Genomic DNA, 57,671 nt, shown 5'->3' with positions numbered 1-57,671 from the left:
CCGGATCCGGCTGCTCACCGGCTTCTCGGTGCACGCCCTCACCCCGACCGACGGCCGGGTCAGTGTGGTGGTGCGCCATGCCGACGGCAGCGAGGAGTCCATCACCGTAGACCGGATCGTCGCCGCCACCGGCTTCCGCCCCGACCACTCGATCGCCGCCGAGCTGCGCCTGGACCTCGACCCGATCATGGGCGCCACCCGCGCCCTCGCGCCGCTGATCGACCCGAACGAGCACTCCTGCGGCACTGTGCCGCCGCACGGAGTGAACGAACTCGCTCACCCGGAAACCGGCTACTACGCCGTCGGCATGAAGGCCTACGGCCGGGCCCCGACGTTCCTCATGGCCACCGGCTACGAGCAGGTCCGCTCCGTCGTCGCCGCCCTCGCCGGCGACTGGGCCGCCGCCCGCGACGTCCAACTCGACCTACCCGAAACCGGCGTCTGCAACAGCAACCCCGCCGACACCGCCACCGGCGATAGCTGCTGCGGGCCGGCGCCCACCGCCGAACCCGCAGCGCGCGGACTCGCCACTGGCATCTCCGGCGGGCTGCTGTCCACACCGTTGAACCTGGTCACCCTCGACGCTGCGCCCTCCGGCGCTCAGGCCGGCGGCTGCTGCAGCTGATGCCCACCACCGCGACGGTGCCCGCCGACACCACAGTCGGCGGGCACCACGCCCACGGCTGGCGAATCGTCGCCGCCCTGGCCATCACCTCCACCGTCGGCTACGGCATCCTCTACTACACCTACCCGGTCCTGCTACGCCCGATGGCCGTGACCCTCGACGCCTCCACCACCGCCGTCACCGGCGCGCTCACCGTCTCCGTGCTCGCCGGCGCCGTCATGGCCATCCCGGTCGGCAGGTGGCTCGACCACCACGGCGGGCGCGCGCTGATGACCATCGGGTCCATCGCCGCCACCGCCCTGCTCGTGGCCTGGTCCCAGGTGCAGACCATCGGCCAGCTCTACGCCGTCATGATCGGCATCGGCATCACCGGCGCGATGGTGCTCTACGAGCCAGCCTTCGCCGTCATCATCGCCTGGTTCACCCCCGACCGGCGCGCCACAGCCCTACTGGCCGTCACCATCGTGGCCGGCTTCGCCAGCACCATCTTCATGCCCCTGACCGGCCTGCTGGCCGCGCACCTCGGCTGGCGCGGCGCGCTGCTCGTCCTCGCCGTCATCCACGGGCTGCTCACCGTGCCGCTGCACGCACTCACCATCCGCCGACCCCGCACATGGGCGGCGCCGACACCTGCTGACCCCAACCCGCCGGGCCACGCCCAGCGGCGAGCGATCGTCAAGGCCGCGATGCGCGACGCCCGATTCTGGATCCTGACCGCAACGTTCATCGCGCAGGGCGCGGCCACCAGCACCATGACCGTCCACCTCGTCGGCTACCTGATCAGCCGCGGCCACCCCGCCACCTTCGCCGCCACCGCCACCGGCCTGCTCGGCGTCCTGTCCGTCACCGGCAGGCTCGTCCTCACCGCCGCCCGCCGACACCTACGCGTCACCACGATCGTGGCCGCCGTCTTCGCCACCCAAGCCGCCGCCATCCTCACCATGCCCCTGCTCGCCGACACCCGCACCGGCGCTGTCATCACCGTCGTGGGCTTCGGGCTCGGCTTCGGCATCACCAGCCTCGCCACCCCAGCCCTGCTCGCCGACCGCTACGGCACCACCGCCTACGCCAGCGTCGCCGGACGCCTCGCCGCCCCCGTCACCATCGCCAAAGCCACCGCACCCCTGGCAGCAGCCGTCCTCCTGCACACCACTGGTGGATACATGCCGCTGCTCGTCGTCGCCGCCACCTGCTGCGCGCTTGCCGCCATCGGCATGACCACCCGAGCGAAAGCTCCTGCGCCACAACCCTCCACCGTCCAGGGCTGAAGCGATCAACCAGTGCGCCGGACCGAGCCTGGGCTGAGCCTTGCACCGGCGGCGCCGCAGATCGTCGTGAGTTCGATGACTAGCCTGCTCACCCAGCGGCGAATGCCGTCCGGACAGCCCTGACGACGGCGTTCTTGTGGGCCGGCGCGCTCTTCCGAGTCTGTGCCCCGTCCGAAAAGGGGTGGTGCGGATAATCTCCGGCATGTCTGCTGGTGCGAGTCGTGTCGACGATGCTGCCGACGCGGGGCAGCTGACAGCCGCCGCCGGTCGAACCCCGGTGGCGGCGGGCACTACTCAGGCGTGGCGGGTGGTCGTTGGGTTCGGTGTGGTGAGCCTGGCCGCGGACATGGTGTACGAGGGTGCCCGCTCCATCTACGGGCCGCTGCTGGCCTCGTTGGGTGCGTCGGCTGTCGTCGTCGGCCTGGTCACGGGCGCTGGGGAGGCGGCGGCGTTGCTGCTGCGTCTGGTGTTTGGGCCATTGGCGGACCGGACCCGCCGGTACTGGACCTTGACGATCGTGGGGTACGCGCTGACCGCGGTCTGCGTACCGCTGCTTGCGGTGACCCCGATTCTGGGCGGTGCCGGCCTGGCGGTGGCGGCGGTGCTGATCCTCGCCGAACGGCTCGGTAAGGCCATCCGCAGTCCGGCCAAGTCGGCGCTGCTCGCTGATGCCGCGGGCCGGGTCGGGATGGGCCGCGGGCTGGGCGTGCACAAGGCCCTCGACCAGATCGGCGCGTTCGCCGGTCCGCTGCTGGTCGCCGCGGTCGTCGCGGTGACCGCCGGTGCGCTGTGGCCGGGGCTGGCGGTGCTGACCGTGCCGGCCGTGGTGGCGATGCTCCTGCTGACCAGGCTTCGGGTGCGGGCTCGTGCCTCTCCCGAAGAGCGCGACACCGGCATTGGGCCAGGGGTCGCGGCGAAGACCGGTCGGGCATCGCTGCCGGGTAGGTTCCACTGGTTTTCCGCGGCGATGGCGGTGTGCACCGCGGGTCTGGTGACTTTCGGGCTGATCGGTTTCCATCTGGTGCGCGCGGGCGTGGTCGCGACCGCGGCGGTACCGCTGATGTACGCGATGGCGATGGCCACCGGTGGGCTCGCCGCGCTGCTGACCGGGGTGCTCTACGACAGGGTCGGCCCGTGGGTTCTGGTGGTGCTACCCGCCATGATTGCCGTCGTGCCGCCGCTGGCGTTTGGTGGCGGCCTGCCGGCGGCGGTGGTCGGGGTCGTGGTCTGGGGTGCTGCTGTCGGGTTGCAGGATTCCACCGTCAAGGCCATGGTCGCCGATCTCGTGCCACGGGAGCGGCGGGCCACCGCGTACGGCATCTTCGCCGCTGTGCAAGGTGTCGGAGCTTTGGCCGGCGGTGCCGCGGCGGGGTTGCTCTACGACCGCTCGGTGCCAAGCCTGACCGTCGCCGTGGCGGTTGCCCAGGCCGTTGCCCTGCTCATGCTTCTCGGCGTGCTGGCCCGAACCCGCCAGCACCGACGCGACCCAGCCTGAGTCCCGGCCAGGGACTGCTCGTGCGCCAGTCTCAGGAAACTGGCAGCAAGTCGGTACAGCCGTCTCTGTATCGTCCGGATCGGACTGCGCCGCCTGTGCGGGCGGGCTGATCACGATGTCCACGCGGCGAACGAGGGACGGCAAAATGACGAGGAACACGCGCCTGACCTTGGCGTTGATCGCAGTGGTGGTGCTCGTGGTCGGCGGTCTGCTGGCCGTCAACCGTCCCGACCAGTCACCTGCTGCGACCACCGACGCGGGCGCGATCGAGTCGACAGTGCTGGTGCGCGAGGACAGCCATCGACTGTCCACCGCAGCGGACGGCAAGGTGACTCTGGTGGAGTTCCTCGACTTCGAGTGCGAGTCTTGCGCCGCGGCGTACCCGGCGGTCAAGCAGATCCTGGCCACCTATCAGGACCGCATCACCGTCGTGGTCCGGTACTTCCCGATCCCGAGCCACCCGAACGCGGATCTGGCCGCCCGGGCCGCTCAGGCCGCCGCCAACCAGGGCCGTTTCTCCGACATGTACGTCCAGTTGTTCGAGAACCAGACCAGTTGGGGTCACAAGGAGCAGGCACAGACGGAGGTGTTCCTCGGCTACGCCCGTACCCTCGGCCTGGACATGCCGCGCTTCCAGCGTGATCTCGACGACCCCGCCACTGCCGCGCGGGTCAGCAAGGACAAGACCGACGGCGAATCCGCCGGCGTGCAGGGCACTCCGACGTTCTTCCTCAACGGCCGGCGACTGACCGACCTGCGCGGCCAGGACGACCTGGTCGCCGCCATCGACGCCGCGCTGGCCGGATGAGCGCCACCACCGTCGAATCGACCGCCGACCCGACCTCACCCGAGCAGGGGTTTCTGTCCCGGGCCACCGCCTGGATCTGCGCCGTCGGTGGCCTTGTCGGGATGCTCGCCGCCGTGATCCTCACCGTCGAGAAAATCAACCTGCTCGCTGATCCCGACTACGTGCCGAGCTGCAGCATCAACCCCATCTTGTCCTGCGGCTCGGTCATGACCACACCCCAGGCCGAGGCGTTCGGGATCCCCAACCCGCTGATCGGCATCGCGGGGTTCGCCGCGGTCACCACGATCGGCGTCGTCCTGCTGGCCGGGGTGCGACTGCCCGGCTGGCTCTGGCTGGGACTACAGGCCGGCGCCACGTTCGGGGTGGTCTTCGTGCACTGGCTGATTTACCAAAGCCTCTACGTCATCGGCGCTCTGTGCCCGTACTGCATGCTGGTCTGGGCCGTCACCATCCCGATCTTCCTCTACGTCACCCTGCGCGATCACGGGGCCTCGCTTTCCGGGCCCGTGCAGCGGGTCGCCGCCGCTGCCGCCAGCTACCACAGCCTCATCCTCACCGCCTGGTACGCGGTCATCCTGATCGCGATCCTGAACCGCTTCTGGGACTACTGGATCACGCTGGTCTAGCCCGGCGACTGCACCTGGGCTCGCCGTACGGCAGCGGCGTTGGCCCAAGGAAGCTCTCGCGTCCGCAGGTCCGCTCAGTGGTCGTCGGTGGTGCAGCACCCGTCGGCGCATCCGTCGGCGTCGGAGTCGGGGGAGCGCACGGCGGCGCCGGGGGCGCAGCAGGTGTCGCCCCGCCAGGCTTCGCGGCCTTCCTTGACCGCGACCGCGGCGATGACCAACGCCGCAGCGGGGTCGGCCCACCACCAGCCGAACAGCGAGTTGACCGCCAACCCGACCAGCAGCACCGCCGAGAGGTACGTGCACAGCAGGGTCTGCTTGGAGTCCGCGACGGCCGACGCCGACCCGAGTTCGCGTCCCGCACGGCGTTGCGCGGCTGACAGGACCGGCATTACCGCCAGGGACACCGCAGCCAGGACCAGACCGATCGTGGAGTGCTCCGCACGGTCCGCGCCGACGAGCGCGCGCACCGACTCCACGGACACGTACGCGGCGAGCGCGAAGAACGACAGCGCGATGACCCGCAGCGCGGCGCGTTCCCGGCGTTCGTGGTCAGGGCCGGAGAACTGCCAGGCCACGGCGGCGGCGGAGGCCACCTCGATGACGGAGTCGAGCCCGAACCCGATCAGCGCGGTCGAGGAGGCCATCCTCCCGGCGCTGATGGCGATGACCGCCTCGATCACGTTGTAGGTGATTGTCGCGGCGACGAACAGGCGCACCCGCCGGATCAGGATCGACCGGCGGGCCGGTGACGGGCTGAGCGACATCAGCGGAAGTGGCGCGTTCATCAGCAGCACCCTTCGGGCTCAGCGGCCGGGCAGGCGGCCGGATCGACCGCCAGGACCAGACCGAGGAGGTCTCCGAGGGCGTGCGCGAGGCGCGCGTCGGCCAGTTCGTAGCGGCTACGGCGGCCCTCTGGCACCGCGACGACGAGGCCGCAGCCCCGCAGGCACGCCAGGTGGTTGGACAGGTTCTGCCGGCTCGTGCCCAACCGGTCGGCGAGGTCCGCCGGGTAGCCGGGCCCCTCGCGCAGCGCGAGCAGGAGTCGGGCGCGAACCGGGTCGGACAGGGCGTGACCGAAGCGGGCCAGGACCTGGCCGTGCGTGAGCGTCTCCACCTGCCGACGGTACATCGGCCGGTGAATAAACGCGAGACTGAACCAATCTGCAGGGAAGCCTTGACGGGGTCAGGGCCCCCGACCGAGGTGATGGACACGTGTTCTGCCTGTTACACCTGAACGTGAAGAGCAATGTGCCGACGCGGGATACCAACTCAAACCACAACGTGGGGTACTTGAGTATGAAGCGCCGCATCGTTCGACCACTGGCCGCTGGTGCCGTCGCCGTCATGGTGGCGGGCGGTGGCTGGCTGGCCCTTGACTCGCTGCGGGCGGGCGAGACGCACTCGGTGGACTCCTCCTATGCCTTCGACGTTAGCGACAAGGCGAAAGTTGCCGGGTTCGCCGACTACGTCATCGTCGGGACCATCAAGGGTGTGGCGGACGTGCAGGACAGAGACGGCCCGCCCTACACAGTCTTCGACGTCACCGTGGACCAGACCCTGAAGGGCGCCAGCCGGTCAAGGCGCTGCGCGTCGTGCAGTTAGGTGGGACGCTCGGCAAGGACAGCTGGCAGGTGCGCGGCGAGCCGCTGCTGCGCCTCGGAGTTACCTACGTGCTGGCGGCGAAGACTGAGCAGGCGGGTGGGACGCATCAACTGGTGGGCGGCGCTGACTCGCCGGTCGTCGACCGCGCTGCGGCGCCTCGGATCCGGTGATCCAGTGGCAGGGCGGTGTCGCCCGCCAGCGGTGGCCCGAGGAGCTTACGAAGAGCCCCTGAACCGCCTGCTTCGCATGAAGATCAGCACGTCCTGGCCCTGGTCGCGGGTGTCCGGATCGATCGTGTCCGCGTCTGTGGCCTGCTGTCCTCAACGACGGCAGGCCGCAGCCGAGTCGCGGCGCACGGCCTGGTTCCGATCAGTGTGGTGAAGAGGCCGGAAGTGAGAGCCCTTGGAACAGCTGCGTCCTCCTCGACGGGGCGACTCCCTCACGTGGCGTCGGGCCGTGGTTGTTCGCCGCCAGTCGTCCCGCGTCACACCGCAGTTGATCAGCGCAGGTATGTTGGTGATCGGCAGCTGCGCAGACCTCGGGCAGCGGTGGGCGTCGCTTCCTGTGGCTCACGGTCCGCTCCGCACTCAGCGCCGGGCCTGCATGGCGTCGATGGTGAGTTCGACGAGGTGCTCGGCAGCGGCGTCTGCTGAGAGGGCGTTCAGGGCGAAGGCGGCGAGCTCGTCGGGTGCGATGTCGGCGCGGATTGTTCTGGCCTGGGCGGCGTCGGCTATCAGGGTGCTGAGGAAGGCGCGCAGCTGCTGGTGTGCGGCGGCCACCTGTTCGCTGCGGTGCAGTTCCGCCCCCAGCTCGCCGCCTCGGGAGTGGCCCGACATTCGCGCGTAGGCATGCAGCACGGCGCGCAATCGTGCGCTCGGCTCGGCAGCGTCGTCGCGGATCTCCATTAGGTGCGCGAGGTGCTGGCGGACGTGGCGTTCGTGCCAGGCGCGTAGGACCGCATCGATGTCAGGGAAGTACTTGTACAGGGTGGCGCGTCCGATACCAGTGGTCTCGGCGATGCGGGACATGGTGAGCGCGGTCAGCCCGTGCTCGGCGATCAGTGCCGCGGCGGCGTCCAGGGCGGCGTCGCGCACCGCGGCGCGGTGCGCCTCGATCGTGTCGGTCCACAGCTTGGGCACCCTCTTACTATACGCATTGGCGCTACCGTGACATGCTGTCTGCTGAGCGAGACACAATGTCTTGAAAAAGATGGCCGACATGGTTCGGCTCCGAAAGACGGGAGAGGCCAATGGCGGACAGGGCGAAGGGCGGCGGTAGTGCGCCCGGCGCGCCGCGATGGGTCATGGTGCTCGCAGTGGTGGGGCTGGTTCTGTTGGCCCTGTTCGTGATCGCGCAGCTCACGGGCGTGGGTGGGCACCATGGTCCGGGCCGACACCTGCCTGGCGGCATGCCGGCGCCCTCCGGGCGGACGGCGGGCAGGTGGTGACGGTGCGCTCGGGTGCGCGTAAGGCGGCGCTGACGGTGCATGTGACGACGTCGGTGGGCTGGCTCGGCGCGGTCGTGGGGTTCCTCGTTGTCGCGGCCGTCGCGGTTCGCAGCCGTGACGCCGTGCTGGTGCGGGCCTGCTATCTCACGTTGGATCTGGTGGCGCGGTTCGCGGTGGTGCCGTTCGCGGTGGCGTCCGTGCTCAGTGGGGTGGTGTCGTCGTGGGTTAGTCCGTGGGGTCCGCTGCGGCACTGGTGGGTGCTGGTGAAGCTTGTCCTCACGCTCGCCGCGACGGGAGTGTTGCTCCTGCAGGTGGCGCCGATCAGCGCGCTGGCTGCCGCCGCCGGGAACTCCAGCTTCCCGGTCGGATCGCTGCAGGCGGGCGGCGTAGCCTTGGTGGTGCACGCCGCCGGTGGGCTGCTGGTGTTGCTGGCAGTGACGGTGCTGGCCGTTTACAAGCCGCGCGGGATAACCCGCTACGGCGTGCGCCAGCGTGGCGCGGTGCCGGCATCCCGCTGACCTGCCGGTGCCGACACGCGCAGATCTGGTCGCCGCTCCCGGGCGACGTTCCACCCCGTGCGCATCGCATGACTCGTGATCGCGCTGACGCGTGTGCGCCCCGTCCCCCGATTGCTCTGGCGGCGCCCCGGCTGCGAGGCGACGCCACCCGTCGCACACGGCCGGCGGCGACGCATAGGCCGTGTCGCACCAACGCTGTTGGTCGGCGATCACGTCTGGCGCGATGTCGGCCGCTGCTCCTTTAGTGGCGAAGTGACCAACTGCCGTCTCCTGTCCTGCGTCGCTGACAAATGCTGGGTCACGTGGGTGACGTGCGGAACATCGACACACCTGGACGGCTATACCCCCCGGGGGTATCTTGAGGGTGAGGAGGCGATGAGGATGTCGCACGACGAGCACCACCAGATGCAAACCCCCGGTGAGACCGTGGACCGACACGGCGGCCACGATGATCACCGAAGAAGCCGAGAGGGTCTGGGCGGGCAGCCTGTTCACTCCAGCACCCACGACGGCCATGCCGGGCACGCCGGTACTGCCGGGCGCGGCGGGCATGACAAGCACGCCGGGCACGACCCGGAGCTGTTCCGCCGTAAGTTCTGGCTGAGCCTGGTTCTGACGGTGCCGATCGTGGTGACCAGTCACATGGTGATGGACTGGTTCGGCTATCGGCTGGACTTCCCGGGCGTCGATTGGGTAGGCCCGGTGCTGGGCACGGTGGTGTTCGTCTACGGCGGGTGGCCGTTCCTGCAGGGCGCGGTGCGGGAGGTCCGTGACCGGGTGCCGGGGATGATGCTGCTGATCGCGATGGCCATCACCGTCGCGTACGTGGCCTCGGCGGCGACCGCGTTGGGCGTGTTCGACCTGGACTTCTGGTGGGAGCTGGCGGCTCTGGTCACGATCATGCTGCTCGGGCACTGGCAGGAGATGAAGGCCATCGGTCAGGCCCAGGGCGCCCTGTCGGCCCTGGCCGCGCTGTTGCCCGACGACGCTGAACGCCTCGGCGGTGACGGGCAGCCCGAACGGGTGCGGGTCAGCGACCTGGGCGTCGGCGACGTGGTCCTGGTGCGCCCCGGTGGGCGGGTGCCGGCCGACGGGCGCATCACCGACGGCCGCGCGGAGTTGGACGAGTCGATGATCACTGGTGAGTCCCGGCCGGTCGGCCGCGAGCGCGGCGACCGGGTGGTGGCGGGCACGGTGGCCACCGACGCGGCCATCCGGGTGCGCGTCGAAGCTGTCGGTGAGGACACCGCTCTGGCCGGCATCCAACGCCTGGTCGCGCAGGCCCAGCAGTCCAGCGGCAGGGCGCAGGTCCTCGCTGACCGGTTCGCGGCCTGGCTGTTCTACATCGCCACCGTCACCGCCGCCGCGACGCTGCTGATCTGGACACTGATCGGCAACCTCGACGAGGCCGTCGTCCGCACCGTCACGGTGTTGGTGATCGCCTGCCCGCACGCGCTGGGCCTGGCCATCCCGCTGGTGATCGCCCTGTCGACCGCCGTGGCCGCGAAGGGCGGCATCCTGGTCAAGGACCGCCTCGCCCTGGAGCGGATGCGCACCATCGACACGGTGCTGTTCGACAAAACCGGAACCCTGACCCGCGGCGCGCACGTCGTCGCCGGTGTCGCCGCCACCGGCGGCGTCAGCGAGACGGACGTGCTGGCCGTCGCGGCGGCGGTGGAGGCCGACAGCGAACACCCCCTCGCACGGGCCATCGTCACCGCCGCCGCCCAACAGGGCGCCCGGCGCACCGCGACCGGGTTCCGGTCGCTGACCGGTCGCGGGGTCCGCGCCGATGTCGACGGTGTCAGTTACGCCGTCGGCGGGCCCGCCCTGCTGCGCGAATTCGACGCCACCGTGCCAACCGACCTCGACGAGCACCGGGCCGAGTGGTCCCGGCGGGGAGCGGCGGTGCTGCACCTGCTGCGCCTCGACGGCGAACAGGCAACCGTCATCGGCGCCCTCGCCCTGGAAGACCAGATCCGCCCCGAGGCGCGCCAAGCCATCGCCGACCTCCGCCAACAGGGCATCCGCAAGATCGTGATGATTACCGGGGACGCGCGGCCGGTGGCCGAGGCGGTCGCCGCCGACCTGGGCTTCCGGCCCGGTGAGGACGAGGTGTTCGCCGAGGTGTTGCCCGCCGACAAGGACGAGGCGGTCGGCGAGCTGCAACGCCGGGGCCTTCGGGTGGCGATGGTCGGTGACGGCGTGAACGACGCTCCCGCGCTGGCCCGCGCCGACGTCGGCATCGCCATCGGCGCCGGCACCGACGTCGCGATCGAATCGGCGGGCGTCGTGCTCGCCTCCTCCGACCCGCGTGGGGTCACCGGAGTCATCCGGCTCTCGCGTGCCTCCTACCGCAAGATGATCCAGAATCTGGCCTGGGCCGCCGGCTACAACGTCGTCGCCCTGCCCGTGGCGGCCGGTGCTCTGGCCTGGGCCGGAGTGAGCCTGAGCCCCGCGGTCGCCGCGGTGCTGATGTCCGTCTCCACCATCGTGGTCGCGCTCAACGCCCAACTGCTGCGCCGCGTGCAGCTACGCCAACCGGACGATTCAGGCCTGGATCGCGGGTTCGCCCCGAAGGACCCGGCGCCGGCCCGCTAGCGTGAAGCGCATGACACCGCCAGCGGCACGAACCGGGCTCCTCGTCCGGTTCGTGCTGCTGGCCTGCACCCTTGTCGGGCTGGCCGCCATGCACAGCCTCGGCCACGACCCCGTCATGTCGATGCGATCCGCCGCCGGGCACGCCGATCACGCCGCCGGGCAGCCGGCTCCGTCCGCGGCCCACGGTTGCGGCAGCGACAACTGCGATCACCTATCGGCTTCCCCGCTTGGCCACGGCACTGGGCACCTGCCCGGTTGGCAGGTGTGCCTGGCCCTCGTGGCGGCCGTCGGCCTCGCGGTGGCCCTCGGCGCACTCCTGCTCGCCCGCACGAGTCACGCCCGCCTACGGCAGCGCCCCCGCCGGCGTGCCGCGAGTTCCCGGGCGCCACCGGCGCCCCGCATCGGATTGCACCTGAGCTCGGTGTCGGTGCTGCGCGTATAGGCGTTGCGACCTGCGGCGGGACACGTCCCGCCGGCTCGCACGCACCTGTTCCCGCAGTTTCCTCGACATCGAAAGGCATCCTGCGATGACTCGCACCCGCCTGCGCCGCGCCTTCCTGAGCGCGGCCAGTCTCACCACCGCCGTCGTGCTCGCCGGCTGCGGCACCGACCAGCATGGCTCCGCCGCCGGGGGCCACAACAGCGACAGCATGGCCAGCCCGACGCTCAGCGCTGCCCCGAGCAGCCCTGGCGCTGCCAACGCCGCCGACGTCTCGTTCGCCCAGGCGATGATCCCGCATCATCAGCAGGCCGTGCAGATGGCCGACCTCGCTGTCACCCGCGCCACCGACTCGGACGTCAAGCAACTTGCCACCCAGATCAAGGCCGCCCAAGGGCCAGAGATCACCACCATGACCCGGTGGCTGGCCGCCTGGGGCACACCGGCGCCAACGGCCACCGCCTCCGGCGCGCATCACGGTGAGAGCGCCAACGCCTCACCCGGCACGGACCATGGCATGGCGGGCATGATGACCGACGCCGACATGACCGCCCTCGGCGCCGCGACCGGCGCGGACTTCGACCGGCAGTTCCTCACGATGATGATCGCCCACCACCGGGGTGCCATCAGCATGGCCAGAAACGAGATCAGCAACGGCGCCAACACCGACGCCAAAGCCCTCGCCCAGCAGATCGCCGACGACCAGCAGGCCGAGATCGACACCATGAAGAGGATCCTCGCCCGCCTCTGAGCGCCGCAGTGTGTGCCCGGGCGTTCTCGACGCCCGGGCACACCGTGTCATCTGGCCAATCCCCGCGAGCCAGGCCCAAGGCCGGCAACGGCGCTCGACTCGACCGCGGCACTCGCTCAACCGTCCCCGGAGCACTGCTTGATGCTCTACCGCCCGCCGGGACGATTCGCGGGCGCCAGACTCTGGTGTTCGCGGGGAGCGGCCTGTGCCCGGCCGCCGCGATACTGCGTCGACTCGGCCCGCTGGTCAGTTGCGGGGCCAGACCCGCACGGGCACGCGGGGAAATGCCGCCGTCAGGAACTGTTCGGTGACGCGGTCGCGCAGGAGGCAGTCCGGCCAGGCGTCCAGCACGTCGGGCAGAGTGCGGTGCCCGAGGGCCAGGTGAAGCAGACCGCCGGGTGGGATGGCGGCGTGGGTCTTGGGGTCGGTGGCGGGACTGATGGTGCCGCGCAGGGCCGTCACCGCGCTCAGCTCGCCGTCGGTGAACTCCAGCCGGGCGGCTCGGCCGTAGGTGTCGATGGTCAAGGCCGGCTCGTGCCACCGCAGGTCGGCGGTGCGCCAGCGCTGCCGCAGCAGCGGCAGCAGCCGGGCGAGCAGGTCGACCGGGTCGCCGGTGCGCACGTACCAGCCCCTGGGTCGCCTCGGCACACCGGGTGGGCCGAGTCGGGCCAGGGGGTGCTCAGGGTCGAGGATGGGGCGGACCGCGGTGAACGGCTGACCGGCCGATGCCTCGTACTGCCGGCCGACGTGGCCCAGGTGTGCGTGCATCACGGCGGCGGCCCGCATCCAGTCGGCCGGTCGCGTACACGCGGCCGCGACCACTATCAGCTCGCCAGCGGCGGAGAGCCGGACACCATGGACCAGGTATCCCCGCACGTCGGCGCCGTGCACCAGGACGGCCACAACGCGCCGGGCGATATCCGCCGCACGGCGCCCGGCGATCTCGTACCGCCACACCACCGCATCCCTCGGGCAGACCAGGGCATCGCCATCGGCGAGGCGTCGGTCGATGTCGGCGAGGGCGTCCGCGTCGGCGACGGTGGCCGGGCGCACCGTCATACCGCCGGTACAGCCGTCCGACCGGTCCTGCGCGGCACCCGGCAGCACGGCGGAGGGCACCGAGCCGGCCCCGTCGTTGGCCAGGGCGTAGTCGTAGCCGAGCCGCCGGTAGAAGTACGGGATTCCCTCGATCACCTGAATCGGCACACCGTCGAGGGCGTATCGCTGGTGCAGCGAGGCGAACAGGTGCTCGGTGAGCCGGTTGCCGCGGTGCTCCGGCGCCGTACCGACCAACTCGACCTGGGCTACCGGCAGCTGGACCCCGGCCAGGCTCCAGTTCTGCCGCAGCCCGACCAGGCTGGCGACCGGGCGGCCGGTGGCGGTGTCCTCGGCGACCAGGAAGTCGTCGGGCACGACCGAGGGATGACCGTCCAACAGGTCTTCGACCCAGGCGGCGATGCCGGGGTGTGGCTGCCCGCCGGTCGCCGCCTGAAGCTGGACCGATGCGTGCAGGCGAGCGAGCATGGGGGCGTCGGAGGATCGGCCCGGCCGGACCCGGTAACGGCCGTTTTCCCGTGTCATACCTTGCCTCCTAGCGGCTGCTCCTGACCATCGGGCCAGGGTCCTCTGCGTCTGGGCTCGGCGTCAGCGCGCCCGCCGCCGCGGGTGAGCAGAGCGGCAAGCCAGCTGGCTGGTGTCGACCGGCTCCAGCAGCCCGTCGCCGGCGGGCCCCCGTCGGCTGTTTACCGGGAGCGGGAACTCGGTGTGATGGCCAACGCGGCGACGGCAGTCACGATGGCGACGATCGCGGCGGTGGTGAAGCCGCGCGAGAAGCCGCCGGTGCCGGTGCCGGCGATGCTGACGGCGGCCACGCTCGAGACGACGGCTGCGCCGACGGAGGCCCCGAATTCGTGGAACGTGCTGACGATTCCCGAGGCCAGACCTGCCTCGTGGGCCGCGACCTGCCCCAGCGCGGTGGCGGCCGACACCACAAAAAGCGCTCCGGTACCGGCCGCCGCGACCGCCATACCGGCCACCATCGGGACGGCGCCGGTCCAGATCGCCGGGACAGCCAGGCCGGCGGCGGCAACGGTCAGCCCGGCCACCGCCAGGGTGCGGGCTCCGGTGCGGCCGATGACGCGTCCGGCCACCTGTGCGCCGAGCATGGTGGACAGCGCGCTGGGCAGGAAGAGCAGGCCGGTGGTCAGCGCGCCATAGCCGTAATGCTGCTGCAGCGCGAACGTGCCGAGGAAGAACATCATGATCATGATTGCGGTGGCGACGAGGATCAGCAGGCTGCCGGTCGCCACGGGCCTGCGGGCCAGGAGCCGTACGTCCATCAGTGGGCTGGCGGCGAGGCGCTGGCGGGCCACGAAAGCGGTGTAGACAAGCGCCGACACCAGGAGCAGGAGCGCGGTGGTCCAGGTGGCCCAGCCGTGCTCTCCCGCCCTGATCAGCGCGTAGATCAAGGTCGCGGTCGCGGTTGTGGCCAGGGCGGCGCCGGCAACGTCGAGCGTGGAGTGCGGTGCGGATGCGCGCTGCGCTGGTAGGTGCGAGCGCAGCGTGAACAGCAGCACCACCGCGACGGGGACGTTGATGAAGAAGATCCACGCCCAGCCCGGTCCGGCGGTGAGGAGCCCGCCGAGCAGGACGCCGAGTGCGGCGCCGCTGCCGCCCAGCGCGGACCAGATGCCGAGCGCCCGGTTGCGCTCGTCGCCGTCGAAAATGGTGACGATGAGCGAGAGGGCCGCCGGGGACAGCATGGCGGCGGCCAGTCCCTGGGCTACTCGGCCGGTGAGGAGCATGGGTCCGGAGGTAGCCAGTCCGGCGGTCAGGGAGGCGAGGGCGAACAGCAGCAGACCGGTCAGGATGAGCCGGCGGGGGCCGAACAGGTCGGCGGCGCGGCCGCCGAGCAGCAGCAGTCCACCGAACGCGAGGGTGTAGCCGCTGACCACCCAGGTGAGGGTTTCGCGCCGCAGGTCAAGGTCTGCGCCCATGTGTGGCAGGGCGATCGCGACGACGGTGACGTCGAGGATGAGCATGAGCTGCGCGATACCGACCATCCCGAGGATGCGCCAGCGTCGGGGATCCGGGCTGCGGGTCGGTTGGGTTGTCAGGGTGGCTGCGGGCGTGGATTCGGACACGGTGGCGCCTCCGGAGTTAAGTTGTACAAGCTGTGTTCAACTTGCGTCCGGTACTGTAACTCATACACACACTGTTTGACTTAAGGACGTCGCATGCCCCGCTCCGACACCACGCCGGCCCGTCGGGCGGACGCACGGCAGAACGCCGAGAAGATCGTGCAAGCGGCCGTCGCCTGCCTGGGGCGTAACCCGCAGGCGAGCATGAACGACATCGCTCAGGAGGCGGGCGTCGGCAGGGTCACCCTGTATGGACACTTCCCGTCCCGGGAGGCGCTCATCGAGGCGGCATTGGTTCGACTGTTGGCCCGAGGCGACGAGGTGTTGGAAACCGTCTATCTCGGTGGTGATCCCCGCGACGGGCTGAGGGCGCTCATGGAGTCCGGATGGCTGCTGATCGCCCAGGCGTCGTCGGTCCTGCAAGCCGCGGAGCAGGCCCTGTCCCCAGGGCGGGTGCAGGAGCTGCACGCGAAACCGGAGCAACGCGTTCATGGCCTGATCCGTCGAGGTCAGGCCGAAGGCGTGTTCCGGGCCGACATCGCCGCCGACCTGCTGGCCAGCGTCCTGCATCACATCGTGCACGGGGCGGCAGGAGACGTCGCAGCAGGACGGCTCGATCCGGCCGATGCTCCGCGTGTCGTTGCCGAGATGGCTCTGGCCGTCTGCGTGCTCCCGCCGGCCCGGGGTGGGTCGCCGGTCGACCGATGAGTCGGCCGCCGCTGCTGTTGGGCTTCGCGGCCGGCGTGCTCGTCCGCACCGACGCCGCGCCGATCAGAGCGCCTGGGGCGGTGTCCTGCCTCCGGTGTAGCGGGGTCCGCATGGACTGCCGCGCTACCGCCCGTGTCGCGTCCTCGCCGGGACGCTGTCGCAACTACTGCTGGCTGGCGCTCTTCCCAGCCGTCACTGCCACCTTCTCGCCGCACACCAAGCGCTGAAGTGGTTGTGCCATCGAACTAACTGGTTGTATTGTCGAACCATGCAGGGTGAGGAGGTGGACGCGGCGCAGGAAGCCCTGATGCGTTTCATCCGCAACTTCGGACTCCATCAGCCCGACCGCACGCCATGCGGACAGCCACTGCCGGTCTCCGAGGCCCACGCCATGGTGGAAATCGCCCGCCAGACAGGCATCCGTCAGACGGAACTGGCCCGCCGGCTGCGGCTGGAGAAAAGCACCGTCAGCCGCCTGGTCACCAACCTGGTCAACCGGGGTTGGGTACACCGCGAGACGGCCGACAATGACGGCCGCGGCGTCGTGCTGCTTCTCACGGAGGCCGGAACCACCGCCGCTGCTCAGCAGGCCGACGCCCGCCGGCACCGGCTCACGACCCTGCTTGCTCGCGTACCCGATGACCAACACGCCACCGTGGTGCGCGCGTTGCAAACCCTCGCGGAGGCCGCCAATGAACCGCCCTGACCGCCATTCCCGAACCCGGACCCTGCTCATGGTCGCCGCCACCGCCACCATCACGCTGAGCAGCGGATGCGCCGACGACTCGACACCGACACCGGTAACGTCCAGCCGGCAGGCCGAGGTGGCCGAGCGGGGCGCAAAAGTCATGCCGTTCGACCTGGAACGCACCACGCACCAGTTCACCAAGAGCGGTAGCGGCGGCGTCCAAACCGTGACCGCCGACGACCCGCAGAACGCCAACCAGGTCGCCCTCATCCAGCAGCACCTGCACGAGGAGACCTCCCGCTTCCGTCGCGGCGACTTCACCGACCCGGCCACGATCCACGGCAACCAGATGCCCGGCCTGCAAGCGCTACGCGCACACGGCGGACGCATCACCATTGACTACGAAACCACCCCCGACGGGGGACACGTCACCTACACCACCAGTGACACCGACCTCCGCAACGCTCTGCACCACTGGTTCGACGCGCAAGTCAGCGACCATGGCGAGCACGCCACCCGCTGAACACCATAGAATGGCCCGGCCCTGAACCGGCCAGCCAGGCCGATCACGAACGCCCTACTCACCCTGAGTACCAATGCCGGACCGTGTCCGACGGCGCACGTCGTCGCTAGCGAGGTTCACCGCTCGGTTCCCGGCACCGCCTCTGCCATTACTAGGGCGACCTAGGCCGTTCACCTGGTGTCACGGGTATGTCCCGTCGGGCATTCTGTACCACATGCTCCTGGTTCTGGCCCAGCTGCCTGCGTCCTCGGATCCCGGCTGGACGCAGGGGGTACCCGTGGCGTCGGCGGCCGTGGCGCTGCTCGCGTTGCTGGTCGCACTGTCCAACCGCAACACCTCGCGGCGCGCCCTGGCGTTATCGATGCAGCAAGAGGAGCGCCGGGCGGCCCGACTGGATGTCACTCTTGCCAACTCGGCATCGTGGCGCCGTTCAGGTGCCTCACGCTGGGTCGGTTTCAATATCCTGGCAGTCAATCCGACCGATCGCGATGCGACTATCGTCGGCGCTGACCTACACATCGCCTATACGCTGCCCAGCGGGCAGACGATGACGGTCAAGGTCGGTCACCGGATTACCGGAGAGGGTTTCCGGGCAACGTGACCGCGCTGGACCTGCCTGTGCGTCTGGAGTCCAACGGCGCAGTTGCTGGGTGGCTGACCTTCGAGCTACCCGCCGGCCTGTTCCCAGACGGCTCCGGTATTCAGCGCTACGACACTGTCCTGCAGGACAGCCGGGGTATCGCCGTGACAGTCAGCGCATCAGTCCTGCCGGAGGTGGAGGATGATCAAACGTCGGATGGCCAAGAGGCCGACGAGACGAGCGGCAGATCCCGCTGACGTCGTGCCCGTCGTCGCGGACGGGTCGATTGCGGGTCCGGCCGCTGACGGCCGGCTGGTGCCGTTGATCATTATCGACACCACCAGCAGGCCTGACCTCGACGAGCTAGTCCGCCTGCACAGCCATCTTTCACCCGGCGACGTCACGTATCGGTGGGGACAGCCTGAGCGCAATGAGGACCTAGTCTCCCTGTCGCTGTGGTTCGTTCGCCCGATCGAGGCCCGCGCGGTACTGCTGTTCAGCATCGAACGCGAGGGCAACATCGTCGACAACGCCCTCAACAGCCGCGCCATTTACTTGCAGCCGGGCACGCAGGGTGACCGCCTGAAGCACGACCCACACCGGCCCAAGATCCTCATCGAGATTCCCGACGACGACTTCCGGGAACAGTGGGAGGATGTCGCGGTGCGGCGCCTAGCCAAGGTGATCCGCCGCAGGTCACCAATACCCCGGGGAGAGGCGCGCCGGCTGGCCGGACAGTGGCTGGCTCAGTCGCGTGAGATCAGCGGCTTCCGGCTGCCAAGGTGAGTCCCGGATGGGGCTTGGTTCAACTGCCCCAGCGGCCTCACCTGTTCGAGGCCGTTCCAGGCCTCTCTGCTCCGTTACAAGGACGGGCACCCTTTGCGACGAGAAGGGGTTTGAGCCCGACCGCCGTGCCGATCTCGCTCACGCTCGGCGGGCAGCCAAGGACTGACTGCTCCTAAGCTGAGGAACTCGTCGAGAATTTCCAGACCAACTCGGCTGACCGGCGCGGATTCGCGGTTCCGGGGGTTGCGTCTTACCGTCGGTACGAGTCGATGACTTCCTTCGCACGGAGCGCCGGGCGGCGAGGTCGCGCAGGGTCGGCGAGGCGAGGTAGAACCTGCCGCGGGTCTCGCCGTGCTGTTCGAGCACGTCCGCCCGGACGAGGGTTCGTAGGTCTCGGGTTGCTTGATCGTCGGTGAGGTTCTCGTCGCGCTGATAGACGGCGCGGCGTACTCGACCGCCGGTAGCCGCGAGGTGCAGGGCGCTGACGACCCGCTCGGGCAGTCGGTTGCGGCGGACCCAGGTGTTGAGCAGCCCCAGAGATGCGCGGCCTGATCGAGGCGTTGCCGGACCAGTTGGACCTGTTGGTGGTGCGCGCACAGGCAGAACCAGCGGCCCGGCCACTTGCTGAGATCATGGCGGAGCATCATGAAGTGCAGCGCGTTGAGCAACATGTGCTGCCAGGCGAACTCGCGTGAGCGGGCGAGTTGATGCACGTAGGTCACGGCGTCCCGGTAGCCGGTGATGACCTCCCAGGTTTGAGGGTTCGTCTCTACCGGTTCGTCTCCTGCGACGGCGGCGTCGTCCAGGGACACCTGGTAGCCCTCTATCGAATTCGAGCCCTGAATGACATGGGCGATCAGGGTGCGTCGGAGTTGTCCGGTCCAGCGGTGCGGCTCGGCGATCTGATACCGAAGGTTGTCCCGCATCGTGTCCAGTTCGCCGAGCACGCGCATGTCGTCGAAGGCGAGCGCGGGTGTCCGATACAACATGCGCTAATCCTGCAATGCTTCCTGCTAAATCCTGAAATGTTATCGGCATTAGCGCGCAGGTATCCACCAGGCGGACAGGCATTCGGCGCCCTTGGGTGACGATATGCCCCGTCCGCCAGCCCACGTCAGGCGTCGTCCTGGAAGAGGTGATGCAGGTAGCGCTGCGGGTTGGCCAGGAACGAGCGGGTCAGTAGTACCGGCTGCGCGTCGTCGTAGTCGACCTGACGGATAACGCCGTCAGGTTCGATTTGCAGGATCCGGGCGTGTGGGGCGGCGAGCAGGATGGGGGAGTGGGTGGCGATGACGAACTGCGCGCCGGCCTCGGTGAGGTCGTGGATGCGGGTGAGCAGCGCCAAACAGCCGTGTACGGACAGGGCTGCTTCCGGTTCGTCGAGCAGGTACAGGCCTTGGGGCTTGAACCGGTAGATGGTCAGGTCGAGGAACGACTCGCCGTGGGATCGTTCGTGCAGGCTGGTGCCGCCGTAGCCGTCGGCGACACCGAGGCGATCGATCTCGGTGGCCACGTTGTAGAACGACTCGGCCCGCAGGAAGAAGCCGGTGCTTGGCTTCCTGGTGCCGCGTACCAGTCGTAGGTGTTCACCAAGAGACGATTCGGTGGCGCGGGTGCTGAATCGGAAGTTGGTGGATCCGCCCTCGGGGTTGAACCCGGCCGCTACCGCGATCGCCTCGATGAGGGTCGACTTGCCAGTGCCGTTGTCTCCGGCCAGGAACGTCACGGCGGGGTCCAGCGTCAACCGACCGGCTGCCCGTAGGCCGGCGACGACGGGCAGCGTGAACGGATAGGTGGACCGATCAATGTAATCATCGGTGAGCTCCACCCAGCGCAGGAACCCGCCGCTGTCTCGACGCGAGTCCGACGCCTCGTCTGCACTGGCCATCAGGTGACCCTTTCGCGCCGCCGCCCTGTTTACCATCTCGACCGTGTTTGCCCAGGCCGGAAGATGTCCGACGGTACGCCTGCTGACTCGGGGTGCTGCTGTCCCCGTCCGCAGGTGAGACAGGTTCTCGTAGCTAGACGCCTCACGGTCTCGCCATCGAGGCTTGCGGTACTGTCCAACCTCCGTGGATACGATGGATCCGTTGGAGTCATCAATCTCGGGTCTACTCGCCTGGTCGATGGCAGCGATGACCACCAGCAACCGGCTTCTTGCTGGCGAGCAGACGCGAATCGACCGCTCGGCAGATGCGCTCCTACTCATGCTCAGCCTGCGCAACCTTGTACGCGCCGCCGACTGGGGTGCTAACACTGCGCGGGGCTCCGCGCAGGAAGCCGCGAGGCGGCAAGCCGTCGCTGAGTTTCAGCAGCAGTTGCCCAACGTTGTTGACGCGCGGGACGTGCTGGAACACTTCGACGACTATGCGACAGGCCGTGGTCGGCTTCAGCAGCGTGCCGTTCGTGAAGGGCAGGATGCGCCAACGTACTCGTTCGCGGTGGCGGTCGATGACCATGACGTCGTCATCGCCGTTGGCCCGTATCGGTTCGACGTTCGTTCGATTCGGGATGCTTGCCGAGAACTGACGATCACGATCCTGTCACTCGAAGAGCAGCTCGATACTGGCGAAACGCCAGCGGCGTTGGCCTAAATCAGGAAGAGCAGGGACGAGGCTGCAACTTCCGTCACCGGTCGCGGCAGCTGCTACTGGCCGTCCCGCACTGCCCCAGCCGTAGGCTGCCCGGATGAGCACGCAGCCGAACCCTGGCATGGCCGAATTCATCGCCTCGTTCGCCGCCGCGCGGCAACTGCTCAATCGGGCCCACCAGAGTGGCAGCCTGATCGAAGGCATGGTCCTCTACGTCTCGCTGATCGACGGGCTCCTGCGAACCGCGATCATCCTCGACAAGCAGCTCGCCGGTGACCCGGACGATCTCGACAAGTACGTGCAGCAGGTGCCCGGTGGGGCACGGTTCACCGAAAAGGCGATCTACGACGAAGCCCTGCGGCGTGGCCTCATCGACGCGACGCTGAAGGCAGAGGTCGTCGAGCTGTACGAGCACCGTAACGCCGTGGTGCACCGGTTCTTCCTGACCGGAGTGCGATACACCGACCTTGAACCGCACCTTGGTCGATGCGAGCTGGTCTTCCAGCAGACCTACGGCATCGTTGCGAAGCTGGAGGACCGGCAAGTACGCGAGGGCAAGGGTATGACCGTCGAGGGCAACGACCCCGAGGCCGTCGCCGTCTCCCTCGCCCACATCGCCGGCAAGCTCGGCTTCCCGGACGGGGGAGTGTAGGCAAGGACCATCGTGTGCAAAGTCGCCAAGGGATCGGGTAGTCACGCGGTTGTCCCGTCATGACACGCCTCACCCGAGTAACCGAGCGACTCGTCCGTCCGCTGGTCCCTGAGGCCCTGACCGCGCGCCCAAGCCCATTCCCAATCTCGATGCCCGCCCTACCCGCCTGGGCTTTCCTCGTCGGTACCCGCCGGCGCTTCCGGGATGCTGCTGTGGATTGCTCTTCCCGCACGCTGCGGCGGGGCGCGATGTGGGTCGCCGTGCATGGCGTGCCCACATTGGCTACGCCACACCACGCTCACGTGGGTGGAACGTCAATTCGGCTACGGCATCGCCCGTGCCTACGCCGGCCACACCGACAGCCCAGGATCCTCCACCACCACCTACATCAAAGCCGGCCCTCACGACCTGGCCAACGAGCTGTCGGCCATGACCGGCCAGCCCCATCCGCTGGCCCGTCTGGCGGATCACGCCGACCGGTGGTCGCAGGCGAACTGCGCCGTCTCACCTACGACCAAGTAAGGAACCGATGGCCGTGTGCGGTGCTCCGGGTGAGGCGGCTCCGGAGTGCACCGCATGCGGGGAGGCCCCGCGAGCGACGCCCTACCCTGGTCGCGGCATCTGCCTGTGAGCCGTGTCCACGCTCGGAGCTATTCGGCGATTTCCCAGGCCAGCGCGTGGGGTCGTTGCCCGCCGCTGGTGAGGAACTGTCGTGCCGCTTGCCGGGCGGTCGCGTTGGTGACGCGGGTGCGTTCGGGCCACGCGTCGGTGGGCGTGCCGGCGTAGTCGAAGGTGAACGCGGGCCCGGGTTCGAGGTCTGGCTGGTATCCCCAAGCGCTGCTGCCGTCGGCGGCGACGTGATAGACGAACGACCGTTCGGGGTGCCCGATGCAGATGTCGAGCATGACAGGGAATTCGCCTCCGCCGGGAGCGATGAGGGTGACGCAGTAGGGTAGCTGCTCGGTGTGGGCGGGGCTGATCGTGTCCAGTGCGGCGTCGAGTTCGGCGACGGTACTAACCGACGCGGCGCCGTCGCCGCGTCCCCAGGTGATGTCGATGCTCATCGCCGGATCCCTTCTCCTGTTCCGACGTACAGCTTATGGAGCCACGTGCGGTCGCCGTCGGTGAGGAACACCGTCAGGCGTGTTCCTTGCGGCAGGATCGTGGCGAGGATCTTTTCGCAGACCAGAGGTCTGACCGGATCGTCACAGGGGGCGTGATTGAGCACGAGCGAGGCCTCTGATGGGCTGCCGGGACGGCGCAGCACGGCCGCCGCCTGCGCCTCGGCGTGGTCCATCACGATGGCCTGAGCCAGCGGCGGTTTGAGTCCCACTCCGGCGGCGGGAAGCCTGCCCACTCGGATCTGTCGGCTGCGCAGCCGACCGTCTGGCTCCGCCGAGAAGTCAGGATCGCGCATGATCGCCCCGTCGGCGAGGAGGAACGCTTCGGTCTTGTCCTGCGGTTCGCGGCGACGTGCCAGACTCGCGGCCGCCCGAAGGACCGCCTGCGGCGGGTCAGCAGGTGCGGGTGGTCGACGGTTCCCGCCGCCACCCGCAGTCAGTTTCCCAGGCCGCCCAGCCCACGCACCCGCGTGAGGATCTCCTCGACCTTGCCCGCTGACTGACCGACCGTTATGCCCACTCCATCGAGCTGCTGTGAGCTGCGGTCCACCATCGCGGCAGTGCTGTGATCGGCGGCGCCCTGCAGCGCCGCTTGGATCAACGCCCGCGCTTGGTGAAGCTCTGAGCCGGCAGCTCGGATCAGTTCCCGAGCCCGGTCAAGATGCGCCTTGGCTTGAAGAAGCCGACTGATCAACTCTGCCGCGCTCACCCGAATCACTGTGCCAGAACATAGACATGCGTAGGTAGCGGCTGATCGCCAGGAGCGGTGCTGGGTGAAGCGGCTCCAGTACGGACCGCGCGGCGAGGCCCGCTGCCCGAAGGACCCCTGTGGCTCGCAAGGTTGCAACAAGCATCCGTCTGCTGATGCGAACGGCCCGATCTAGGTCTTTACGCCATGCCCAGCTTCCGGTACGAAGAACACAGCGCTGCGAAGTCGAAAGACTACGCTGCGCTGCGTCGTCTTGGAGGTGGCTATGTTGAGCGAGCGACAGGAGGCCCTGCCCCTTGTCCTGGAGCTGCCGGACGCCCCAGAAGACGACGGCGCAGAAGCACAAGCCAACTTCCGCTTCCAGTGCGAAGTCATCGCCCGCTGGAGCTACGGCCTGTTCGAGCCCGACGGCCCGATCGCAGTGGTCTGCGAGCACCATGAAGACTTCATGGTGCTCTTCGCCAACGGCCAGGTTGACCTCGCATCAGTCAAGCATCGAAGCCGCAACCGCGGGACGTGGTCTGTCGCTGACCTCTGCGACGACGGCGGTCTCACGCACCTGTTCGACCGATGGGTCGCGGTGGCTGCGTCTGGGCGCCCCATCCGTGCCCTACACCTGACCAACGCCGGCCTGACTAACGGACCAGGTCAATCCGCAGAACTGGCAGGCATATGCGAAGCCACGCAGCCAGACGCTGCCCTACTCCTAACCTGGTCGAAGAAACTCGCCCGACAATTTCTCATGGTGTCGCAGCGCAAACGAACGTCCGCCATGCCAACAGGCCAACCACCAGCGCGTCCCGAACACCTGCTCGACACCGACCCGCTCGTACAGCTGGTAGCGCAATTCATACCAATGCTGACCTTCGTGCCGGTGTCCCACCGCGACGACATAGCCGCAAGCACCATCATCGAGGTGGCTCTGCCGCTGTGTCGCGCGAAAGGCTGGGACACACACGACGGCCAGCATGTCCACGACGCGGTCATGACGATCGTCGAGAAGACCGTCCGGACATTCGGCAAACGCCGCCTGGACCTCGCCCGCCAAGTGGTCGGCATGGCGGTGTGGCCCAACGGCATGGAAAGAGATGGACGGCTCGCAGCACGATTGCTCGATGCCAAGGCACTGGACACAGCCATCATCTACGGCGGCGACGTGCCCTTGTTCCCACCCCAGGACACCCCGCTCCCGGCGCCCGGCGGATCCCAACTACGCCGCAAAATGACAGACGGGCAGCTCAGCGCCAGCGCCGTCCATCTCGCCGAACGACTCCGCTCCGCCTGGTACAGCACTCATCGATCGCGCCTACCCGACCTGCCCGGAGATGCGGGAGTCCTCGCGCAGATCGAAGCCGAAGTGCTGGAACTGGTTCTCGACGCCCAAGACGCCGCTCTCGCGGCAGGCACCACCCCATACGGGCACACGTTCTTCCGCCAATTACGCGACACCGTCCGTGTGTCGTCCTTCCGCCAGCGGCCACCGCTGCGCATCAACGATCAGCACGCCTTGGGCGTCTCGTTCGAACTGAGCGACCAGTGCATCTTCGACTTCCTCCCGCCAACCAGCAACGACACTCAGCAGGAGCAGGTGCATGACTGACCGCGGGGCACGCGCTCGTCTGCTAGCCGCACGGCAGCAGGCAGCAGCCCGGGCCATCGCCGCCGAGGCAGCCTTCCACCAAGCCCGGGTGCTCCTCCTCATCGCCGCCTTCTCCGGCCGCAGCCGCGGCCTGCGAAGCCTCGCCCGCATATCCCGACTCGACTATCTGCTGCGCTTCCCGCCCGTCCTGCAATACATCAACCTGACCGACGCAGCGCAGTGGCCAAGCTCAGCGAAACCGCTGCCAGCCGAGCGCAGGGCAACGGACATCAACTTCGCCGCGACACGCTACGGGTTATGGACCGACCGCTACACCCTCATCATCGGCTCCCTCATCGGCAAGCAACTTGTCAGCGTCGTGCCCGGACGCATCCTCGAGGTCATCACCACCCCCGCCGGCCGAGAGGCGGCCAAGCAGCTGTCCAACACAGCACAGTGGAACCCCACCCACCTTCGCGCCGAGTTCCTCCACCGACAGCTCAACATGTCCGCCCCACAGCTCGACGCACTCCTGCGACCTGCGATCCGCCGCCTGGAAGCCGACACCGCCCAGGCAACCGCATGACCAGGCGCCTGCGCATCCGAGCCGTCGAGGTGGTCACCACCCAAACAAGCCGCAGGTTCGACCTCGATCGTCCGCTGACAGCCCTCATCGGCTCGGTGGGCACGGGCAAGTCCAGCCTACTCATGTTGATCAAACACGCGACCGGCGGTCGCGCCGCACTCACCCCAGCAGTGCGCGCCAACGTGACCAGGATCGTCCTCGATCTCCAGGTCGAAGACACCCGCCTGATGCTCGCGCGAAGAGTGCCCGATCCATCAGGCATCGTTGAGATTCTTGACCCATACACCCGCGACATCGAGGCGCAACTGCCCGTCCGAAGCCGCGAAGGCCAGGAGACCATCTCAGACCGGCTACTGGAACGACTCGGAATCCCGCGCGAACGAATCCCGACCCGACGGCGCGGCGCCACCGCTGACACCGTAGCGGTCACCTTTCAAAACCTCATGGCCTATCTGTATGTCGAAGCAGTCGACATCGACCGGTCCATCGCCGGGCACACGGAGACCTACACCGACCGACCGCGTCGAGCGCTGTTCGAGTTCATGTTCGGACTCAACGACGCTGACCTCGCCGCCCTGCAGCGCCGCGAAGGCACGCTGAACAGCGCCATCGCCGCACACAAAGCCGAGGTGACCGCGGTACGCAACTTCCTCGGACAGACCGAGACGCCACCCGAGGACAAAATCGACGAAGACCGACGCGCCATCCTAGTCCGACTCAATGAGATCAATGCAGGACTGGAAGCCCTCGCCTCGCAATCGTCAAGCCCTGGGCCCGCCACCGACGTACTGTTCGCCGAACTCGACCAGACCGCCAGCCAGGAACGCCAGCTACAGGCGGACGCCGCCCGGCGAGCCGAAGCCGTCGCGGCCCGCCGCGCCGCGCTGGCGCAACTGGAACTGGACTACCTTCGCGCTCAACAAGCTCACGTTGCCGGTCATATCCTCGGGGCGCTTGAGTTCGAGGTCTGTCCCCGCTGCCTGCAGCATCTTGATCACCAGACTCTCGCCGATGACCAGTGCCGGCTTTGCCGCCAACCGGAACCCGTCTCCGTGGCAGCCTCCGCCGTCGATGACGAGACCCGGCTCCGCTTCGAGAACCAGATCGCTGAAACCCGACAACTGCTCGACGCAGACGAAAGCGCCGCGACCCGAGCCGCTGAATTGGCGATCACCGCAAGACTGCACCTGCACGCGGTGCGACAACGTCTCGATGAACTCACCCGAAGCCGTACCGCACCGCTGCTCACCCAGACCGCGGCTCTCAGCGGTCAGCACGCCACCATGCTGGCGCGCCTGGCCCGACTAGACGACATGACCAACACCTGGGAGCGGTTCAAGGACATCGAACAACGGCTACGCACCGACGAGGACCAACGCAAAACAGTTCGTGCGGACATCAAGCGACGCAAGCAGGCCATGACTGAAGCCAGAGCGCGAGTCACCCGCTTCGACGCGGCCTTCCAGCGAGAAATCCAACTCATCGGAGTCCCCGGAGTGCAAGAAGCCCACATCGATACCGAAGATTATCTACCTCGGATCGACGGGGCCGCCTTCCACGAGATCCAAGCTTCCGGCGGAGGTGTCGCCACGGCCGTCCACGTCGCCTACAACATCGCCCTGATAACCACTGCGCTCGACGACCCTAACGTCACCGTACCGTCGCTGCTCATCATCGACTCGCCCCAAAACGCCATAGGTCGAAGCCCTACCGACGTCGAACTTAGCCAGCGCATCTACGGTCGAATCGCGAACGTCACCAACGCCGCAAGCCAACGAATCCAAATGATCATCGCGGACAATTCCCTACCACCACTGCCTCCTCGAGCGGACTGGAGTCACATCCACGTCATCGAATTCGGCTACGAAGACCGCGCGATGATTCCGGGCGTCTGGCACAGCGGTCCTGCAGCAGCGAAAACCCGCGTGGAAGACACGGCTGTCGAATAAGCCGCCGCAGTATTCGAACACCAGCGGTGATCAAAAAACTGCGAAGCCCCCGGCTGAAACATGCACTCGCGCCGCCGCCCGACCGTTGGGTCATCGCCGGAGGCACCCGCGATAGCCTGCAACCACAGATGCCGTTGGGTCGAAGGTGAGGCTCGCCCGGTGGGTACCAAATACGAGCCGATGAGTCTGTCCAGGTTGGCCTCCTATCTGGCGTCCGTGGACACCGACCAGATCCGCTGGAAGCTGGTGTGGGAGTTCTTGGAGGAGTACCGCTGGGAGGCGGCCGAGACCAGGGTCGGTCTATTGAGGGATGAGCCTGGGCCAATTGGGGACGTGCGTTGGGACGTGCTGCTTGCGGCGCTCGCGGAGCACCTGCTCGCCCAAGCGGATCTTGCCCCGCCTGCATGGGTCGATGCACGTGTCCTGCGCCGGGCGTGGTTCCCAGCCGAACTGGCCATCCACCGGGCCGACGCGCTGGCATGGGCGCCGGCCGCGTTTCGGAAACATGGTGTGTACCTGTCCGTTCACGACTTGTCCGTGGCGTGAGCGGATCAGTCGGCGTCCCGATGGGGCGGGCGGAACCTGCACTCGCGTTCACCCACCCGGGCGAGGGCTTGTCCGTCGCGGAGCCGTCGCTGGCATCTCCGTTGTTGGTGGTGCGCAAATGGCGCTGCCCTACGATGCTAAACGGGTGACATGGAACGTTGAGGACGCCCGCTTCGCGCCACAATGATGGCTTAGTTAGCTGGCGAAGTGGTCGGCGCGCGCCGCAGCTGTGTAGAGGCGAGAGGTTGAACGGCTCTGCCCGCCGGACCCTGGTATTTGGTCTGGGTCGTATCCGCAGCGGCACACCGCTAAACTACTTGCGGAGCGTCACGACACCGACCTTTACCGTGCCTTTGCAGCCAAGGCGAGTTGTACCGTAACCTACGAGCATGTGCACCCCAAAATGGTGCACATATGGTTCGTGCACGTGTCCGATCCCCCCTCGGACACCAAAGTTCGTGGATATCCACGCGAGATCAACTCCCTCTCGCGTGGGGACGCGAGCCGCGACGACTCATATGTGCGCACCGACCCCAGGGAGCCGGCGCCCCCTGCGCTGACACCCTCGCCCTCGTGCTGGCGGGGGCCTAGGTGAGCCCCGGCAGGCCGCGCCCTCGCCGGCCCGACGAGCAGCTCGTCGAGGCGCTCATACCCACCCCACTGCCGGTCGCATCGCCGGAGCCGGCGCCGCTGCCGACACTGCCCGCACCCGCCGCCCGCACGGGTGATGGCGTGCTGTTCGACGTGGGCCGCCCCGACGCCGCCGGCCGCGTCACCGCTCGTGCACTCTTGCGGGCCTTGGGCTGGACACCGGGCCTCACCCTGCACGTCGACGTCCTGACCGACGCAATCCTGATCACCCCGGCCGCCGAAGGCGCGCACGCCGTGGGAACCCGCGAGGAGTTGCCCCTACCGGCCTCCGCCCGACACCTGTGCGGCATCGCCACCGGCGAACCCGTGCTCCTGGCTGCCCTGCCATGCCAGAACCGCATTGTCGTGCACCCCTCAAACACCATCACGGCGGTCCTGGCCGGCCTGCACGCCCGCATCCTTGGAGAGCCCTCATGACCATGGATTCCGATCGTGTTGCCACCGCCCGAGCGATGCTCGAGCACCTCGGCCTTACCGCCGCCGACCTCACCGGCAGTAACCGGCCTGCCGTGCCGACAGTCGCCGAGTACCTTCCTGTTGTGGTCGCGGCGGCGAGCCCGGGCACCCGATGTACCTACGGCAGCTCCTGGCGACGAATGGTCGCCGCCTACGGCGATCGGCGCATCGACGCGGTGCGGGCCAGCGACATCGAAGCCCTCATGCGACAGGCCGCCGCAGGCGCCCGCCCTCGCCGCAACTCCCGACAAGGCCGGCACGCCGGCGAGCATCTCATCGCCGCCGCCCGCGCCTTCTACAACCGCGCTATCGCCGACGGCTACCTGACCATCGCGGACAGCCCGGCCCACCGGGTCCGTAAACCCCGCCGGCTGCCCAACACCCGCCGTGCCCTCACCCCTGGCGAGCTGTCCGACATCAACGCCGCCGCCCGCAGCGGCGGCAACGACATCATCCTCGACGCCCTGATCCTGCGACTGCACACCGAAACGGCCTGCCGACGCAGCGGCGCCCTCGCGCTACGCCCGATCGACCTGGACACCGACCACGCGCTGATCCGCCTGTCCGAGAAGGGCGGCACGCAACGCTGGCAGCCCATCACACCGATGCTCGCCAGCCGGTTGGATGACCATGCCCGAGCCCGCGGCGCTGTCGCACCGACCGATGCGCTGCTGCGCTATCGCAATGGCCAACCCGCCTCCTACCGGCGCTACGACCTGATGTGGAAACGCATCGGCCGACAGTTGCCGTGGGTCGCCGTCCAAGGCATCTCCACCCGTTGGCTGCGCCACACCACCCTGACGTGGGTCGAGCGGCACTTCGGCTACGCCGTCGCCCGCGCCTACGCCGGGCACACCGACCGCCGCGGACCCGCCACCACCACCTACATCAAAGCCGACCTGCACGCCGTCGCCACCGCGCTGGCCGCACTCACCGGTCAGCCACACCCACTGGCCGTCGAACAGCGAGGGGGCACGGCCTTAGCCTCAGTCCGTGGAGCCGCCGACCCGGCTGCCGTGATCAGTTCAGGCCCTCACCGCAGCATCCGTCATCGCACCCCTCGGCCGTGCCCACCGGGTCTCTGGAGAGCGGGTGGGGAATGCAGCAGGTGTCGCCGCGCAAGGCTTCGCGGCCTTCCTTGACCGCAACCGCGCCGATCGTCAGGGCGGCGACCGGATCCGCCCACCCCCAGCCGAAGATGCTGTTGAGCAGCAACCCCACCAGCAGGACAGCGGACAGGTACGTGCAGAGCAGGGTCTGCTTGGAGTCTGCGACCGCGGTGCGCGAACCGAGCTCGCGGCCGGCGCGTCGCTGGGCGTAGGACAGCCCAGGCATGACCGCGAGGGACACCGCGGCCAAGCCGTGCGTGTCTTCGTGTGACGTGGTGGTCGTCGGCGGCGGGCAGGCGGCCCTGGCGGCGGGCTACTACCTGCGCCGCGACGGTCTGGATGACGTCATCCTCGACGCCCAGTCACAGCCTGGTGGGGCGTGGCGGCACGGTTGGGAGTCGTTGCGGTTGTTCTCACCGGCGGACTACAGTCCGCTGCCCGGGTGGGGGATGCCGCGGCAGGAGGGCGAGGAGTTCCCCACCGCCGGGCACGTCGTGGACTACCTACAGGCCTACGAGCAACGCTATGAGCTGCGGGTGCGCCGTCCGGTCCGCGTCCGTGAGGTGCGGCGCGCCGGGGACCGCTTGGCGGTGGAGACCGGCGACGGGAGCTGGTGGGCCCGGTATGTCATTTCCGCCAGTGGCACGTGGGAGAGAGCACGACCTGCGGGAACGCGGAGCGGGTTCCTTCCTGTCCCGTCCCTTCTGGACGTCCCCCGCCGCTCGTCCGCTGGGTGATGTCGGCGGTCGGCAGCAACCCCCGCTCCGGTATCCGGATCTGGCCGATGAGAGTGCGCAAGACTCGCGGGGCACGATCCCGCAACCGGCCGACCATCGCGCCCGCGGCCGGATGACTACACGCCAACCGCGGCGCCGCCTGCGTACCTGCCTTGTGGCGAGAAGTTCTCGGATGGGTAAAGGTCGCAGAATCATCACAGGCAGCAGCCCGGCGAGCACCCGCTCCCACAGGTACGCGCCAGAATTCGACGTCGGGAACTACTCGACCTTGTGCGCCGTAGTAGTTGAGGAGGCCACCTGTGCCGACCCCTGAGTTCGACGGTGCCCAGCCGGCACCGTTCGGGTCTGTGCCCTTTCAGCCGAATGAACGCGAGATTCACCGGCTTCTGGGGGTGATGGGCGATGCTCCAGCCGACCAGTACGCCGATGCCATTCGCATCCTTCGCGGGAACCCGCCGCTACAGACCGGCTCGCTCATCCTGGCGCACATGGCTCGCGAGATCGACTCGGCGCTTCGCGAACTGCTCTACTCCTTCGTCCCCGTGGAGGTGCAGGACCGTCTCGAGGCTGAGAAGCCGAAGGATCGACGAGACCCGGACCGCGCGCTGGTGATCGACGAGATTTGCTCGGCGCTCGGGTTCGACAGCACCGACGAGATCCGTTCCCTCTGGAAGAGCTCGGGGGCGTGGCATGACGCGGCCCACCGCGGCGCCCTGCTCGCCAACCGCCCGGCTGACGCGGCGTTCATCGAACGCTGGGACAGGCTTGGCGCCGTCCTCAAGGTGGTGCTGCGCGCGTACGAAGGGTCGTTCACCCGCGCCCTGCCCACGATCGACGAACTCGCGACCGCCGAACCGATCACCAAGGAGAAGGTCTCACATCTCCTGAACAAGGTTCCTAACAGTGCGCCGGCCCTGAACCGCTTCTTCGAGCACGCATCGGCTGCATGGTTCCCGCACCTGTTGAAAAAGAACTACTTCCGGTCGCCGCCGCCATTGCAGCCCAACGAGGACGGCCTGCTGACCTACAAGCCGTGGCCGCCAGGGCGCTACCTCATCAGAATGATGCAGGAGCCGAAGCTCGTGCCCGATGTCATCGACGTCGTTCTCCAGTTGGAGACCGACAACCCCCAAGCCGCCGAGACCGTCGCTGACGTTGCCCTCGCGGCACCTATCGCACTCGCGCGCCCGTTGGCCGGGAAGATCGCTCAGCTGCTCCGGTCGCCCGCCCAGTGGGCCCTGCCGTCCCAGGCAACCGAGCTGCTCCCCAGGCTCGCCGCCGACGGTCAGCTTGAAGAAGCCGCCGCCATCCTGGCTGAGCTGCTACCTTCGCCGACCCGGCGGGGGGCGGGAGGTGGATACATTCCGCCCGAACTCGTCATCCGGCTCTTCCCGCAGCTAGGTGTGCCGGGGCTGGCTGTCATTGCGACTCGTCTCGCGCAAAGAGAAGAAGGCGGGCGTGATGAGCTCAGCCACTCCCGCATCTGGTGGCCTGACATCACGTCCGACAAGCTCTTCGGAGCGCGCGACGAACTGGTCACCATGCTGCGCGACGCTGCCACCGCCGTCGCCACCGAAATCGGCCCAGAGCAGGTTGTGTCCGAGCTCGACGCGCACCAAGGCGGCATCTTCCGCCGCCTCGCACTGTACGTCCTACTCCTGAGCCCAGAACCGGAGCTGGTCAGCGCGTCGCTGACAGACCAGACCCTGTTCCACGAGCGGGACTGCTTCGTCGAGTACGGACATCTTTTGGACACCCACTTCGGCAGTCTCGAACCCGACGACCGCAAACGCGTCCTGGCACTGATCGACCAAGGGCCTAAACACACCGACGACCCGGCGGCGATCAAACAGTGGAGGCATCGACAGCTCGCGCGGCTCGGCGACGCGCTCCCGGAGGCATACCGTGCCGAGAGGGAGGCGCTGGTCCGGGAGCTCGGCGACCCGGAGATCGCGAACCACGTGATCGAGTTTAAAGCCCGTAGCAGTGCAGATCGGGCAGACCTGCCGCTGCCGGCGCTGGAGGAGATGACCGATGACGACCTCATCTCTTTCCTGACGGCATGGACGCCGACCGGGCGCTGGGACGATACCGGCAGGGACGACATGCGTGAACGACTCCAAGCCGCTGCTGCAGACGGCCCGCGCCGCTTCGCCGCGCTCGCTCCCCGCTTCCTAGACCTGGACCCCACCTACGCCCGCGGTCTGCTGAAGGGACTCCGTCAGGCGATCGAATGCGCAGATGACCAGCAGGGTTCGGCCGCCGCATCGGTTGCCGACTGGCAACCCGTGCTCGACTTCGCCGCCGCGTCCCTGGCCCAGCCGGCCCAGCTGCCCGGACGTCCTACTCAGGGAAACGGCGAGCAGGACCCAGGCTGGAACTGGGCTTGGCAAGAAGTGGCCGAACTGCTGACCGCCGGCCTGCGCAGCGACATCCCGCAGGCCAACCTCGAACAGGCCCTCGCGGTGATCAGCCAGCTGCTCGACGCCGACGACTCGACCGGCGATGACGGTCCGCCCTTCGAGACAGCGATCAACAGCATCGGCGGCAACGGCTGGATGGCGCTGCTCCAATACGCCATCCGCCTACATAACCCTGCAGCACCCACACTCGACGCCACCGTCCGCCAACTGCTCGAAAAGCACCTCGACCCGGCACGCCGGTCAAACTCACCGATCCGCAGCCTCTACGGCTACAAGATCCACCTCCTGACGGTGCTGGACGAACAGTGGACACGTCAGCACCTCGAGGAGATCTTCCCCCACGTCACTAAGCCGGGCATCGCGTCGGCTGCTTGGAACGCCTACCTGCTGTACGGACGGCTGACCGTAGAGACGGCAACGCTCCTCCAGCCGTTGTATGAGCGGCACGCCATGTCCCTCAGCCACGCGCCGCAGATGGCCCCTCCCATTGAAGGCGCACAGCACGAGCAGCCCGAGGATCGTCTGTTGTCGCACCTCGGGCTGCTTTACCGGGACGGCACGATCCCGCCACACGCAGGCTGGCTCGCGGACTTCTTCAACCACGCGCCGCTGCGCCTACGCGCACGCCTCATCGAACACATCGGCCGGCAACTGCACAGCATGGACCAGCTCGACCAAGACCAGACCAACCGGTTAAAGGCTCTATGGGAGAATCGCCGAATTGCGGCCACCCAAGCCGGCGGTGACGCAGCCGAGCTCGCCGGCTTCGGACACTGGTTCAGCTCCGGGAAGCTGCCCGACGCCTGGGCGCTCGATCAGCTCAACCAAACCCTCGCCGCCGGAACAACGCTCGCCTCATGCCGTGACATCGCCGAACGTCTCGCAACGCTTGGCGCCGACGAACTGACGGAGTCGGTAACCGCCATCGCAGGACTGGTGGATTCACCCGACCGACCCTGGTTCATCAGCAGCGCTCGAACCTCCATCTCCGCCGTGCTGCGCAACGGCTTGCAAGCTGCCGACCCCGCAACCCGTCGGATCGCCAAACAGACCGTGAGTCGCCTCGTCGCCCGAGGCCACAGCAGTTTCGGATCCCTGACCGAGGCCACCGCGGGTGGTGGTGATCAGCCGCCAGCGACCGCCGAGCCGATCGAGGATGCGGCCGACGGCGGGTGACGAGTTCGTTCCTCCCGAGCACGGCATCGGCTTAGCGGTTCAGAGGTCAGGCTGACGGGCCGGGACGGCCGGCTCCTCGATGACGAGGCCGGCCACGTCGACGCGGCCGTCGCGCAATTTCCGCTCGACGCCACGCCTGGACAGTTTCGCGCCCGCCATGATCTACGTCCTGATCACCGGGGGAAATTGGCCACCGCCACCGAGTGCGGCGTCGCGCTGGCGATGAGGGATATCCTGCTTGGGGCCTGAGATAGCGATCTTGTTCGAGAATCATGCACGCAGAGTGGAGGTGGGCGCCGATGCCCGCGGATGGCCCGCTGCCCGGGAAGAATCCGCGGTTGCCCCCGACACCCAGCCTCTCCGAGTACGAGTTCGAGGACTTTACCGAGCGTCTGCTCAGTGCGAACCGGTTCTGTCCGGGCTCGGCTCGTCGGGTGACCCGGGTAGAGCGTTGGGGCCGGCGAGGCGACTCTCAGGACGGCATCGACTTCGAAGGTGAATACAGCGACGGAAAGACCGCCGCTTGGCAGTGCAAGCGATACGACAAGCTGACCCCGGCAGCCATCCGGGAAGTCGTGCGCGTCTGCACCTTTCAGGCAGACGAGTACTACCTGGTCTTCTCTGGCGAGGCATCGCGCAACGCTAGAAAGGAGATCAAGAAGCACCCCAAGTGGCAGCTACTTGATCAGCGTGCCCTCGGACGCATGTTGGACGATCACCCCTTGCATAAGCGACGGGACGTCCTCGATGCGACGTGGGACCGGCCGACCCGACAGTTCCTTCTTGGTGTTCCCGGCACCGACGCATTTCTCAGTCTCTACACCTTTGTCCAAGATCGCATGAAGGAAGACGCGCCCCTCAACGACCGTGGACCCCGCGTTGGACGCGACGCCGAGCTCGCCGCGTTACGGACTGCACTCGACCGATCAGCGGACTACCCGACGGTCGTCGTTGTTGCCGGACCCGGAGGCCGCGGCAAGACGCGTTTGCTCACTGAAGCATTGGCAGAGTTCGAGCAGGCCAACCCCCAGGTTCCGGTCGTCTGCCTTTCACCCGGACGCAGCCTTGACCAAACAGCAATCGACGAACTTCCGCACACACCGGCCGTCGTGCTGGTGGACGACGCACACCGCGACCCGGCCGCCCTCGCAGCGCTGCTCACCTACGCGCGCCTGACGGAGGGCACCCAGGTTGTCCTCGGCTCCCGGACGTCCGGAGTCGCCGCCGTGCAGGCCGAGATCATCAACGCCCGGTTTGCGCCGGCTCAGGTCGAGACAATCCCGGTCGAGGAGCTGAGCCGGCGGGACGCACGCAAGCTGGTCACCAGCATCGCCCACGGCCTCGACCTGACATTGACGGCGCAGGAGTACTTCGCCGGCCAAGCCATTGACTCGCCGCACGTGGCGGTCATCGGCGTCAACCTGATCCGTAGCGGCAGGTTGACAGCGCCCCTGAAGGCCGACGACGCCCTTCGCCAGCAGGTTCTCGCCCGGTATCAGGAGGTTGCCGCCGGCGAGCTGGAAGGCGTACCGAAGCGCACGGTTCGACGAGCACTCGCCGTCTTCGCGGCTCTCGGCCCGATTGACGACACCGACGACGCACTGTGCACAGACATCGCCCGATTTGTCGACTTGGACATGGGCGACCTGCTGCGCCTCTGCCAAAGCTTGCAAGATCGCGGCGTTTTAGTGACGCGCAGCGGACTGACCCGCGTAGTCCCCGACGTGCTTGCGGACGAGATCTTGGAGACCGAGGCCGCGGTCGGGCGCCACGCGACCGGCTTCGCTCAGCAACTGTGGGAGGCCTTCGGTAGCCCTTCCGACGACCGGCTCGTGACCACGCTCGCGGAACTCGACTGGCGGCTCGTTCGACGGCACGGGCCATCGGTCATCGGGCCGATTTGGGAGTCGGTGGCGGACCGCCTCCGCGTTGCCGAACCCGTCGAGTTGCATCGGGCGCTTCGTGGGCTTCGCAACTTGGCGACCACCCTGCCAGTTCCGTTCCTGACAGTGCTCGAGGAACTCCGGGTCCGACTGCAGGAAATTGACCGAACAGTCGACGCTGCTTCAGCCCCTCACCCGTTCTTCGACCGCGCCGAGAGCTCAAGGGACGTTCTCTGGCTCATGCCCGAGCTGTACGGGCAGTGCGCAGCCAGCGCCCCAGAGACGCTCGAGACGGTCCTCGACGCGCTGTGGTCGCTGTACCGCGATGACTCAAGGCCACCGAACCAGTACCCGGGCCATGCTGTGCGGGTCATCGATGGCCGGCTCGCGAGCATCGGCGACATGCTGGACCCGTCGTTCCCTCCCGGGATCGTGGCGTGGGTCGACAAGCAGCTCGCCCAGGCGACCGACCCGCGGCAAGCGACGCCGATGTTCGCGCTACGCCCCCTGCTCGCGAAGGATGGCACCCGGACCGTCGCGGAAACCCGCCGACGCATTTCACTCCGCCCGTACGCCGTGGCGGCGACCTGGGCACGCCCGATCCGAGACGCGATCCGATCAACGCTTCTCCGGCAAGCGAGCGGGACCGACCTGCGCCGAGCCGGGGAGGCTGTTCGCCTCCTCGGCATAGCGGTCCGTCAACCGGCAGGTCCGGCCAACCGGGAAGTGACGATGGAAGAGGTTCTCGGTTGGGAAGAGGACGATCTCGCCACGCTGACTACTTTGGAGACGGCGGCTGTTTCCACCGGCAGCGCGGTGATCCGCCGACTGATCCGCCACGAGATCGGTTGGACAGCCGAGCACGCTCGATCGGTATGTGTTCGCCGTGCTGCTCTGAGTCTCGTGACGTCGCTCGACCACCGGGACGACGACCTGGCAGAGGTCCTCCTGAGCAGGTTCCGAGGCTTCCCGACGCGGCGCGGAGTGACGGTTGCAACGATCGATGAGCTACGGGCAGCGGAAGCAGCGAGAGCCGCCCGTGAAGCCGGCATGCCGGAGGACGAGATCGATGCAGAACACAGCGAGCAGCGCCGAGTCAGGATCGAGGAGCGGACGGCGATGCAGGAGCGCGCAGTCGCGCAGGTCGTCAGGCGGCTTACGTCCGACAGCATCCCTGAGTTGGTGCGAACGCTCCGCACCTGCGCGGTAGAGGTCGAGCTGGCGGCACCTAGGTCACCTACGCTGTGGGGCGTCTGGCGGGAGTTCGCCAAGCAGAGATCCGATCTCATCCCTCACGTGGTTCGGGAGATCGCCGACGGGCCTGCGTCTGTCCTCGACCAGAGTCTGCATCAGCTGCTGGATGCCTGGGCCGACTACGACGCGAACGGTTTACTCGCTTGGCTGGCTGACGCTTCGAGCTACCGCATGGACGTGCGTCTAGCCATCGGCAACGCCTTCGCCACGTATGCCTGGACGGACCGGGGGGCGCCCTTCGAGCAGATCCACCGCGAGGGCATAGCGGAAGCCGAGCCCGAGCTACGCGACCGTTTCATCATGGGCAGCCACAAGTTGCTCGCCACCGCGCCCGCCGCGACGGCCCGGCTTCTGCTCAACGAACAAGCTTCACCGCACGCTCTGACGAATGCACTGGAGAGCGCATGCGGCTACGACGGGCTCAGCTGGGGCCAGGCCCAGAGCGACGAAGACGCCTCGGCGATCCTCGACTTGATCGACTACGCAGGCTGGGACGACTACACCCTCCAGCAGATCGCCGCCGGCATAGCACTCACTTACCCACGCCTGGTCCTTGGCCATCTCCAGAACCTGCACGGCGACGGCGGCCGCTTGCCGACAGACGTCGATGGCTTCGCGGACGCCTTCGACCGAAACGCCGAGGCGCTCGCGCACTGGGTGGTCGACCGCGCTCAACACGGCGAAGCCGCGAACACATCGATCGTCGTCTCGATCGCCATGGGGAGTGGCATGACGACCACTCAGGCCCAACATCTCGCCGCAGCCGTCGATGAGCTCGACGGTGCCGCGCTCGAGGACACGGTGGCGGCGCTCCGAGACGTCGGCACGTGGCCTCTGTGTCACCCCGACCTGGCCAGGAACATACTCGTCAGGGCACGCCTGTTGAACGGCAACCTGGCGACGCGCGTGCTCGCCGACATCTCGGGCGCCATGACGCTCCGCTCGTGGGGCTTCTTGAACGGCGTGTCCGACGAGCTCAACAAGGCTCGCGCGGCCGCCGCACAGGCAGCGGCCACTGAGACAGATCCGGACCTCAAAGCAGCTTGCACCGCTGCCGAGTTGTGGGCGGCTACCCATGCCGAGCAGCTTCTTGCCGAAGGTGACGAGAACGATGACTGATCAGCGTGAGCCGTCAGGCTGGCTGGACGTCGACTAGCCGAACTGGCACAAAGCCAACCAGCCTCTATGGATCCTGCACCAGGTCTTCAACGCGACGGCATAGCGGCGAGCTCATTGCCGCTGGTCGCGCGTTACAGGCCGTGGCCGATCAGTCATTTGTTTGAGCTTGCGGTACTGCGGTTCAGTAATCAGCGTGCTGCCGAGGCGGTCGAGGTACGGGGCCGACGTCGCATGGCCGCGACCGAATATCCAATCGCGGCGATGTCCTTGTGCAGCCTGGCAACGGTCATCTCTGGGTTCAAAGCCTGCACAACGACGTCAGTGAGCGGGTGGTGCGCGACAACGTGCTCGACCACCGCCGCGTCCACCTCGGTCTCGTAGTAGTCCTCGACGTACCGGTCGACGATGTCGTCGAGCAGGATCTCGAACAGCCCAGAGTCGTCCGGGGCGTTGTCGTCGTACGGCCCGCGGAGCGGGGGGTAATGGGGGAACGTGATGCCTTCGCCGGCGTGCCAGCGGTCGTCACCGGAGAGCCGCCACAGGACAGCGGTGGCGAGGAACTGTCCCTCCTCGTCGCCGAACGCTGGTTCCTCGATCTGCGGGCGGAACACCGCCGGGATGCCGTCGAGCAGTCCGGGCCACAGCTCGCGGTCCGGATGGCGGTAGGGCGTCATCGGCGACTCGTGGTCGAACGCGCGGATGAACGCGCCCTCGGCGGTGAACACGACCGCCCACTCGTCGCCACTGCCGTTGTTCATCAACGCCGCCTCGTCGTCGCCCCAGGTACGGGTCTAGCCGTCGTAGGGCTCACCGCCGTCGAGGACGCACAACAGCCGTCAAGGCACGCCTCATCTCCCGCTCCGGCAGGATCAGCAGGCCTTCGCGGGAGGGGCGCTTCTCCGGTTCCCCCCAGCCTAGGAGTTGTAGCGCGGCGGTGAACTCCTCGAAGGCAAGCAGCCGCTGCACACGACGCTCCTGGGACAGGGTCTTCTTCGCATCGTCGACGGACGCCGCGAGCATGATGAAGCGAATGTCCCGAACCGCCCACAGGGCGAGAACAAGTTGCAGCGATTCCAGGTCTGTCGCGTAATCCTCGCCGGACACAAGATCAACGACGCCGTCGCCCGTCCAGAGCCGATGCCTGAACGTGAGGTAATCGATCAACAGATTCGTGTCCCAGGCGACATGCAGGGGACCTCGCCCTCGTCGTCCCGCAAAGAGCCGCACATTTTCCTCGTACACGAAGTGCGGGCCTTCAGGAGGAGCAGACAGCGCGGCTCGCTCCAGCATCCGCGTCACCTCGTCGGGGCCGAAGGAGGCCCGGAGCCGTCGGGCCATCTCGTTAGCCAGGTGGAAGCCCCACCTTTCGTCGTCGCGGTACGCGGCGGTGGCATCGACGTAGCGCAACACCAACTCATCGTCTCAGGCGCCCATCGCCGATCCAAGCCACTAACGTGCGGGCCGTAGGTGTGTCGGCAGTCGCGACGTTGTGTCGTCATGACACGACCTACCCGAGTCCTTGAGCAACTCGTTCGTCCGCTCATCCCTGCTACCTCGCCCGCGCGGCCGAGCCCAGGCTCGATGCCGATGCCAGCGCTACCCGCCCGCGTTTACCCGCCGGCAATCACCGACGCCTCGGGGCTGCTGCTGTGGATGGCTCTCCCCGCTCGCTGCGGCCGGGTGAGCGCCCAGCACCTCCTGCACGCGATCGGCTGGGCACCGGGACATCGCCTCGACATCCAACTGTGCCACGACATGCTCGTCATCACCTCCGCGCGGGACGACCGGTACCAGGTGGGCAGCCGAGGTGAACTGCCCCTGCCGGCGAGCGCCCGGCAGATGTGCCGGATCGAGCCCGGCCAGCCTGTCCTCCTGGCAGCCTTCATCACGTATGACCTGCTCGTCGTGCATCCCGTCGGCACCGTCGCCCGCCTCCTCACCGACCTGCACCACCAGCTGGCAGGAGGCGACAGTGACCGCTGACCCGTCTGCTGTCGCCGCCGCACACCAGGTCCTGACCCACCTGGGCGTCACCGTGGCCGACCTCCAAGCCCACCCCAGCGCCCAGGCCGCCCTACCCACGGTCGCGGAGTACCTACCGCGCGTTCTCGCCGCAGCCGGGCCTGGAGCACGCCGCACGTATGGCACCTACTGGGAACGAATGGCCGCTACCTGGCCCGACCGACCGTTGGACGGCGTCGCCGCCAGCGACATCGAGGCATTGAAACAACTGATGATGGCCAGCGCGGTGTCGCGGCGCAACAGCCGCAACGGCCGGCACGCCGGCGAGCACGTCGTCGCCGCCGCCCGCGCCTTCTACACCCGGGCGATCGCCGATGGCCTGATCGACGCCTCCGCCAGCCCCGCCCACCGGGTCGCGAAACCCCGCCGCCTGCCCAGCACCCGCCGCGCCCTCACCACACACGAGCTGGAAGAAATCAATATCGAGGCTCGTACCAGCGGCAAAGACGTCATCCTCGACGCACTGGTCCTGCGCCTGCACACCGAAACCGCCTGCCGCCGCGGCGGCGCACTGGCCCTGCGCCTGGTCGACCTGGACACCATCAACGGACTCGTCCGCCTGACCGAGAAGGGCGCCACCATCCGGTGGCAACCGATCACCCTCGACCTCGCCGAACACCTGTACGAACACGCCCGCGCCCGCGGCGCGGTCCTGCTCACCGACGCGCTCCTGCGCAACCGTGCCGGCCAACCGATCACGAGCCGCCGCTACGACCACCTGTGGAAACGCCTCGGCGAGCGCCTGCCGTGGGTCGCCGTGCACGGCGTATCCACACACTGGCTACGCCACACCACGCTCACCTGGGTGGAACGGCACTTCGGCTACGGCATCGCCCGCGCCTACGCCGGTCACACCGACAGCCCCGGATCCTCCACCACCACCTACATCAAGGCTGATCTGCACGACGTGGCCAACGCACTGTCGGCCATGACCGGCCAACCCCATCCGCTGGCCCGTCTGATAGATCGCGCCGACCGGTGTTCGCAGGCGAGCGGCGCCGTCTCACCCACGACCAAGTAAGGGATGGGGGCCGCGTGCGGCGCTCCGGGCCAGACGGCTCCGGGGTCACCGCACGCGGCGAGGCCCCGCAAGGCACGCTCAACTGAACACAGCGTCGAATCCCGCGGCTCCCCGCAGCGACGACGCACTTGGCCGCCGGCTGCTGTAGAAGCCATGGCGCGCAGTAGGAGTTTCCGTAACCCGTTTCGGTCTTGCACCTGCACAGGTGCCTGCCGCAGCCCGCGACGTCGCTCGCCGTCAGGACCCCTGTGCCGATGGCACGGCTCGTCAAGGACCATGACGAAGGCGTGGGGACCTACTGGATGGTTCCCTGTTGCGAGATCATCCTTGCCGGCTAGGTCGGCAAGTGCGAGGGTCATAGGTGGGCTTCCCGGCGTCTACTACGCGCAAGGTGTAGCCCTGCAGGTGCAGGTTAGGTGACCGTCCTCAAAGGTTCAGAACGGGCGAGAGGGCTGCGGACGATGCATGTTGCGAGTCCTTATTCGACCGGCGGCGGGGGTGTGACATTCGAACATGATTACGGCGGCAGGCTGCTCGCGGATCTTCTCCTGGGTCGTCCTACTGCCGGGCTCGGTGACGGTTTTGTCGTCCAAGAGGTTTGGTTCCAGCAGGCAGCGACGAGTCCAGTCGATGACATCGTGGTTGTTGGTGCCTCATCAGCGGGACAGCGCATTCTGTCAATCGGAGTGCGCAGAAACCCGGTTTTCAAGCAGAGCGACCCGAAGCTGCTCCGGCTTGTTTCGCAGTACCTGCGAATGGTCGCAGAGTTCCGCCAGGAACTGGACAGCGGCGAACGCCGTCTAGGGCTCGCCGTCTCGGCGACGCAAAGTCATGTCGCCGATTTAGTCGACCTCGTAGGGGTGGCAAGAAGCCAGAATAGCCCTGCCCGTTTCCAAGAAGCGGTTTTGGCGCGCAGCAGGACGATGCGCGCTGAATTGCAAAGAGTTACGCACGTTGTCAACGCAGCAAGGCGACTCGATGCCGAGTCGGCCAAAATCTCTTCTGACGAACTTTCCTGGAGATTCCTTGCAGCGCTGCACGTTATTCGCGTCGATTTGGATGGTGAGGATTCAGGCGGTAAGGCGGATCTTGTGACTAGCCTTACCCAGCTGACCAACGACGCTGTTGTCGCTGACCATTTACGGCTGCATCTTAGTCGACTGGCTGCGACATTTGCGCAACGTGCCGGACGTGTCGACACTGCAGTTCTGAGCCGTGAACTCTACGGCCGGTTCGATCTAGGTCTACCGGTTTCCAGACGACGGCCGACGCCATACCGTGCGCTCTTCGAAGACTACGCAGCCCGCTGCCCCGAGCTGAAGGAGCGCGATAGTGAGTTCGCGCAGTTGGGAGAATTTGCCAACGAGAGCCGGGGATACCTCCATCTTCGAGCGGGTGCATGGGCAGGCAAGACGGCCTTGGTCAGCCATCTCGCCGTTGACCCGCCGCCGCTGGTAGACATTGTCGGATTCTTTATTTCACGTCGTGGTGGAACCGTAAGAGCAGGTCAATTCCTCCACGCCACCTGCTTGCAATTAGCAGCGCTGGTAGACGAGATTGCACCGGCGGAACCGAGTCGCGCCGATTTCCTCGACTTGTGGGCCCGTGCGGCGGCGGCAGCGCGGCGTCAGCAGCGGTCAGTACTGCTCATTGTCGATGGGCTAGACGAAGATGATGCACGTCAGCTGAACGAGCCGAGTATCGCCTCGCAGCTGCCGCATCGCATCGAGATGGGCGCGAGCGTCTTGGTTACCAGCCGCAGCAACACCGACCTTCCCTCGGATGTTGATGCTCATCATCCGCTCCGTACCTGCGAAGTCTGGAACCTCTATCCATCACCCGCCGCTGCGGCGATTCAAATCCAAGCTCAACACGAGCTCGATCACATCCTTGACGAAGATGAGTTGCGCAAGATCACAGCGGTCATCGCGGTCGCCCGCGGTGGACTGACGATCCGTGACCTGGGTGAAATCCTAGGGACGAGTACCGGCCGAGTGCGAGGTTTGGCCAAGGGCCGCCTCGCTCGCGTCCTCGATCGACGAGAAGATCGGCCGCGCTCAACGACGCACTACACTATCGCCCACGACACACTTGTCGAACTGCTACGCAACGAACTGACCAGTAACGAACTCGCGTCGGCTCGATCAATGATCGACCGATGGGCGCAGGGCTGGCAAGAAGACGGCTGGCCTGCGAATACCCCGGAATATCTTGTTGAGTCTTATCCGTCGATGCTCGCCGCCGAACGAGACGGCCGCACCCTGGCCTTGCTCGCGTCCGAGAGCAGACAAACACTACTGAGCTGGCGGACCGGTGGCGAGACGGCCGCTCTCGCCGAGTTCGCGGATGCCGCCGCGCTGCTTGCTCAGGATTGCAATTCCGACTTGCAGCTTCTGGCACGAGTCTCAGTTCTGCGTCACAACATTCATGATCGAGCCGACGCGGTACCGTCGGAATACGTTTTGGCCCTCGCCCGGATCGGGCGGCTCAACCACGCCGTGCAGCTCGCCCGCACCATCCCGTATCCAAATCTCCGATCGCACGCACTCCTGCAGATCGCGCGGCACCTACTGCCCGACGCGCCAGGTCAAGCTGCCGCCGTAGCCGCGGAAGCCGAACACGTCCCGGGCCGCCTTGACTTCGATGACCTCGTAGAACGAGTGGGCGCAGCCGTCCTACAGGCGCTTGCCGGGGACGACGCGGCAGCGGCCCGTGCACAGGCGGCGGCGGAGGCGCTGCTCGCCGAAGCCGAGGAGGGCGACGAATGGCGGCTCTCCGCGCTTAGCGCGAGCTTCGCCCGACTCGACCACGACATGGCACGACGACTGCTCGCCAAAGCGCTGGAGGTCACCGACGAACCTGACCACCTGCTCGCGTCGAGCGCAGACGTCCTGGTCCGCCTCGACGAACTCTATCGATTAATCGAAAATCTGGAAGGCGCCGATCCAGCCACTCGCCTCGGCGCCGGACTCAACGCCTGCAGCGTTCTCTTGGAGGATGGCGAACGCTGCTTACCCGAGGACCTCACGTCAGCGCTCGGTCAAGCGGCAGCGACCATGGCCGCACAGCTTGCACGCTCCTCAATAGAGGACGTCGACAGCGAGGACTTGCAGCTCCTCGCCAAGTCGGCCCGCTACATAGATGCTCATACCGCCCAAGTCATCATCGATCTCGTAGCGCTGCGCCCCCAGGCGGACCGTGATGTGGTCGTCGCGCTCGCCGGTGCTTACGCCGCACATGGCGTGGACCCGCGTCAAGTCCCTGACCTGGCCCTCGACGATGACATGCTCGCCGAATCGGTCGAGATCGCCTGTCAGGTCGGCGTGCTCCGCCATGCCCCTGGTATGGCCTCAGAAATCAGCGATCCGCAGCTGCGTGTAGATGCCTTCGCGCAGTGCGCGCTCGCCATGCTTGACCGGGACGACGCGGATGGCGCCCGTCACATGCTCGATAGCCTGGCAGCCGCCCTTGCTGAGGTCCGAAGTAAAGCGCAACCTGTCCTCGTCGCTGCGCTATCTGCCGCCGCCCACGAGTGTGGGCAGGGACAAGTGTCGGAAGACCTTCACCTCCAGACCTCCTATCTCCTCCACTTCAGACGGTTTGATTGGGACTTGGCCTGGGGCACGCGATTTCTTGCGTCCTGCGCCTTGCGTCATCCGGCGGGCAAGTGGTTCGACTTCTTCGATGGGGTATCACCGCATGCGCGGTTCGAATCGATTCTGGCGGCAGCCCGACTACCAGCACCGCCATCCACACCGGCTCGTCTTCTTGATCATCTCGGTAGCTTGGTAGAACAGACGGAGAGCCCGCTTCACGCGGCGGAGTTTGCTGAGTTCGCTATCGAGGTCGGAGAGCCAGCGCGCGCGCTGGCAATTCTTGCTCACAACGCTGAGGAACCAGGTTCCCTAGCCGAGCGTGTAACCGTCGCCAAGTTCAAGGCGCTACTGGCACTGGGCATGAGCAGAAGCGACGCACTCAGTTTTTATGCCGACGCGGCTGGCCGAGAGGCTGATCTAGGCCCCATCCTCGCCGTCGCGATGGCCGATGCGGGCCTCGTTGCCGAGGCCGGGACTTGTGTCCGGCTGCTTTTGCAGACCGCTGACCCCGATGCCACGCGATCCGACGGCAGATGGCCGAACGCATGGCTAACGCTCGCCTGCCGGCAGGCGGGGCTCCGAAAAGAGGCAGAACTTCTCGGCGGAGGACTTACTGGAAAGCATCTTGTCATTGTTGACCGTGATTCTTGCGGCATGGAAGATTTACCGGCCATAGTCCGGCTAGGGCTTTGGGACACATTCGCGCGCGACCTGTTGGACGCGAACGCTGCCTTCGCCATGATACTGATGGAAGATCTGGTCGACGAGATGCTCAAGCAGGGTTTCGTAGACCAGGCGGTCGGGCTGCTGGAGCACCTGCATCACGGCGAGGGCAAAGCCGTGATGCTGGCTAAGTGCGCCGCCAGAGGCGTCGAACTAGTAAGGACACGTCAACTGGTGCGGCAGTCGATGAGCCTGGAGCTTGTGCCGGAAGTGATACTCCCCGCTATCCAGCTATGCCCAGATATTCTTTACGAGATGGCATCGCTACTGCTGGGGCGGCCGATACCGAAACCACGACTCGTACCGTCCGGAATCGATAGTACCTAAGCTGTTGCCGGTAAGCCGATCCACGCCTTGGGGAGGCGGGCCGGCAGCAGTGGTCGGGTGGAGGTCGTGCACGTCGAGCCAGTTGAGCAGGCCGAACAGGGCGACCAAGCGGGCTGCTCCGTCGGTCAGCACGGCGACTCGTCGGACGCTGCCGAGTGGAACCTCTCCGGTCACCGCATGTCGAGCGGCGAACGGGCGCGGCTGACCGCCCGTGCGCGGTCTGGCGCCGCTGGCCTGACAGGGGCGCGACGCAAGGAGGCCGGGTTGCCATTGTAGGTGGGTGGTGAGATGCGGTCAGGTCAGGCTGTTGAGGAGTTGGCCAGCCACGGCGTTGCCTCGACCGTGGAGGCGGGCGAGGACTTGCCGTCCGTTGTCTGCGGTAGGGCCGGAGCCGCGCAGCGGGTTCGGGGTGCGAGTGGAGATGGTAACCAGGAACTCGATGACCGCGGTGTCCAACCGCTCGCTGGTGGGGTGAGAGGAACGTTCGCGATCGGCGAGCCAGCCGACGGCGTCGTGGACGAACCCTGCCGCGGCCGGCTCCCGGAAGAAGCGAACGGCCGCGTAGGCGAAGTCGTCGTGGCCCATGTGCTCGCCGAACCACGTCGACCACGCTGGCACGGCTGTGCGGAGGGCGGCTGTCTGCTGCTCGCTGACCGGCGAGTGCCCCCACTCGCTGAGGCCGGCGACGGCGAGCGCCAGGACGCCGGTGCCGGAGTAGCCCTGCCAGGTGTTGGCGGTGGTGGCGAATCCCAGCATGTTTGCAACCAGGGCGGGGAACGCTGCTGGACACGGGTCCTTCGTGCAGGCGGTTTTCCAGACCTGGCTGAGGTAGTTGCCCACCCAGGAGGAGGCGGTGGTCCCGAGGGCGAGGATCGGCTCCCAGACCGTACGGGCCTCTGCGGCGTCGGCGCTGATCGTGACGTCGGCGAGAAGCCCACTAGCGCGACGTTCCTCGTCGTAGGGGTAGTGGGAGGAACGAGTGGCGGCCTCTGTAGAGGTCAATCCCGAGGCGAGGAACGTCGCGAGGTCGGCGGCGAACTCAACCGCCCGGGCTCGCGTGCGCGTATCCGCCGCAGCAGTAAGGGCTGTGAAGTGCGGGCGGGAGGCGACGAGGTAGCCGAGGTCGAGGGTGCGCAGTATGCGGGAGCGGGCGTCGCGGCCGTCGGGGAAGCTGGTCGCGGCGGTGGCGGTGATCCACTCCGCCAACCGGGGCACCTCGGCGGGCAGGCTGCCGTCGGCGAAGGCGTCGAATGCGGCCTCGGCGGCAGCCTCCAGCTCCGGGAGGCCGTCGATCGGGCCGTGGCCGGGCTCATCGTCCTCTTGGCCCACGTCGAGTCCAGCGGCTTCCTCCGGGTCGGTGTCGAAGTCGAAGTCGAGGTCGGCTTCCTGAAAGTATGGGTCGATGTCGTAGTGCGACATCGACAGCCGCGCGCAGTGCAGCGTCAGGTGCTCAAGCCGGCGCAGGTCGTCGGCGAGGTGGGGGTGTGCGGCGGCGAGGCGCATCACGGTGGTGACGGTGAGGCGGCGGGCACCGAGCAGCAGCCGCGCGATGGCCGCGCGAACAGTGACGTCGTCGGGGGTCTCGGCCCACAGGGCGGTGAGCGCTTCGGCGCAGAAGACGTCCCATTCATCGTCGGAAGGGCTATCGGGGTATGCGTGGGACCACGTGGCGGCCGAGTCGGTGAGGGGACGCATGAGCACGGCCAGGCACCACTCATCGCGGTCGGGGTGGTTCCGCAGCCAGTCGCGGGCGCACAGCACCAGCCACGCCGCGTACCCGCACCGCAGGTCCTCCACACCGCTGATGGAGCTCGGCGACTCAGCGTCCGGGACGAGAGCGTCGAGTTGGGGCTGGACGGTGGCCCACTGCTCCTCGAGCTCCGTGTCGCTGGGGCGGACATGGTCGGTGATGTTGCGGCGCATGGTGTAGGCGAACGTTAACCAGCCGCGATCGCGGTCGAGGTGGTCCCGCATCTCGCGGGCTTCTTCCTCAAGGGCCGCTGGCGGGTTGTACACGAGGTAGGTCCTTCCGTCCGTGGCGCGGACGGCGTGGTAGTTCGCAATGTCGGTCGCAGCGAGCATCACCCGCCACCGGTGTGCGTCTGTCGTGGCCCAGTGCTCTCGGGCGGTAGTGAGCTGCTCGGTGAGCCGGCCGGTGACGAATGCGCCCAGGTGCACCAGGTCCAGGAGCGGGATCTTGCGGTGGTCCATCGTGTGCCACGTGCGGGCTCGCTCAGCTCGGGTGGGTTCCATGACGAGCGGGAGCACGCTGAAGGAGCGCATGTGCACGCTCATCCGGTCGTCGTCGAGTAGGTCGGCGCTGGTGACCAGGGGAGCAAGCGGGCCTTCCAGCAGTGCAGGAGTGTGGCGGGCGATGTCGGCGAGCAGTCCCCACGTCGCGACCGATCGGCTGCCGGTGAGCTGGACGAGGAGCGCGGTGATGTCGCGGCCGTCGTCGAGGGCCTTGTAAAGGTGGGCCTCCAGGGCCATCATCGCCGCCGCCAAGATGTCCGGAACCCGGTGGCCACCGTGGCTCCAGGCCAGGACGGTGGCGTCACCGACCAGCGCGACAGGCGCGCCGTCGACGAGCAGCTCGAACGCCGGCCGCTCCTGCGTGGGTCCCTGGCCGCCTGACACCGGGGCGCTGCGGGTGCGTCTCCAATGGGCGGTCGCGTGCTCGACGAGGGCGAGCACCACGTCGACGCCCTGCGGTTCGGCGTTGACGAGCATCGCCCGGAACGGCCCGCACTCGGGGATCGGATCGAAGGAGCGCGGGGCGCTGAAGATGCCGAGGCCATCACGCAGCCGGTCATGGACGTAACGGCGGTGATGGCGGTCGGAGTCGACGGCAGCCCGCAGCACCAGGTCCCGGGCCATCTGCGCGGACGCCGGCAGCAACGGCATCACGGTGTCGACGTCCAGCAAGGCTGCACGGAGTCTCGTCTGGCCGCGACGCTGGCGGCCAATGACCCGGCCGCTGTGCTCAAGCCGGCTATCAACAGGGGGCAGCAGCATGTCGAGGAAGGTGGCGACGGCGTCGGGTTCGACCGCGCCGGCGGCGATGACGCACCGCCACAGCACCGGCTCGACCGTGCCGTCGAAAAAGCCTCCACCGTCGATGTGCGTGACGATGTGCCGTCCGACCGCCAGGCCGATCACGGCAGCCTGATCGCGGGCCGGCCACGTGTCGGGGGCGTGCCGCAGCCACAGGTCGGCGATCGCGGCGACCTCCGGGGCGGCCGAGGCGACTGCGGTCTCATGCTCCGCCGCCAGGACGCGTAGGACCGGCAGCCACAGCGGCCATACCGGCAGCCGCGACTGGGCGGCGGCGTACACCGCTAGGTCTGGCTCGTCGGCGAGCACAGTGATCCAACCGGAGTCCGGCACGGTCGCGGAGAACCTGAACCTGCGCAGTAGCCGTGCCAGCAGAGCGCTGTCGGCGGCGAGGCGCGACCACAGCTCGCCCAGAAGCCGGTCGGCGTCGTGGGCGTAGAACACCGCGTCGAGGTACAAGTCCGCCACGAGCGGCTGGTCGGCGGCGTCCAGAGCAGACCGGTCGGCCTCCCACCTTTCGACGCCCTGCTCGCGGAGCACGCCGGCGGCGTACAGGCGAATCGCTCGGTGCCACGACGGCAGCGCCGCCTTCTCCGCGATCACGCCGATGACGTCGTCACGGGAGCGCAGGTAATGCAACAGCGTCCAGTCGTCGAACAGATCGTGGGCGAAGGAAACCCGGCCGTCGACCTCGGCGAGGATCCCGTCGACGCGCAGCTGGTCGACCAGCCCAACGGCGTCGACCGGGAGGTCGTCCAGGGGAGTCTGGGCCCGCAGACGGTCGGCCTGCTCGACGGCGATCCGCCGCAGCAACGTCTGACGGGCGGCGCCGTTCGGGCCCGCTCCGGCCAACCGCTGCCACCACAAACCAGCGATCGACGGCTCGTCACGGATAGCGGCAACCGTAGCCCCGGGCACCCGCAGCACCAGGTCGAGGACCTTCGGGCGCCGGACGACACCACCGAGCCCACCAGCGACGATCACCGCGGCCAGGTCCGGGTGCCCGCGCAACACCAGATTGACGTCTGCGTCAGACAGGTCCCCCATCACGAGCGGGACGGCCTGCGGGCCGTTGGCCTGCACCAAGCGCTCCGACACTCGAGGGAACTCCGACTGCTGCGAGGTGATCAACAACCGGATCCGACCGCCGATGTCGGCCGAGAGGCGTGCCAGGGCGGCCGTCGCGGCGAACGGCTCGTCGGTGTAGACCCGGTCGAGGCCGTCAACGACGACGCGGACCTCCCCGGGGGCAAGCGTCAGGACTTCCTCCAGGCCCCGGGTCAGCCCGAGTCGCGCGCCGACGCCGGCCTCGAGGTCCGCGGCCGACAGCCAAACCGTCCGGTGCATGCCCGGAGCAGCCAGCCACCTCTTGGCCGCCACGGTCTTACCGCAGCCCGACGGCCCCGACAGCACGTTAACCGCCCCGGCCTTGGCGAGCACGGCGGTCACGTCCTCACGGACCAGGACCACGTCGTCGCCGAGCCGGTCCCGGACCCGGGCCATCATGCTGGTGGTGTGCGCGGTGAGAAGGCCCCAGTCCGGGGCTACATCCGGGCGCAGCTGGAACGCAAACTGCCCGCCCAGCCGGTCAGCCAAAAGCTGCCACGTGACTGCCCCGCCTTTGGGCCGCAGGTCAGCGACCACCTCGAGCAGCGCCGTCCACAGATCCACAGCCCTCCCGGCCTGCTGCGGGACGAGCGCGGCGCGGCACCAACGGATCGCGTCCGCGATCGCCTGGGAGGTAGGAGTGAGGAAATCTAGACGCAGAGGCAGAAGCAAGGCCAGCAGCCGGGCGGGAGAGGAGTCGACGTCGATCCCGTGCTGCTCGGCAAGCTCCGTCGGACACTTCGCCGACTCCCACAGCGAGCGCTTCGCCACGTTGAACGCGCCAGGCACGCCGATCCGCGAGGCGATGCCAGCCTGGTCGGTCGCGGCCTCCCCGATCAGCTCCGCGAGCTCGACCCAGGTGCCCTGCGCCGCCGACCCTGACACCAGACCGACCCGGTCTGCAGCGCGCCGGAACCTGTCGGCAAGGATGTCGCGCCAGGCGGCCTCCACGAACTCCGTGTGCAGCCTGGCGCCGGTCAACATGTCGAACGACTTCACCGACGCCGACCACCGCGGCCCACCGGCCGCGTCACCGGTGACGACCATGTCGTCGAGGAAAAACCCCGACGCACTGCCCTGGAACCGCACCTCCACCGGGACCGCGACCCCGACGCCCAGCGGCATCTCGCCAGCGGCCATCCCAGCGGCGAACCACCCACCAACACGGTCTTCGAAATTGAAGCCGCCACCGCCAGTGATGAACGCCGTCGCCACCAAGCGCCCGTCCGACGCCTCTCTGCTCGACATCGCCTGAGGCTACCGGCCCGCACCCCACCCGGCCGCTCCACTGCCCGAGACGAGCCAGGCCACTTCGGACCGACGTGGTGTTGGGGCATTAGCGGGCGTTGCGGCGGCACCAGCCTCATTGCGATGCACCTGGTAGCGGACCAGGCCGACGTCTCTTCACGCTGCCTGGATGCCCAGAGCGGCGGCGAGGTGCACCAGGGATGAGGTCGGCCGTGTCGGCGGCCCGCAGTCGCCAGCGAGCACCGTTGGCCGCCCCGGCCGCAAAGTCGGCTGTCGGATATGCCCATTCCTGCGGATGGCACAATTGGCACAGCTTTCCTGGATGGCACTGTGCCATCTGTGCCATCGTCAGTTCATGACTCCGATCCCGCTGTCCCAATGGGCCGACCAGAACGGCGTGCCGCGCCGTACCGCCTACAACTGGGCCAAGAACGGCAAGCTCAACGTGCCGATCCATCGCACCCTCACCGGCCGCCTGGTCGTGCTCGACGACGACGAGACACCCGGTGATGCCCATCCGTTCGTGGCCGCCTACGCCGAGGCGCTGAGCCTGCCCGTCGGCGTGCACTCCGGCGACCTGCACCACTCGCCGGTCCTCGAGGCTTGGGGTGTGGACCTGTACGACACGGTCGCCGACGACTTGCGTCCCGTGGTGCTGCAGCTGGCCCTCGCGGCGGCGTGCGCCCGCCCGAAGCGGGACGCGTGGTGGCGACTGACTGACTGGCTCGGGCGCGTCGAGCTGGCCGACTGGTACACCTCGACCGGCTTCCCTGAAGTAGCTGCGCTCATCAGTGGGCGGCAGCCGATCACCGACCAGGACAGTTACCTCGACTGGTGGCCGTGTGGCGTCGGCTCGCACGAGTTCTGGCAGGACTTCGACGCCGCCGCGGCGCAGGCCGTCGCCGGCGCCGGGCTCGGCCCGTCCGAGCACAATGACGCGGTCTCGTGGCTCACCGAGTCGGCCCTGACGGACAACATCGCGATCGCCGGGCGCCGTGAGAGCCTGCGCAACCGGCTCGACAAGCTGGCCGGTAGCACCACCGACCACGAGCAGATTCCCACCATCCCTGACCGCAGCGACCTGTGGAGCCTGCGCGGTATGTATCCCGAGCCGGCCTGGGCCATCGCCCGTCCCCACGCCCGGCGCACCGCGCAGAGCATCTGCGCCATCGTTGGCTGGGATCCCGAGAGCCCGGCACCGCCCGACGGACACCCGCTGCGCGAGATCGGCTACCGGGCCTGCCTGCACGCCAGCGAGGCCGCTCTCGTCCCTTACGTGCACGACGCCCACCTGCGCGAGATCGACGCCTTCCGTCGCGTCGCCTTCGGCAAGCCATGGCACCTCATCACGACATGAGGAGGCTGCGACGGTGGGTGTCTCGGTCAGCCACAGGGAGAGCAGCACGCCGCAGTGCAATCCATCGGTTTCGCGGTGCCGCTGATCGAGATCCGGGCTTAGCCACGTCAGGGGGTGTGAGTCCAGTCCCGTCCATGGTTGGTGTCTCTGTCGGCTATCCGCCACGCGCTGGCGAGCAGTGCCTTCTCGTAGTGCGATGACCATGTGGGGCGGGCACTAAGGGAGTACCGTCGCGAGTCCGGTGCCCTGCTGGGCACGATCGCCGTCGGCCTGGCTATCAACGTCGTGACGGCGCGCACGGACAGCTGGCGTGGGCCGTGGCGGTTTGTCCTTGACTACGCCTACCTCTGGCTCCCACTCTGCGTCGTCCTGTGGCTCAGCTGGCGCTTCTTCGTCCATCGCCGCACAGCGGTCACGTGGCGCGGCACGGAAAGCCCATACCCCGGCCTCGCCCCGTTCACGGCGGAGCGCGCGGGCGTCTTCTTTGGGCGCGACCGCGAGGCAAGGGACGTACTGAACCGACTGGAGCGCTCGGGGCCGGCGCCGGCGACCCGGATAGTTACGGTCGTCGGCCCGTCGGGAGTGGGTAAATCCTCGCTGATCCGCGCGGGTGTCCTCGCTCGACTACCACGGCGTTGGACCGTAGTGGGTCCGCTACGTCCGGCCACCGACCCGTTCATGAGCCTCGCCGCGGCTCTAGAGGATGGCCCAAAGGCTGTACTGGAGACGGCGCGACTGCTGCGGGAAGAAGCAGCCTCTCCGGAAGCCCCACTCGGGGTTGTGCCAAGCTTCCTCGCCGCCGCCCGCGGCCCTGTACTGCTCGTTGTCGACCAGGCCGAAGACCTGTACACGATGACCGGCGAGCATGACCGGGCCCAGTGGTGGAGCCTGCTGACCCGAACGCTGACGGTGCTGCCGGAACTGCGCCTGCTGGTGGCGATCCGGCCCGAGTTCCGCCGCCGGCTCACCGATCAGCAGGCTGGCTTCATCACCCGACCGGTGGCCATCGGTCTGCTGGATCCGGCCCGCATCCGACAGGCCATCGCGGGGCCTGCCCGGGCTGCCGGACTCACGTTCGAGGACGACCTCATCGACCGCATGACCGCCGATGCCACGGTCGGTGACGCGCTTCCCCTGCTCAGCCACCTGCTGCAACGTCTGCACCTACAGTCCGACCGCCAACACATCACGGTGGCCCAATACGAACAGGCGGGGGAGGTGGGTGGTGCCATCGCAGCTCACGCCGAGCAGATCTACGAATCCCTCACCGAGCGGTACCCCCAGCGCGCCGTCGACTCTGCTCTGCTGCGCGGCATCGCTGTGGAAGGTAAGGAAACCGTACGAAAGACGATCGAACGATCTGACCTCGATACCACCGCAGCGAGCATCCTTGAGGAGTTCAGGGCAGCCCGTCTGATCATCGACGTCGAGGACGGCACCTGCCTCGAATTGACCCACGACGCCCTGTTCCGCCAGTGGCGACGACTCGCCTCTCTGATCAGCGCCAACGAGGAGCGACTGCACCGCATCACCAGGCTTGAGCACCGCGCGGCAGCATGGCAAGCGGACCCACACACAGACGACCTCTTGCGCGGCCGAACGCTCGCCGATGCCCTCGCGCTCGCAGCCGAGGCACCCCTCTCCAGCGCAGCCCGACGCCTGCTCGACGCCTCCCAAGAGTTCGATCACCAGGACCGTGTCCGACAGTCCGAGCGGATTGCCGAGTTGGCACAACAGGTGCGCAGGCAGGACCCCGAACTGGCCGTGGCACTGGCCCACACCGCGCTACACGAGTTACCACCCACCCCGGCAGCGACGACGACGCGCTGGGCCCTAACCGCCACGTCACGAACACGGCACCTCACCATCGGGCACACCACCGGCATCACCTCCGCAGTCTGGCTGCCCGACAGGGAGGCCCTGCGCACCGCCGACAAGACGGGGCGCGTCTGCACCTGGGACGACGCCGGTCGCCTTGCCGAGGTCACCTTTGCCGCTGACGGGGATGGGTACGGGCACACACTGCTGAGTGCCAGCGGCACCCTCGCCCTCACCCAGCACGATCGAGGTGCCACGCTCTGGCGCGTCGCGGATGGCTACACCCTGGGCAGCCGAAGGGGGAGTTTTGCAGCATCGCTCGACTCATTCTCGTGGCGCGACGATGTCTGTTTCGCGGGCCAGTTCGACTACCGGACCGTTGACGTCTGCCGTTTGGACGACGACGTCCCACAGTTGGTCACCAGCATCCCGGCCGCACACGTTCGCGCCACAGCATGGTCCCCGCAGGGTGACCGGCTGGCCATCGCCTCAGACGACCTGCTGCTCGTGGTCAGCATCGGCGAGCAGGCGTCGGAAGTCCTGCGACAGCAGGTAGCGTGGTCAGACCCGGTTTTGTGCTGGGCACCCGACGGAATCCGACTCGCCGTCTCAGCCGCTCCGGCATTCACAATGCGCCGCACTGAGATCGTCGCATCGACGCGCCGCACGCTGTGGATTTACAACACCGACACGGGCCAGGCCGCCGAAAGCGCACCGCCGGGCATGACCGAAACCATGGCATGGTCACCTGTCGAGGATGTCATCGCCTACGCCTTGCGTCGAACGCGAGACCATGATCGTGTGGCTCTGTTCGACGTCGGAAGCGGCAGGACCGTTGAGCGGCGGGCGCGCCCTCACCAGATCAGCACGATTGCCTGGTCCTCCGATGGTAAACGAATCGGCTTGGGAACCTCATTTCACAATGTCGAGATGTGGGACGTCATCGGCCGAAGCTTCCGCCGCCTGCCCACCGGAAGCCTACGAGAGATTTCTTGGTCGCCGGACCTCAGGCGCGTCACTGTAAAGCGGCTCGGAACGACGCCAGAGATCATCGAAGTGGACGAGGTGACGCCGCCGCTGCGGCTCGGGGACGACGATTGCCTGTCGATCGCGCTTTCACCACTAGGTGACCTGGTTGCCACCGCGATGCAAGAGCAGGTCACCGTGTGGGACGCGCGGTCCGGTGTCTCGCGGATGCAGTGGGGCGCGCAACCGCGACAAACTCCGAGACACGTAGCGACATCGACGCCACTTCCATGGGTTTATGGACTCGCCTGGTCCGGCGACGGCTCACGGCTGGCTGTCCATACTCATTGCTTCTTCGGCAGAACACCACCCGCTCTCTCGGTCTGGGACGTGGCGAAAGCGCAGCGCCTAGCAGTTCTCGACGGAGGCGAAGACAGCACAGGAACGATTGCCTGGTCCCCGGATTCAAGCCTCATAGCTGCAGTCGCCGGCAAGCACAACGTGAGCTTGTGGCGAGGAGACGACTACACCCTCGTCCACCAATGGCGAACCGAAGGGCCCGACGAGGTAGCAGCCCTGGCCTGGTCGGATGACTCCACCAGACTCGCCGCCGCCGTCGGCAACCACGTCGAAATCTGGAACGTAGCGCAGAAGCAAGTCGGCTCACGCTGTCTCGGCCATACGGGCAACGTCGAAACCCTTACCTGGGCAACCGACGGGCACCGTCTCGCGACCATCAGCGATGACTACATGCTCTACATCTGGCGCGCTCAAGAGGGACGGCCTCTCGGCGTACTTGACATACCTCGTGGGGTAGTGCGAAGCCTGTCGTGGCAAGACGCCCTCATCATCGCCTACGACGACGGCACGATCATGAGCTGGGACGTATGCAATAACCCTGCGCAGGTTCCGGCTGAAGGCAGTGACCCCCGTGCGCTTAACAGTGAAGAACGCGAACGATATGGCTTGCCACGGAAGCCAGTCGACTGAGAGTTCACCAGCGTGCAAAACGGCTCTCGTGGTGGCCCGCCGATCTCAGACACAGAGGCCGTGGCGGACTGAGTCCAACTCGTCGGCTGTACACTTACACATGGTTATGGCGCCCAGTATTGAGCTAGTCCTGGCCGTACCGTAACCTATGAGCATGTGCACCCCAGAATGGTGCACATATGATGCGTACAAGAGTTCGAATCCCCCCTCGGACACCAGAGTTCATGGATATCCACGCGAGATCAACTTCCTCTCGCGTGGGGGCGCGAGCCGCGACGAATCATATGTGCGCACCG

The 57,671-nt window shown here is 67.6% G+C and carries 47 protein-coding genes and 1 pseudogene (1 of these 48 running past the window's edge); 34 read left to right on the top strand and 14 right to left on the bottom strand.

Annotation, left to right across the window (positions count from 1 at the left end):
* From AB0A90_RS31725 to AB0A90_RS31705, 5 genes are all read left to right on the top strand, one after another.
* On the top strand, window positions 1-625 hold the 3' portion of the coding sequence (locus AB0A90_RS31725) for an FAD-dependent oxidoreductase (protein WP_357255038.1). Its footprint begins 791 nt before the window's first position; only the last 625 of its 1,416 coding nucleotides appear in the window; the start codon falls outside the window, past its left edge; its stop codon occupies window positions 623-625.
* Window positions 625-1,893 (top strand): MFS transporter, encoded by a 1,269-nt coding sequence (locus AB0A90_RS31720; protein ID WP_357255036.1) that lies wholly within the window; start codon window positions 625-627, stop codon window positions 1,891-1,893. Before AB0A90_RS31725 ends, AB0A90_RS31720 begins: the two co-directional genes overlap by 1 nt.
* 202 nt (window positions 1,894-2,095) lie before the next feature.
* Window positions 2,096-3,388, top strand: coding sequence for an MFS transporter (locus tag AB0A90_RS31715; protein WP_357255034.1), 1,293 nt, complete (start codon window positions 2,096-2,098; stop codon window positions 3,386-3,388).
* Between the two features lie 145 nt (window positions 3,389-3,533).
* Window positions 3,534-4,196 carry a thioredoxin domain-containing protein gene (locus AB0A90_RS31710; RefSeq protein ID WP_357255032.1) on the top strand — a complete coding sequence of 221 codons (663 nt, stop codon included), beginning with the start codon at window positions 3,534-3,536 and terminating at the stop codon, window positions 4,194-4,196.
* Window positions 4,193-4,822: a vitamin K epoxide reductase family protein gene (locus tag AB0A90_RS31705; protein WP_357255030.1), complete on the top strand. Its 630-nt coding sequence runs from the start codon at window positions 4,193-4,195 to the stop codon at window positions 4,820-4,822. Before AB0A90_RS31710 ends, AB0A90_RS31705 begins: the two co-directional genes overlap by 4 nt.
* Before the next feature lie 74 nt (window positions 4,823-4,896).
* On the opposite strand, the gene AB0A90_RS31700 is transcribed toward AB0A90_RS31705, so the two are convergent.
* Both AB0A90_RS31700 and AB0A90_RS31695 read right to left on the bottom strand, forming a co-directional pair.
* Window positions 4,897-5,607 carry a cation transporter gene (locus AB0A90_RS31700; RefSeq protein ID WP_357255028.1) on the bottom strand — a complete coding sequence of 237 codons (711 nt, stop codon included), beginning with the start codon at window positions 5,605-5,607 and terminating at the stop codon, window positions 4,897-4,899.
* Entirely contained in the window at window positions 5,607-5,951 is a 345-nt protein-coding gene (locus tag AB0A90_RS31695) for a metalloregulator ArsR/SmtB family transcription factor (RefSeq protein ID WP_357255026.1), read from the bottom strand. The genes AB0A90_RS31700 and AB0A90_RS31695 overlap by 1 nt, the downstream gene beginning before the upstream one ends.
* A gap of 83 nt (window positions 5,952-6,034) precedes the next feature.
* On the opposite strand from AB0A90_RS31695, the gene AB0A90_RS31690 reads away from it, so the two are divergent.
* Together AB0A90_RS31690 and AB0A90_RS31685 are read left to right on the top strand one after the other, a co-directional pair.
* On the top strand, window positions 6,035-6,424 hold the full coding sequence (locus AB0A90_RS31690) for a hypothetical protein (RefSeq protein ID WP_357255024.1): 390 nt from the start codon (window positions 6,035-6,037) through the stop codon (window positions 6,422-6,424).
* The gene (locus AB0A90_RS31685) at window positions 6,415-6,594 is read left to right on the top strand and encodes a hypothetical protein (RefSeq protein WP_357255022.1); all 180 of its coding nucleotides are present in this window, start codon (window positions 6,415-6,417) and stop codon (window positions 6,592-6,594) included. The genes AB0A90_RS31690 and AB0A90_RS31685 overlap by 10 nt, the downstream gene beginning before the upstream one ends.
* Before the next feature lie 417 nt (window positions 6,595-7,011).
* Here the strand turns inward: AB0A90_RS31685 and AB0A90_RS31680 are convergent, their stop codons facing one another.
* The gene (locus AB0A90_RS31680) at window positions 7,012-7,563 is read right to left on the bottom strand and encodes a TetR family transcriptional regulator (protein ID WP_357255020.1); all 552 of its coding nucleotides are present in this window, start codon (window positions 7,561-7,563) and stop codon (window positions 7,012-7,014) included.
* 310 nt (window positions 7,564-7,873) lie between these two features.
* On the opposite strand from AB0A90_RS31680, the gene AB0A90_RS31675 reads away from it, so the two are divergent.
* From AB0A90_RS31675 to AB0A90_RS31660, 4 genes are all read left to right on the top strand, one after another.
* Complete coding sequence (locus AB0A90_RS31675) at window positions 7,874-8,389, top strand: DUF2269 domain-containing protein (protein ID WP_357255018.1); 516 nt, start codon at window positions 7,874-7,876, stop codon at window positions 8,387-8,389.
* 75 nt (window positions 8,390-8,464) lie between these two features.
* Window positions 8,465-10,990, top strand: coding sequence for a heavy metal translocating P-type ATPase (locus tag AB0A90_RS31670; protein ID WP_357255016.1), 2,526 nt, complete (start codon window positions 8,465-8,467; stop codon window positions 10,988-10,990).
* 10 nt (window positions 10,991-11,000) lie between these two features.
* Window positions 11,001-11,432, top strand: a complete 432-nt coding sequence (locus AB0A90_RS31665; RefSeq protein WP_357255014.1) for a DUF6153 family protein — start codon at window positions 11,001-11,003, stop codon at window positions 11,430-11,432.
* Between the two features lie 85 nt (window positions 11,433-11,517).
* On the top strand, window positions 11,518-12,180 hold the full coding sequence (locus AB0A90_RS31660; protein ID WP_357255012.1) for a DUF305 domain-containing protein: 663 nt from the start codon (window positions 11,518-11,520) through the stop codon (window positions 12,178-12,180).
* Between the two features lie 246 nt (window positions 12,181-12,426).
* Here AB0A90_RS31660 and AB0A90_RS31655 read toward each other — a convergent pair whose 3' ends face one another.
* Complete coding sequence (locus AB0A90_RS31655) at window positions 12,427-13,761, bottom strand: GNAT family N-acetyltransferase (RefSeq protein WP_357255010.1); 1,335 nt, start codon at window positions 13,759-13,761, stop codon at window positions 12,427-12,429.
* Window positions 13,762-13,922: 161 nt separating this feature from the next.
* On the bottom strand, window positions 13,923-15,323 hold the full coding sequence (locus AB0A90_RS31650) for an MFS transporter (protein ID WP_357255009.1): 1,401 nt from the start codon (window positions 15,321-15,323) through the stop codon (window positions 13,923-13,925).
* A 93-nt stretch (window positions 15,324-15,416) separates the two neighbouring features.
* Here AB0A90_RS31650 and AB0A90_RS31645 point away from each other — a divergent pair, with 93 nt between their 5' ends.
* From AB0A90_RS31645 to AB0A90_RS31620, 6 genes are all read left to right on the top strand, one after another.
* The gene (locus AB0A90_RS31645; RefSeq protein ID WP_357255007.1) at window positions 15,417-16,028 is read left to right on the top strand and encodes a TetR/AcrR family transcriptional regulator; all 612 of its coding nucleotides are present in this window, start codon (window positions 15,417-15,419) and stop codon (window positions 16,026-16,028) included.
* Window positions 16,029-16,296: 268 nt separating this feature from the next.
* Window positions 16,297-16,734 carry a MarR family winged helix-turn-helix transcriptional regulator gene (locus AB0A90_RS31640; RefSeq protein ID WP_357255005.1) on the top strand — a complete coding sequence of 146 codons (438 nt, stop codon included), beginning with the start codon at window positions 16,297-16,299 and terminating at the stop codon, window positions 16,732-16,734.
* Entirely contained in the window at window positions 16,721-17,239 is a 519-nt protein-coding gene (locus tag AB0A90_RS31635; RefSeq protein ID WP_357255003.1) for a hypothetical protein, read from the top strand. The genes AB0A90_RS31640 and AB0A90_RS31635 overlap by 14 nt, the downstream gene beginning before the upstream one ends.
* A gap of 214 nt (window positions 17,240-17,453) precedes the next feature.
* The gene (locus tag AB0A90_RS31630) at window positions 17,454-17,840 is read left to right on the top strand and encodes a hypothetical protein (RefSeq protein ID WP_357255001.1); all 387 of its coding nucleotides are present in this window, start codon (window positions 17,454-17,456) and stop codon (window positions 17,838-17,840) included.
* Window positions 17,837-18,076 (top strand): hypothetical protein, encoded by a 240-nt coding sequence (locus AB0A90_RS31625; protein ID WP_357255000.1) that lies wholly within the window; start codon window positions 17,837-17,839, stop codon window positions 18,074-18,076. Before AB0A90_RS31630 ends, AB0A90_RS31625 begins: the two co-directional genes overlap by 4 nt.
* 4 nt (window positions 18,077-18,080) lie before the next feature.
* On the top strand, window positions 18,081-18,605 hold the full coding sequence (locus AB0A90_RS31620) for a hypothetical protein (protein ID WP_357254999.1): 525 nt from the start codon (window positions 18,081-18,083) through the stop codon (window positions 18,603-18,605).
* A 74-nt stretch (window positions 18,606-18,679) separates the two neighbouring features.
* Here the strand turns inward: AB0A90_RS31620 and AB0A90_RS31615 are convergent, their stop codons facing one another.
* Window positions 18,680-19,594, bottom strand: coding sequence for a hypothetical protein (locus tag AB0A90_RS31615; RefSeq protein WP_357254997.1), 915 nt, complete (start codon window positions 19,592-19,594; stop codon window positions 18,680-18,682).
* 125 nt (window positions 19,595-19,719) lie between these two features.
* Window positions 19,720-20,493: an AAA family ATPase gene (locus AB0A90_RS31610; protein ID WP_357254995.1), complete on the bottom strand. Its 774-nt coding sequence runs from the start codon at window positions 20,491-20,493 to the stop codon at window positions 19,720-19,722.
* 247 nt (window positions 20,494-20,740) lie between these two features.
* On the opposite strand from AB0A90_RS31610, the gene AB0A90_RS31605 reads away from it, so the two are divergent.
* From AB0A90_RS31605 to AB0A90_RS31595, 3 genes are all read left to right on the top strand, one after another.
* The gene (locus AB0A90_RS31605) at window positions 20,741-21,199 is read left to right on the top strand and encodes a hypothetical protein (RefSeq protein ID WP_357254993.1); all 459 of its coding nucleotides are present in this window, start codon (window positions 20,741-20,743) and stop codon (window positions 21,197-21,199) included.
* Between the two features lie 94 nt (window positions 21,200-21,293).
* The gene (locus AB0A90_RS31600; RefSeq protein WP_357254991.1) at window positions 21,294-21,848 is read left to right on the top strand and encodes a hypothetical protein; all 555 of its coding nucleotides are present in this window, start codon (window positions 21,294-21,296) and stop codon (window positions 21,846-21,848) included.
* A 306-nt stretch (window positions 21,849-22,154) separates the two neighbouring features.
* The gene (locus AB0A90_RS31595) at window positions 22,155-22,370 is read left to right on the top strand and encodes a hypothetical protein (protein ID WP_357254989.1); all 216 of its coding nucleotides are present in this window, start codon (window positions 22,155-22,157) and stop codon (window positions 22,368-22,370) included.
* Window positions 22,371-22,498: 128 nt separating this feature from the next.
* On the opposite strand, the gene AB0A90_RS31590 is transcribed toward AB0A90_RS31595, so the two are convergent.
* The 3 genes from AB0A90_RS31590 to AB0A90_RS31580 all read right to left on the bottom strand — a co-directional run bounded on the left by AB0A90_RS31590 (window position 22,499) and on the right by AB0A90_RS31580 (window position 23,678).
* Window positions 22,499-22,912 carry an Imm1 family immunity protein gene (locus AB0A90_RS31590; protein WP_357254987.1) on the bottom strand — a complete coding sequence of 138 codons (414 nt, stop codon included), beginning with the start codon at window positions 22,910-22,912 and terminating at the stop codon, window positions 22,499-22,501.
* The gene (locus AB0A90_RS31585) at window positions 22,909-23,265 is read right to left on the bottom strand and encodes a DddA-like double-stranded DNA deaminase toxin (protein WP_357254985.1); all 357 of its coding nucleotides are present in this window, start codon (window positions 23,263-23,265) and stop codon (window positions 22,909-22,911) included. The genes AB0A90_RS31590 and AB0A90_RS31585 overlap by 4 nt, the downstream gene beginning before the upstream one ends.
* Before the next feature lie 140 nt (window positions 23,266-23,405).
* Entirely contained in the window at window positions 23,406-23,678 is a 273-nt protein-coding gene (locus AB0A90_RS31580) for a DUF6244 family protein (protein WP_357254983.1), read from the bottom strand.
* A gap of 268 nt (window positions 23,679-23,946) precedes the next feature.
* Here AB0A90_RS31580 and AB0A90_RS31575 point away from each other — a divergent pair, with 268 nt between their 5' ends.
* From AB0A90_RS31575 to AB0A90_RS31550, 6 genes are all read left to right on the top strand, one after another.
* Window positions 23,947-25,278: a hypothetical protein gene (locus AB0A90_RS31575; RefSeq protein ID WP_357254981.1), complete on the top strand. Its 1,332-nt coding sequence runs from the start codon at window positions 23,947-23,949 to the stop codon at window positions 25,276-25,278.
* Entirely contained in the window at window positions 25,271-25,843 is a 573-nt protein-coding gene (locus tag AB0A90_RS31570) for a hypothetical protein (RefSeq protein ID WP_357254979.1), read from the top strand. The genes AB0A90_RS31575 and AB0A90_RS31570 overlap by 8 nt, the downstream gene beginning before the upstream one ends.
* Complete coding sequence (locus tag AB0A90_RS31565; RefSeq protein WP_357254977.1) at window positions 25,840-27,792, top strand: hypothetical protein; 1,953 nt, start codon at window positions 25,840-25,842, stop codon at window positions 27,790-27,792. The genes AB0A90_RS31570 and AB0A90_RS31565 overlap by 4 nt, the downstream gene beginning before the upstream one ends.
* A 159-nt stretch (window positions 27,793-27,951) precedes the next feature.
* Window positions 27,952-28,338, top strand: a complete 387-nt coding sequence (locus AB0A90_RS31560; protein ID WP_357254975.1) for a hypothetical protein — start codon at window positions 27,952-27,954, stop codon at window positions 28,336-28,338.
* 732 nt (window positions 28,339-29,070) lie between these two features.
* A complete protein-coding gene (locus AB0A90_RS31555; protein ID WP_357254973.1) occupies window positions 29,071-29,406 on the top strand; it encodes a hypothetical protein in 336 nt (111 codons plus the stop codon).
* Window positions 29,316-30,587, top strand: a complete 1,272-nt coding sequence (locus AB0A90_RS31550) for a site-specific integrase (protein WP_357254972.1) — start codon at window positions 29,316-29,318, stop codon at window positions 30,585-30,587. The genes AB0A90_RS31555 and AB0A90_RS31550 overlap by 91 nt, the downstream gene beginning before the upstream one ends.
* On the opposite strand, the pseudogene AB0A90_RS31545 reads toward AB0A90_RS31550, so the two are convergent.
* Window positions 30,538-30,904: pseudogene (locus AB0A90_RS31545) on the bottom strand (cation transporter); the annotation flags it as partial. The gene AB0A90_RS31550 and the pseudogene AB0A90_RS31545 overlap by 50 nt on opposite strands.
* Between AB0A90_RS31545 and AB0A90_RS31540 the strand changes: the two are divergent.
* The 3 genes from AB0A90_RS31540 (at window position 30,812) to AB0A90_RS31530 (ending at window position 39,146) form a co-directional block, all read left to right on the top strand.
* Entirely contained in the window at window positions 30,812-31,291 is a 480-nt protein-coding gene (locus AB0A90_RS31540; RefSeq protein WP_357254969.1) for an NAD(P)-binding domain-containing protein, read from the top strand. The pseudogene AB0A90_RS31545 and the gene AB0A90_RS31540 overlap by 93 nt on opposite strands.
* Before the next feature lie 299 nt (window positions 31,292-31,590).
* Window positions 31,591-34,890, top strand: a complete 3,300-nt coding sequence (locus AB0A90_RS31535; RefSeq protein ID WP_357254967.1) for a hypothetical protein — start codon at window positions 31,591-31,593, stop codon at window positions 34,888-34,890.
* A gap of 299 nt (window positions 34,891-35,189) precedes the next feature.
* Entirely contained in the window at window positions 35,190-39,146 is a 3,957-nt protein-coding gene (locus AB0A90_RS31530; protein WP_357254965.1) for a restriction endonuclease, read from the top strand.
* A 188-nt stretch (window positions 39,147-39,334) separates the two neighbouring features.
* Here AB0A90_RS31530 and AB0A90_RS31525 read toward each other — a convergent pair whose 3' ends face one another.
* Both AB0A90_RS31525 and AB0A90_RS31520 read right to left on the bottom strand, forming a co-directional pair.
* Entirely contained in the window at window positions 39,335-39,904 is a 570-nt protein-coding gene (locus tag AB0A90_RS31525) for a hypothetical protein (protein ID WP_357254963.1), read from the bottom strand.
* Window positions 39,905-39,953: 49 nt separating this feature from the next.
* Window positions 39,954-40,556: a hypothetical protein gene (locus AB0A90_RS31520; RefSeq protein WP_357254961.1), complete on the bottom strand. Its 603-nt coding sequence runs from the start codon at window positions 40,554-40,556 to the stop codon at window positions 39,954-39,956.
* A 177-nt stretch (window positions 40,557-40,733) separates the two neighbouring features.
* Here AB0A90_RS31520 and AB0A90_RS31515 point away from each other — a divergent pair, with 177 nt between their 5' ends.
* From AB0A90_RS31515 to AB0A90_RS31505, 3 genes are all read left to right on the top strand, one after another.
* The gene (locus tag AB0A90_RS31515; protein ID WP_357254959.1) at window positions 40,734-41,129 is read left to right on the top strand and encodes a hypothetical protein; all 396 of its coding nucleotides are present in this window, start codon (window positions 40,734-40,736) and stop codon (window positions 41,127-41,129) included.
* Entirely contained in the window at window positions 41,119-42,189 is a 1,071-nt protein-coding gene (locus AB0A90_RS31510) for a site-specific integrase (RefSeq protein ID WP_357254957.1), read from the top strand. The genes AB0A90_RS31515 and AB0A90_RS31510 overlap by 11 nt, the downstream gene beginning before the upstream one ends.
* Before the next feature lie 416 nt (window positions 42,190-42,605).
* A complete protein-coding gene (locus AB0A90_RS31505) occupies window positions 42,606-46,835 on the top strand; it encodes a hypothetical protein (RefSeq protein ID WP_357254955.1) in 4,230 nt (1,409 codons plus the stop codon).
* A 294-nt stretch (window positions 46,836-47,129) separates the two neighbouring features.
* On the opposite strand, the gene AB0A90_RS31500 is transcribed toward AB0A90_RS31505, so the two are convergent.
* The gene (locus AB0A90_RS31500) at window positions 47,130-52,244 is read right to left on the bottom strand and encodes a hypothetical protein (RefSeq protein ID WP_357254953.1); all 5,115 of its coding nucleotides are present in this window, start codon (window positions 52,242-52,244) and stop codon (window positions 47,130-47,132) included.
* Between the two features lie 355 nt (window positions 52,245-52,599).
* Between AB0A90_RS31500 and AB0A90_RS31495 the strand changes: the two genes are divergently transcribed.
* Both AB0A90_RS31495 and AB0A90_RS31490 read left to right on the top strand, forming a co-directional pair.
* Complete coding sequence (locus AB0A90_RS31495; RefSeq protein WP_355030186.1) at window positions 52,600-53,601, top strand: hypothetical protein; 1,002 nt, start codon at window positions 52,600-52,602, stop codon at window positions 53,599-53,601.
* A gap of 204 nt (window positions 53,602-53,805) precedes the next feature.
* On the top strand, window positions 53,806-57,375 hold the full coding sequence (locus AB0A90_RS31490) for an NACHT and WD repeat domain-containing protein (RefSeq protein WP_357254951.1): 3,570 nt from the start codon (window positions 53,806-53,808) through the stop codon (window positions 57,373-57,375).
* Window positions 57,376-57,671 lie beyond the last annotated feature (296 nt).

Origin of the sequence: Micromonospora sp. NPDC049204 (assembly GCF_040647935.1) — a bacterium.
Taxonomy (GTDB): domain Bacteria; phylum Actinomycetota; class Actinomycetes; order Mycobacteriales; family Micromonosporaceae; genus Micromonospora.
Note: the sequence above shows the minus strand (reverse complement) of the source record. Positions and strands in the feature narration are given on the sequence as shown.

Bases quoted from the DNA above. Each gene is read 5' to 3' on its own strand.
- AB0A90_RS31720 (WP_357255036.1), top strand. From the start codon at position 625: ATGCCCACCACCGCGACGGTGCCCGCCGACACCACAGTCGGCGGGCAC.
- AB0A90_RS31715 (WP_357255034.1), top strand. From the start codon at position 2,096: ATGTCTGCTGGTGCGAGTCGTGTCGACGATGCTGCCGACGCGGGGCAG.
- AB0A90_RS31710 (WP_357255032.1), top strand. From the start codon at position 3,534: ATGACGAGGAACACGCGCCTGACCTTGGCGTTGATCGCAGTGGTGGTG.
- AB0A90_RS31705 (WP_357255030.1), top strand. From the start codon at position 4,193: ATGAGCGCCACCACCGTCGAATCGACCGCCGACCCGACCTCACCCGAG.
- AB0A90_RS31700 (WP_357255028.1), bottom strand. From the start codon at position 5,607: ATGAACGCGCCACTTCCGCTGATGTCGCTCAGCCCGTCACCGGCCCGC.
- AB0A90_RS31695 (WP_357255026.1), bottom strand. From the start codon at position 5,951: ATGTACCGTCGGCAGGTGGAGACGCTCACGCACGGCCAGGTCCTGGCC.
- AB0A90_RS31665 (WP_357255014.1), top strand. From the start codon at position 11,001: ATGACACCGCCAGCGGCACGAACCGGGCTCCTCGTCCGGTTCGTGCTG.
- AB0A90_RS31660 (WP_357255012.1), top strand. From the start codon at position 11,518: ATGACTCGCACCCGCCTGCGCCGCGCCTTCCTGAGCGCGGCCAGTCTC.
- AB0A90_RS31655 (WP_357255010.1), bottom strand. From the start codon at position 13,761: ATGACACGGGAAAACGGCCGTTACCGGGTCCGGCCGGGCCGATCCTCC.
- AB0A90_RS31645 (WP_357255007.1), top strand. From the start codon at position 15,417: ATGCCCCGCTCCGACACCACGCCGGCCCGTCGGGCGGACGCACGGCAG.
- AB0A90_RS31640 (WP_357255005.1), top strand. From the start codon at position 16,297: ATGCAGGGTGAGGAGGTGGACGCGGCGCAGGAAGCCCTGATGCGTTTC.
- AB0A90_RS31635 (WP_357255003.1), top strand. From the start codon at position 16,721: ATGAACCGCCCTGACCGCCATTCCCGAACCCGGACCCTGCTCATGGTC.
- AB0A90_RS31630 (WP_357255001.1), top strand. From the start codon at position 17,454: ATGCTCCTGGTTCTGGCCCAGCTGCCTGCGTCCTCGGATCCCGGCTGG.
- AB0A90_RS31615 (WP_357254997.1), bottom strand. From the start codon at position 19,594: ATGTTGTATCGGACACCCGCGCTCGCCTTCGACGACATGCGCGTGCTC.
- AB0A90_RS31610 (WP_357254995.1), bottom strand. From the start codon at position 20,493: ATGGCCAGTGCAGACGAGGCGTCGGACTCGCGTCGAGACAGCGGCGGG.
- AB0A90_RS31605 (WP_357254993.1), top strand. From the start codon at position 20,741: ATGACCACCAGCAACCGGCTTCTTGCTGGCGAGCAGACGCGAATCGAC.
- AB0A90_RS31600 (WP_357254991.1), top strand. From the start codon at position 21,294: ATGAGCACGCAGCCGAACCCTGGCATGGCCGAATTCATCGCCTCGTTC.
- AB0A90_RS31590 (WP_357254987.1), bottom strand. From the start codon at position 22,912: ATGAGCATCGACATCACCTGGGGACGCGGCGACGGCGCCGCGTCGGTT.
- AB0A90_RS31585 (WP_357254985.1), bottom strand. From the start codon at position 23,265: ATGCGCGATCCTGACTTCTCGGCGGAGCCAGACGGTCGGCTGCGCAGC.
- AB0A90_RS31570 (WP_357254979.1), top strand. From the start codon at position 25,271: ATGACTGACCGCGGGGCACGCGCTCGTCTGCTAGCCGCACGGCAGCAG.
- AB0A90_RS31565 (WP_357254977.1), top strand. From the start codon at position 25,840: ATGACCAGGCGCCTGCGCATCCGAGCCGTCGAGGTGGTCACCACCCAA.
- AB0A90_RS31550 (WP_357254972.1), top strand. From the start codon at position 29,316: ATGCCAGAACCGCATTGTCGTGCACCCCTCAAACACCATCACGGCGGT.
- AB0A90_RS31530 (WP_357254965.1), top strand. From the start codon at position 35,190: ATGCCCGCGGATGGCCCGCTGCCCGGGAAGAATCCGCGGTTGCCCCCG.
- AB0A90_RS31525 (WP_357254963.1), bottom strand. From the start codon at position 39,904: ATGAACAACGGCAGTGGCGACGAGTGGGCGGTCGTGTTCACCGCCGAG.
- AB0A90_RS31515 (WP_357254959.1), top strand. From the start codon at position 40,734: ATGCCAGCGCTACCCGCCCGCGTTTACCCGCCGGCAATCACCGACGCC.
- AB0A90_RS31500 (WP_357254953.1), bottom strand. From the start codon at position 52,244: ATGTCGAGCAGAGAGGCGTCGGACGGGCGCTTGGTGGCGACGGCGTTC.
- AB0A90_RS31495 (WP_355030186.1), top strand. From the start codon at position 52,600: ATGACTCCGATCCCGCTGTCCCAATGGGCCGACCAGAACGGCGTGCCG.